We start from the raw sequence: 57,671 nt of genomic DNA, 5'->3' as shown, positions 1-57,671 counted from the left end.
TGCGTCGTTTTATTTTACTTGTCAAAAAAAATAATCAGCTTCGGATCGATGTAGAGCAAGAATTGACAGCGGCATTATCTCATTTTGTATTAGCTAATGCGACACTGAATGAAGCGTTTATCGAAGAATTGGTGGCTGTTCCAGCAGATAACGTCACACTGGATGTTATTGAAAAAAATATTATGAGCGTGACGGTCCCAATCATGAATTTTCACTATGATGAAACTGTAACTGAAGCACCGCTAAATTATGGTTATCTAAATTCAAATGCTGAGTTGGATGGTGTTTTTGGCAAAATTTCGAGTATTTTGCCAAAACTATTGGAATTAGCGGAAGTGGAAAAAACGTGTCAGTTGATGTCAGAAGAAATCGAAAAGACACGTCGTCGTGTCAATGCGTTAGAATATATGACGATTCCTCAATTAGAAGAGACGATTTATTATATTCAGATGAAGTTGGAAGAAAATGAACGCAGTGAAATTACTCGTTTGATCAAAATTAAAAATATGGGCAGTAATGCTTGAATCCTACAAAAATAGAGAAAAGATACCGTTTATTCGATATCTTTTCTCTATTTTTTAGGATAGTCATGACTTTGCACAGCCCATAATTGATCTGTAAGATTTGAGATAAATGGAATACCTGCATCCGTTTGGCCATTTGTAAACACGGTCAAAATGAAAGGATGCTCTGTTTCTAAAATTCCAATATCATGCAGGAAACCAGCATATGAACCGATCTTATGTGCGACTTTTCCTGATGTGGTCGGCGTATCCATCCGTTCATGGAAAACGGTATTTTTCATATATTCATAAATCTTTTGATATTCTTGATTAGTGGATTTTTCTTCATATAAAATCTTGAGAATTTTTGCAGCATCTTCAGAAGTTAATTTTGCATCGTCCCAATCAGTTTCTTTCTGAAAAAAATGAGCATACAGAGCTTTTTTAGCTTCTACATCTCCGCCAAAAGTATCATACAACATATTCTTAGCAATGTTATCTGAATAAATAATGTTGTATTCTTGTAACGTTCTTAATGAATACGTTGGCTGAATATCATTGATAATAATCCCCGTACCATCTTCGTAATCTTCTTTTTCATTAAAAGTAAGCTGATCGTCCCATTTTAAACCGCCAGCCTGAACTTTGTCAGCGACCATCATAGCTAAAGGTACCTTGATCGTGCTAGCGCTATAGAATTCTTTGGTTCCATTAACTGAGATTTGTTTTCCAGTAGTTAAATCCACGTAAGTTATCCCAACATCACCGTTAAAGTTTTTTGAAGTAGCTGTCATTGTTTGTTCGATTTTATGATAAAAAGCTGTCAGTTCTGGACTTTCAGTTTCTTTTGGTTTAGGTTTTTTATCTGTAGAAGAGGATGCAGTTTTTATTGGAACAGACATTTTTTCACTCGTTTCAGTTTCGTTTGCGTAATCTACAGTGTGTGTAGAAAAAAAGAACGAAACAATTAAAAAGAAACAAATAGAGAAAATCATCCCATATAGAGTCATTTTCTTTTTTTCCAAATACTTTTCGTTCCTTTCAAAAAAAATAAAATTGTAATGATCTTATCAAAATATAATCATAAAAAGTATAACTAAAAAATACGACCACAACCATTTAATCACTTTTTCTATAGATTTGCAAGGTAGGATACAGTGAGAATTGAGAATAAAACGATGAAAGTATGCTTTAAGGTTTGTTTAAGGTAAGTGGAATAAAGTAATAGCAGTTTACAAATGATGTTGCGCGGAGGACTGTAAGAAACGACGCGTAACACTGAAAGTTCAGAATGTAGCAAAGTCGGAATGTTGTTACGTAAATAGGAGGAAGTAGATGGATTTTATCAAACGTGCAATGTTAAGTATGAAGAGCAAAAAAGGTCGAACATTTTTATTATGTGCTGTCTTTTCAGCTATTTTGATTTTTGTTTTAGCTGGTTTAACGATTCAAAGTGCTGCGTTGACTGCGACAGAAAATGCCAAAAAGAGTGTAGGTGCGACAGTTACACTATCCGCTAATCGAGAAGCAGCGATGAAAAAAAATCAAGAAGGGAGTACGGGTGAAAAACCAGATCCAAGCAGTTTTAGTTTAACTCCCGTTTCATTAGCAGATGCGCAAAAGATCGCAGATTTAGCTAATGTGAAGTCGTATTCATTTTTATCTTCATCCTATGCTGGAGCAAGTGATGGCATTACACCGATTTCTACTGAATCGGAAAGTGAGACCACAACAGGATCAACAGCGAGTGATGGAACACAAGGTGAACCTCAAGCGGTTGGAAGAATGGGCAGTGGTCCAATGTCTGATATAAAGCAAAGTGATTTTCAGGTAAGTGGTGTGATGGAGTTATCTATGTCGAGTGACTTTTCTGATGGTACGGCTGAAATTACAAGTGGTGAAGTAATCAATGCTTCAGATAAAGAGACGAATAACGTGGTAATCGAGCAAACATTGGCAGATGCAAATGAGTTAAAAGTTGGGGACACATTCAAGGTAACAGATCCGGAAGATGACACAAAAACATATGAGTTAACGATCAAAGGAATTTATAAAACTTCTGAAAACGGTAATAGCATGGGGATGATGTTTAATTTCTTGAATCCAGCCAATACGTTATATACATCTTATACATTTGCGAATACATTAAAAGGCGATGACGCAAAAGATACCATTGATTCAGCTTCTTACACATTGGCTGATCCAAAACAAATGGATACATTTGTTAAAGAGGCAGAAAAATTGATTGATACAGAAAACTTTAGTTTACAAACTAATGATCAAGCGTATCAACAAATGCTACAACCTTTGAATAATGTTGCAAGCTTTGCCAAAAATATTGTTATCTTAGTGGCAATTGCTGGGGTGATCATCTTGACTTTGATTGTAATGATGATGATCAGAGAACGCCGCTATGAAATTGGCGTATTATTGTCACTTGGAGAATCGCGTTTCAAAGTCGTTTTACAATTTTTCAGTGAAATCATTATTTGTATGTTTGTTGCGTTAGTGATTGCTACCTTTAGTGGAAATATTGTAGGAAATGTAGTTGGGGAGCAATTGATTACCCAACAAACAGAGTCCGTTTCGCAATCTACAAATAATCAAGGTCAACCAACGGAAAACGGGGACAGAGGAAGCGAACGACAAGGCGTACCTGGAGGAGGTAGCATGAATAGACTCGGAGCAAGCTCTCAGGGAACAGCAAAAGCAATCGAAGAGTTAAATATCTCTGTTCAGCCAAAGGAAATCGCAATAGTAGCTGGACTAGGACTTTTAATCAGCTTCTTGTCCATCATATTATCATCCAGCGGAATTTTAAGACTACAACCCAAAAAAATCTTAACGACTTAGAAAAGAGGACATGCGATGTTACAAACAGAAGAAGTAGGCTATTGGTATAAAAATGAGCAGGACTATCTTTATAAAAATGTAAATTTAGAATTTCAAGGCGGAAAGATGTATGCTATTTTAGGAGCAAGCGGTTCTGGTAAGACGACATTTCTCTCATTGATCGCAGGCTTAGATGTACCTAAAACGGGGTCTATTCTATATAATGGGGATGCACTCACTAAAATAGGTCTCAGAAATTACCGGAAAAACGATGTCTCCATTATTTTTCAAGCATATAATTTACTACCATATATGTCGGCGTTAGATAATGTTTTAACTGCGATGGCAATATCCAACTCAAAACAAGCGGATAAAAAAGCGTATGCATTAGAAAATTTAGTGAAAGTTGGGATCGACGAAATGCTGGCTAAGAAGAATGTGACTCAGTTATCAGGAGGACAGCAGCAACGCGTAGCAATCGTCAGGGCACTTTGTTGTGATCATGAACTGATCGTAGCAGATGAGCCAACAGGAAATTTAGATGAAAAAACATCAAAAGATATTGTTCAATTGTTTCAAAAAGTAGCACGTGATCAGCAAAAGTGTATTATCATCGTGACCCATGAACAGGAAGTAGCAAAAGCGTGCGATGAAGTTTATGAGTTGAAAAATCAAGCATTTGAATTGATCAAATAAAAATAAGAACGAAGGTGCAAAAAATTAGTGCATCTTCGTTCTTATCTTTTTTAATTGGAAAAAAAATGGCTGTTATTTTCTAATTGTTGTTTTAATGTTCGAGTATCATTGATCAACGAGGCACCAATCGTTGTATCTTTGACTTTTAATCGTTTCAACTGACGATCGACGATTTGTCGTGTGGAAATGATATCATCATTTTTTTTGATTGCTGTTTCTTTATCTGAAAAAGGTTTATGAGCAGCCAGTTGCATACCAAAAGAATTATATAAAAGTGTATATCCACCAATTCCAGTTACTTTTTGATAAGCACGTGAAAAACCACCATCTATGACAATCATTTTGCCGTCAGCTTTGATTGGAGATTCTCCTTTGAGCAATTTTACAGGAGTGTGGCCATTGATAATATGAGCATCAATTTCATTAAGAGCAAAAGCCTTCAAAATATGTTGGCAAACGTCAGAACTGTTTCTTAATTCATAATAGGCATTTTTTTCTTCCACATGAGTTTCTGATTCTTGAATAAAATAGCGTTCAAATGTTTTCATCGCTTTTTTACCAAAAAGAGAAGAACTTTCACCACACCATAAATACCAAACAATATCAGTTGAAAAATCTTCAGTCTGCCATGGTTTTGCAAAAGCTTGTTTGATGTTTGCTTCAAAAAAATCGAGCAAGTTTTTACCAGCATATTTTTTTCCATTAAAGTCCACAGATTGAAAAGAGCCATCTTCATTGAGTGGAATACAGCCGTGGATCAGTAAGTTGTGATTGTAAGAAAGGTAAAGAGAGCCTTTTTCAATAAGAAAAGCCATATGCTGATTTAACTTTTGTGAGTGTTGAAATTGCTGCATTAGATCAGTTAGGACGAATGCTTCATCGTCTGTTAGTTGATAAGGATCAGACCAATCGATTGTTTGAAAACATGTATTGATCAAGTTATACGGCTGATCGCCTATTACAAGTTGATTGTTATTAATTTTATCTAGTAAAAGTCGATGGGTCATTTGAAATTCTGGACGACGTTTAATGAGTTGCCCTTCTAACTTTTCTTGGATGATTGCCATTGCTTGTTGAATTTTCATTGCATCCGTTATTTCGGTTATCGAAAGCGTTCTATACGGGTTCTTCTTAGGGATAAAATGCATATTTTCTTGATATGTTTTGCGACTGAAATTTTTCAAATGATCTAAATCAATCCCATAAGCCTCTTCCAAAAGGTCAAGATTCCCATAGCGAGAACAGATTCGTAGAACATTTGCTAAACAAGCCTTTGATCCACTCACAGCGCCTAACCAAATAATATCATGATTGCCCCATTGGATATCAAGAGAATGATAGCCAATCAAAGAATCCATAATTTTATCAGGATGAGGCCCGCGATCATAAATATCTCCGATCACATGAAGATGATCGATTACGAACCGCTGAATCAAATAAGCTAAATCAGTTATAAAACGTTCAGCTTCATCAAGTTCGATGATTTTTTGGATAATTTGCCGATAATAAGCTTTTTTATCGGTGGTTTCGTCATACTGATAAATCAATTCTTCTAAAATATATGCATACGTTTTTGGTAAAGCTTTACGAACTTTGGAACGCGTATACTTACTTGACGAAAAACGGACAATAACCAACAAATGTTCAATTGTTTGAAACCACCAATGTTGAGACAATAACTGTTGCTGCTTTAAAACGTGCATTTTTTCTTCAGGATAATAAATCAAAAAACATAATTCATCCATTTGTTCTGCAGAAAGTTCTTGGCTAAAAAGTGTGTAAACTTTATCACGAATACTTCCTGAACCGTTTCTTAAAATATGGTTGAATGCTTCAAATTCTCCATGAAGATCACTGATGAAATGTTCAGTTCCCTTAGGCAAATTTAAAATGGCTTCCAAATTTATAATTTCGGCAATCAGCTCATTGGATTGATTGTTACTCATCTAGAGGACTCCTCACTATTTATTTTGGGCCAAATCTTCGATGATCGTTGTTGTTTCTTCGATTGATTTCTTTTCGACATCGATCACTAATGCATTATATTTTTCAAAAACACTATTGGCATAATCTAATTCCTCTTGAATACGATCGGCATTTGTGTAAGCCGAATCTTCTTTTAATCCCAATGAATGTAAACGGGATTTACGAATATCCATTAAACTCTCAATACTTGTTGTTAGACCGATGATTTTTTTAGGATCGATCTGATCTAATTCGGCAGGTAAAGAAACTTCTGGAATCAAAGGTAAATTTGCAACTTTATGATTCCGGTTGGCCATATACATGCTTAACGGTGTTTTAGATGTACGTGAAACGCCTAATAATACATAATCAGCTTCTAAGAAACCTTTGGAATCTTTACCATCATCATATCTAACGGCAAATTCAATTGCTGAAACACGACTAAAATACTGCTCATTCAACTTGTGGATCGCACCTGGTTCTTGTAAAGGTTGAATACCAAAAGTCCCTTCAACGATTTCGCTTAATGGGCTCATATAATCGACGTATTGTAAGCCAGTTCGGTTTGCGAAATCCTTTACTAAAGTCACTAGCTTTTTATTCACTAATGTTGTCACAACAACAGCTTTGTCATGTAAAGCATCTCTCAAAATAGGCTGCAATAATTCTTCATCGGTAATGAATGGAAATCGTTGGATATCGCTCATATCAATACTTGGGTATTGGGCGGAGACTGCTGAAATAATTTTTTGTGCGGTCTCTCCAACTGAATCTGATACTAAATAAATTTTGATTTTGTCTTTTTGCATGAGTACACTCTCCTAGTTTTTGAAGGTTTGTTTTTTTTTTCGTTTCATTATCTCTGATTATCAATAATTTTCTTTATCAATGTCATTACCGGCATTAATAAAGTAAGACATCATTCGGGTTTTGGTCACTTTTCCGATCACTTTTTTTGGCTGGTCAATTTCTACAACGGGTAAGGTATCGATGTTGTGTTGCATCAATAGACCGCCAGCTTCTAAAATCGTACGGTCACGAGTGATCGTGACGATGTTTGGCATACGACTCATGATCATCGCAACAGGTGTTTTTTCGGTATTAGGATTACTAATAGCTGCTCGTAGTAAGTCTTTGCGTGATAAAACACCGTTCAATTCATCGTTGTCATCTTTTACATATAAAGAACCGACATCGTACATAAATAAATTTGTCACGGCATCATAAACCGTTGTACTTTGATGGATAAGTATAGGTGGCAACATAATATCCGCTACCGTTTTTTTGTATAATTTTTCATAAAGTAAAGGCTCAATTGTTTGACCTGTGTAAAAATAACCAACTTTTGGTCTAGCATCAAGCAAACCAGTCATCGTCAAAATCGCTAAATCGCTTCGTAAGGTCGCACGACTCAAACCAAGTGTTTTGGCAATATTATCACCGCTGATTGGTTCGTTTTCTTTAACAATTTTGATGATCTCTAATTGTCTTGAGGTAAGTTTCATTTTATCGACCTACTTTCTTAATGTGACACACTAATTATTATATATTTCTTATAAAAATAAAGCAACAATAAAAATAAACCATACTAATTCTTGTTGACAATGAATATGATACACAATATAATCATATTTGTATAAATGTGATACACTATATAAAACAAGAAGGAGAGTTTGCTTGTGAAATATGTGATTGATTTTTCAGAGGGTAGCAAAGAACAAAGCGATTTACTAGGAGGTAAAGGCGCTAATTTAGCTGAAATGACAAAACTGAAGTTACCTGTTCCAACAGGATTTACGATTACAACAGAAGCTTGTTTAGATTACTTAAAAAAGAAAGAAAATGTCTCAACTGAACTGAACTTAGAAATTCGCCAACACATTTTCAGTATGGAAAAAAGAACCCAAAAGAAATTAGGAGATGCTATAGATCCGTTATTGGTTTCCGTACGAAGTGGGTCAAAATTTTCAATGCCTGGAATGATGGACACGATTTTAAATTTAGGTTTAAACGATGAGACGGTAATCGGATTAACAGAAAAAACGGGTGATGGTCGTTTTGCCTTTGATTGTTATAGAAGACTCCTGCAAATGTTTGGTGATGTGGTTTGTGGCATTGATAAAAATCGTTTCGAAGAACAACTTGATTTTTATAAATCAAAAAAAAGATATCTGGCGGATACAGATATGCAAGCGGAAGATTGGCAAGAATTGGTAGCGGTTTATAAAGATATCTTTCTAGAAGTGACGCATCAACCATTTCCACAAAATCCTTATGAGCAATTGAGTTTAGCTGTAGAAGCAGTTTTTCGTTCTTGGAACAATCGTAGAGCGGTTACGTATCGCCGTTTGCATGATATTTCTGACTCATTAGGAACGGCCGTCAACATCCAAGAGATGGTTTTTGGTAATTTTGGGGCAGCTAGTGGAACTGGTGTTGCGTTTACTAGAAATCCTGCAACTGGTGAGAAAGGGATTTTTGGGGAGTTTCTATTAAATGCACAAGGGGAAGATGTCGTTGCAGGAATAAGGACGCCGCAGCCAATCAGTGAACTTGAAGCATTGATGCCGGAAGTTTATCAAGAGTTCTTGGAACTAGGTCATTTGCTGGAGTCTCATTATAAAGACATGCAGGATATTGAGTTTACGATTGAGAACCGAAAATTATATCTGTTACAAACCAGAAATGGCAAACGAACGGCGAAATCTGCTTTCAAAGTCTGTATTCAATTAGTTGAAGAGGGCATAATATCTAAAAAAGAAGCAATCAAACGTATTAATCCAACGATGATCACTCAGCTGCTTCATCCAGTTTTTGAACCAGATGAATTAAAAAATGCGGTAGTTTTTGCTAAAGGACTACCGGCAAGTCCGGGGGCCGCGAGTGGAAATATTTATTTCACAGCAGAAAAAGCCAAAAAAGCGAGTGAGCAAGGGGAAAAAGTTATTTTGATCCGCCAAGAAACTTCACCAGAAGATATTGAAGGTATGGTAGTTAGTGAAGCAATCGTAACTTCTAGAGGTGGAATGACCTCTCATGCTGCTGTAGTTGCACGGGGGATGGGCGTTTGTTGCGTTGCAGGTTGTGAGACAGTTTATGTGAATGAATTTTTAGAACAGGCAACGGCAGGAGATCTTATCTTGCATCAAGGGGATACAATTTCGGTTGATGGGACAACAGGAACCATCTATCTTGGTAGTATTCCTTACGTCGAAGGAGATGAATGGCAGTTATTAGAAACAATCACGGACTGGGCAAAAGAAGGGGCGAGTATCGGTGTCAAAGCCAATGCAGAAACGCCGGCAGATATTAAAACAGCATTGAAATTAGGAGCGCAAGGCATTGGTTTAGCAAGAACAGAGCATATGTTTTTCGGAGAAGAACGAATAGTTGAAATGCGTAAAATGATTCTTGCTGAAAATAAAGAATCACTCCTAGCACCTTTAGATCGATTAAAAGAGTTCCAAAAAAATGATTTTCGAGCGATGTTTACTTTATTAAAAGGAAAAGCGTGCACCATTCGATTACTAGATCCACCACTACATGAATTTTTACCGCAAACAGAAGAGGAAATTATTCATTTAGCAAATGAAACAAAGCGGACAACTACCGAAATCAAGCATCGTATTGAAGAACTACACGAACAAAATCCAATGCTTGGGCATCGTGGGTGTCGTCTAGCTGTTACAACGCCTGAAATTTATGAAATGCAGGTAGCGGCTATTATTGAGAGTGCAATAGAGGTTGCCCAAAAAGAACCGACATTAGAAATTGTACCAGAAATCATGATTCCTTTGATTGGTAGTAAAGAAGAGATGACGTGGTTAAGAGAATGCTTAGAGCAAACGATCCAAACTATTTTTACTAAAACAAATCAAGTCATTTCCTATAAAATAGGGACGATGTTAGAGATACCTAGAGCGTGTTTAACAGCTGAAAAAATAGCAGAGGTTTCTGATTTTTTCAGTTTTGGAACGAATGATTTAACGCAATTAACATATGGTTTTTCACGTGATGATTCGGGTAAATTTATTAAGGCCTACCAAGATAAAAAATTATTAAAAGAAGATCCATTTCAGCATATCGACGAAGAAGGCGTGGGGGCGTTGATGAAAATAGCTGTAGATAAAATCAGGGGATTCGATCCATCGATTAAAATCGGAGTTTGTGGCGAAGTTGGCGGAGATCCGCAGTCGATTCGTTTCTTGAAAAAAATTGGTGTGGATTATATATCGTGTTCACCTTATCGGATTCCTGCAGCTATATTGACGATTGCACAAGAGCAATAAAAATTAAAGATGAACTAAAATAATGCCTGTAGGGTGTTGTTTTAGTTCATTTTTAATTTCTTTTTCTTAGTAGTCTGCTTTTTTTTCAGTAAATGTTATAATTTACTGGAAGTAGATTGAGAAAGAAGTGAATAAGATGAATAAGCGATGGAAATGGTCAATTGCAGGAGGAATGTTCCTTTTGCTTTTTATTCTTTTAAGTAGTTGGTTTTTTAACAAAGAAAATGGCCTTTTTATAGAACATTTATCGGAAAAGCAACAAAGTAACCAAAAGGGAAGTATGTCAAATTCTGCCACCCAAAAAAATATCGATCAGATTATCAAAGATGCTCATTTTCAAGGTGCTGCGTTGCTTGTGAGTCAAGATCAGATTTTTTATCAACAAAGTTATGGGTATGCGGATGAACAAAATAAGCGACCAAATGAAATAGATGGCGTATTTCCAATTGCATCCTTACAAAAAATAATCACAGGTTCGATTATTTTAGAATTAGTGAAAGAAGGAAAACTTAAATTAGATACTACTTTAGATACTTTTTATCCAGAAATCGATTTGAGTCAGACAATCACGATTCAACAATTGCTTGATCATAATTCAGGTATTTATATGGCAGAAGAGGAACCAGAAAATCTTTTAACAGATCAGGAAAGTCAGATAGATAATGTTTTAGAAAGCTTGACTGTGGTAGGAAATAAAGAATTTAATTATACAAATAGTAATTATACCTTGTTAGCGGGTATTATCTCTAAACTTACAAGACAATCCTATGAAGAAGTCATTCAAAAAAGAGTGATCGATAAGTTATCTTTAAGCCATACTTATTTTTGGGATGATTTACCTACAGATGTAACAATTCCAGAACCTTATTTTTATGTGGAAGAAGATTATCAAGCAGATCTGTCTCCAGCTAATGAGAAGTTATTTTCAAGTTTATTAGGTGCGGGCAACATGTATATGTCGACTGAGGATTTTTGGGTGTTTATTCAAAGCTTAGCTAATGGTCAGCTTTTTGATCAAGCCGAATATGAGCAACTTGCAAAGGTTAAGGAAGAAGGATATCAAGCTGGGATGATCTATTTCGATGACATGAAATACTCGGAAGGTAATTTGGGTGGTTATGCTACAGTTATTTATGGAGATCAAGATAATCAAAATTTAGTGATTCTTTTTGCAAACCAACCTACAAATAATGGAATGCAAGCATTAAGTGAAGAACTATTTAATCAGTTACGAAACGTATAAATGATTGTTTGTGAAAATAATGAAAAATAGATAGGAAGTTTTTCATTTTTATGCTATTATTTTTAATAAATCAATTGAAGAAGGTGAAGAGATGCCACTATTATTTGGAACGGCGGAATTTAATGAACAAGAGCATTTAACGATTGGCGGATGTGATACAGTCCGTTTAGCTGAGAAATATGGAACACCGTTATTTGTGTATGATGTTGCCCATATCAGAGCGCGTGCAAGAGGATTTAAACAAACATTCAACTCTTTAGGAGTAAAAAATAAGGTAATATACGCAAGTAAAGCATTTTGCTGTTTAGCAATGTATAAACTTTTAGAAGAAGAAGAGCTGGGTTGTGATGTAGTTTCTGCTGGTGAAATCTACACGGCAATCAAAGGTGGTATGTCACCTGAAAATATCGAATTTCATGGAAATAATAAGACTAAAGAAGAACTGACCTACGCTGTTGAGCAGGGGGTAGGGACAATCATTATCGATAATTTTTATGAAATCGACTTATTAAGTGCTGTTTTAAAAGAAACTGGCAAAAAGCAAAACGTCATGTTTCGTATTACACCAGGCGTGGATGCTGAAACTCATGAGTATATTTTAACCGGACAAGTAGATTCTAAGTTTGGTTTCGATGTAAATAGTGGGCAGGCGACGCAAGCGCTAGAAAAAATCTTGGCAGATGAACATTTAGTCCTAAAAGGAGCACATTGTCATATTGGGTCACAAATTTTCTCTGCAGAAGGGTTTTTAGCAGCTGTCGAGAAAATGTTGCTGATTTTAAATGAATGGAAAAAAATGTTTGATTATACTGTAGATGTTTTAAATATGGGCGGCGGTTTTGGTGTGCAGTATACTGAGACAGATGATCCATTAGAACCTGAACTATTTGTTAAAGCTATCGTAAACGCGGTAAAAGGTCAATGTGAATTGTTGGATTACACATTTCCAGAAATTTGGATCGAACCTGGTCGTAGTATTATCGCCGAAGCAGGAACAACGATTTATACAGTTGGTTCACAAAAAGTCATTCCAGATGTACGTCATTACATATCAGTAGATGGAGGAATGGGTGATAATATTCGCCCAGCTTTGTATGATGCGGTTTATGATGGATTTTTAGCAAACAGAATCAGCGCAGAGACGCCTGAAGAAATGAGAATTGTCGGTAAATATTGTGAATCGGGGGATATTTTAATTAAAAATATCGAGTTACCACCGATGGAGCCAGAGGATCTATTTGCTATGACAAGTACAGGCGCATACGGCTATTCAATGGCAAATAACTATAATCGTAATTTAAAACCTGCTGTTGTTTTTGTAGAAAATGGACAGGATAAATTAGTGATTCGTCGCGAGACTTATGAAGACTTAATTTCATTGGATTGTGAAGGATAAGCAATTTTAAGATGTGACAGAAGATTATCTGGAACAGACTATTTCTGCGCGTCACTGTCTATATGGATTTCATGTGATTGGGGTATGGCTCAAAGAGTGATATCCCGATCATTTTTGTTTTGAGTACATCCATAACTTTTTTTCTTAAATAAGAGTATAATTAAATAAGGAATCAAATTTTTAGAATTGAGGTGTCGCTATTGAAGTGGCTTTTATTGATCGTAATTATTGTGTTGCTTTTGATTATTGCAGTTTCCTTTTATGCTGCAAACTTTTTCCTGAATGTGGCACTTTTCAGAGATAATAATTGGTATGACAAGACAGGTCATAAAATGATGAATCCAGATAATTTCAATAAGGGGAAATCTCAGTATGACCTTACCGAAGAGCAACAAAATCAACAAGGTGATGTGTTTTGGCACCAAGCATTCGCTCAAGATTATTGGGTAGAAACTGATGGAGAAAAATTATATAGTCGATTGATCGTCTCGCATCCTGATAGCAAAAAATGGGTGATCTGTGTTCACGGTTATCGTTCATACGGCAAGCGTGACATGGCTTTTGTTGCATCTAAGTTTTCTGAGCAACAATATAATATTTTAGTTCCTGATCTAAGAGCACATGGCAAAAGCACAGGGAATATCATAGGAATGGGTTGGTTGGATCGTTTTGACTTATTGAAATGGATCAATGAAGTGCTGACAATTGAACCATCAGCTGAAATTATTCTGTTTGGTGGATCAATGGGCGCGGCAACGGTAATGATGACAAGCGGTGAAGCATTACCAGATAATATTAAAGGCTTAGTTGTAGATTGTGGTTATTCCTCTGTCTACGATGAGTTTGGAGCTATGTTACAATCTGCATTTAAATTACCAGCATTTCCTATACTGACGATTGCTGACAGTTTGGCCAAAAAGAAAGTAGGTTACTCTCTGAAAGAGGCTTCTTCAGTTGCTCAGTTGGCTAAAAATAATTTGCCAACGTTGTTTATTCATGGTACAGGAGATAAGTTTGTTCCTCATCAAATGATTTACGATAATATGGAAGCAACCAATGGCGTAAAAGAAAGTTTGATCGTCGAAAATGCTCCCCATCTGTCTTCATTTATTTATGAACCGGAGCATTATTTTGACACTGTTTTTGAATTTGTTCATCGTTATTGTTAAGAAAGGGGAAATCATATGGACGCTAAAAATAAACAACAGAAGTTAAGTTTAGGAATTGTATTGATTTTGATTGCAGCTACTTTGAGTAGTGTGGGACAATTAGCATGGAAATTTGGTGCCGATGGCGCTGGTACTTATGCAATCGTCCTTTATGCAGTTGGTTTTTTAGCAGCAGGAGCAGGAATGTTTTTTATGATGGCTGCTTTTCGATATGGTGAAGTCTCTATTTTACAACCGATGATGAGTTTGGGGTTTGCGTTGTCGATTGTTTTAGGGGCATTATTTTTAAACGAAAGTATCACTTGGTATAAATTATTAGGAACTGCCTTCATTATTGCAGGTTCGATCCTTTTAGGTATCGAAGGAAATGAGGAGACTGTATGATCAATTACGCAGCGATTCTGACGATTCTGGTGATTACGACTTTTTCCGGAAGTGCCGGTGCTTTGGCTTTGAAAAAAGGAATGAATGATCTTCCGCAATTAAGTCTTAAGTTGGTATTGATGAATGGTTGGATTTATTTAGGTTCGTTCTTATACATTTTAAGTGCGGTAACCAATATTGTTTTATTAAAATTTTTGGACTATTCAATTGCTTTTCCAATGACATCATTAACGTATGTTTGGACCGTTATTATTAGTTATTTTATTTTTAAAGAAAAGCTGACTGTTCGAAAAGTTTTAGCAGTAATTTTGATTATTATTGGTGTTTTTATTATCAGCCAATAAAGCGTCTCATTGGTAATGAAATCATTCTAGTTGTACTATAGATTTATAAACAACAGGAGGGGTTACTATGACCGTGAAATCAAAAGGAATTGATAAAATCAAATTATTGCAGGCAGTAACAACGATCGTGACAGGAGTTATCATGTTGAATGCAGTATTGAAAGCAAAGAAAAAATAGATAAAATCACTAGCAAGCATTACTGCAGTTGTTCTTTTGAAGAGCAACTGCAGTAATGCTTTTTTTTCAACAAATTGGGAGATTTTTAAAAGGTTGCAATGCTTAGAAACTTATATACTTAAATAAAAATTAGGTTTTTAAGGAGGGAAAAGAGTGAATAAAAAAATCAAAATTATACTATTTTTTATAATAATATTGGTACTTTTATCAGGTTGTGTCATCGTGAGGATGTAAGGAGGAAAATGATGAAAAGAACGATCGGTTTAGTGTTTTTTTGCTTGTTTTTATTGACTGGCTGCAAAATTGAATGTAACAGTCCGCAAAGTGCTAGAGACGACAATTATGGAGTGGGGGCTAAAGGCAGTTACAGTAGTGAAAGTAACTTAGATGACAAAACTAGTGGTACTCTTATATCAAAAACGGGTACAGGGGATGAAATCATTCCAAACTTGGCTTTTAAAAAAGGACCAGTAGTTGTGTCACTTATGTATGAGGGAAAAGCCAAATTTACGGTAAAAATGTTGGACAGCAATGGCGATACCGTAGCAACTTTAGTCGATAAAGTGGGGAAATATTCTGGGAAAAGGATTGTCAAGATTCCAAAAGATGCAGATAATTATATTCTAGAAATTCAAGCTGATGGTAACTGGCAAATAGAAATATAAAAGTTGGGTGAGAGTGAAAAATTCTAGCCGCTATGTATTCAAATAGCGGCTAGAATATATTTTTATTAAATTAACGAATACCCAAAGCAATCCTAGCATAACGTGACATTTTATCAGTCGTCCAAGCGGGATACCAGACCAATTTTACTTCTGGATTTTTTACTTCAGGAATCTCTTTTAACGCTTCATGAATCTGCTCAGTAAGAACATCAGCTAATGGGCAACCCATAGTAGTTAAAGTCATCTTGATGACAGTATCGCCGTTTTGTGCGAAGTCAACTTCATAAATTAATCCTAAGTTTACGATGTCGATTCCAAGTTCAGGGTCGATCACTGTTTCTAGAGCGGTTAAAATCTGTTCTTTGATATCTTCAATCTCTTCAGCAGACCATTCTTGATTTGTTTCAGTCATTGTATCTACTCCTTTTTAGTAGTCGTCCGTTATCATTATTAAAAAAATTATTGCAACAACGGCACTCCTTTACAGTTTGTTCTTTTCATATAATACCTTTTTTTAAAGGCTTTGTAAATGAGAATCTTTTTCAATGACCTAGTATTGAAAAGGGATAGTAGTAGGCCGTGAGCTAAAATTGTAAGGTGAATAACATCAACTCGTTTTCAGTAGCGTTGAGAATATTATGTTGGGTAAACGCTTCTAAAAATATCGCATCTCCTTCATGCAAAATAAGCACTTCATCTTTCAACTCAATCGTTGCTTCACCTTTTAAAACGTAATTAATTTCACAAAGATTATGAGCAATTTTTCTACCGCTGGATGATGATTGAGCATCAATATAAATTTTTGAAATGACCATATTGTTAGTATGTACAGGTAAATTGAACAAAGTATCATAATAAGTAGAGTTCGTCTGCCACGGATTATAAATCGTACCAGAGGAGTTACGAATCACTTTATAGCCATTTTCAGAAGTTTCACCATCTTGTATCACTTGCGGTGCCTCATTGGCTAAAAGATAAGCAACCGTGACATCTAAAGAATCAGCGATTTTTCTTAGAGCTTCAAGGGATGGTCGATTAGTCCCACGTTCGATTTGTGATAAGAAACTGGCGGAATAGCCGGTCTTTTCTCCTAGTTCAGTTAATGTAATCTTTTTTTCTTTCCGTAAATTCTTGATTTTTCTAAATTCCATCGGCAGCCGTCCTTTGCATAGAGTCCTTTTTTCAATCATATTATCTCGAATTCGTTACAAAATTACAAGCACTTGAATTTCAATTAAAAAAAACACATGACAATCTCATTATTATGTTGACATTTACATAGAGTAAACTTAAAATTGTAACCAATAATTCAAATTTTGAAGTAAAATTTAATTCAAAATTAAAAAAAGAATGTTAATTGTATCCTTTGGACGGATTTAATTTTTTTAATAAGAATTAGAAATTAGTATAAAAACAAGTATTAAATTAAACATTGGAGGAAATGAATTGAAAATAACAAAAATCAACGTAGCACCAAAAGCAGTAAAGTTAAAGGAACCGATCACGATTTCACTTGGAACGATTGAGTATTCAATGAGTGCAATTGTTGAAATTGAAACGGATGAAGGAATTATTGGCTATGGTGAAGGCTCACCCGGAATACTGATTACAGGTGAGACATTAAAAGGGACAACGGAATGTATCCAATTATTTGAAAAGAAATTATTAGGTGTTGATCCATTAGATATTGAAAAAATTCATAGTATTATGAATTCTGTAGCGGCACTTGCACCTTCTGCTAAGACTGCAATCGATATTGCATGTTATGATTTATTTGGAAAAAAAGCTAATTTACCTGTTTACAAACTTTTAGGTGGTTTTGATTCATCTGTTAAAACAGACATGACCATTGGAATCGATAGGCCTGAAAGAATGGCTGAAAAAGCAAAACTAGCTGTCTCACAAGGGTTTGACACGTTGAAAATCAAAGTAGGTACAGGATTTGATGAAGATATTACCCGTATCAAAACAATTAGAGAAGCAGTTGGCAGTCAAATAAATCTGCGTCTGGATGCCAATCAAGGTTGGCAACCCAAAGAAGCTGTAAATACGATCAATCATCTAGCGCAATACAATATTGAATTAGTTGAACAACCAGTGGCTTATTACGATATTGAAGGATTGGCTTTTGTTACAAATAACGTATCAACACCAATCATGTCAGATGAAAGCTGTTTTAATTCAAAGGATGCTTTACGTTTGATTAAAGCGCGTGCAGTCGATTTTGTGAATATCAAGCTAATGAAATGCGGTGGTATTCATGAAGCGTTGAAAATCAATAGTATTTGTGAAGCCGCTGGAGTTGAATGTATGATCGGCTGTATGGTAGAGGAAACGAATATTGGTGTGACTGCTGCTGCACATTTAGCTGCGGCAACGAAAAATATTACAAGAGCAGATTTAGATGCGACTTTTGGATTAAATGAAGTAGTTATTCCAGGTGGTGTCGGATTAGAAGCAACAAGTGTAATTACGTTATCTGATAAAGCTGGTTTAGGTTTGAGTAAATAAGAGAGGAGCTTGTCAAATGTATTATGATTTAAAATATATGAGTGTTCCATTACCAGAAGATATAGTCAAATTAAAAAACTATGGTGATTTTGATGGTGCGGGAAAGTTGATCGAACACCTATTATCTAATGAATTACCACAGGCGTTGAGAAAACGTCTGGAAATCGAACAAGATATTATCCGGATTGTTGGAATCAATGAGTATCCATTTGATTTTGTTGAAGCCAACAAGATGATGAAAGAAACATTCAAAGATTATCAAGAGCAGGAGTTAACGGAATTAAAAGAAACAGGAAAAGTTGATTGGCTATATATTGATGGCAAAATTCATTTTCAACGTCGCTTTTTAATGAATTTAATTAAGACACAAGCTGATTACGAAGCAAGACTAATCGTTAAAGAAGACAATGAAGTTGATCGTTTGAGAAAGCAAGAGCTGACCCAGAATGTTCAAATAATGAAAGAACAAGGGGGCAGAAAAGTTAAAATTCATTTGAAAACAAGTATTCAAGTGAAAAAAGAATATGAGCGCCCGGGAGAAATAGTTAAAGTATACTTACCAATTCCTAAAGACTGCAAACAAGTATCTGATATTCAAATCCTAAAGACAACGCCAGAGGCTACCTTTATTGCACCAGAAAAAGAAGCGCAACGCACGGTTTACTTTGAAACAGTTTTGAAAGAAGATCAGGTCTTTTCAGTGGAATACAGTTATACAAATCAAGTTGATTATGTCGTGCTGGATCCAGAAAAAGCATCAGAACTACAACCAGAATTTGAACTCAGTGAAGAACTACCGCATATTCGCTTTACTCCATACTTGGAGAAATTATTGGAAGAGATTTTGTCGGGTGAAACGAATCCAATTAAAAAAGCACGGAAAATCTATGATTTTATTACGACAAAAGTCAATTATTCCTTTATGCGGGAATATTTTACGATCGATAACATCTCAGAGTATGCTGCAGTCAATTTAAAAGGGGACTGTGGCGTTCAAGCTATTTTATTCATCACGTTATGCCGAATGGCAAATATCCCGGCAAAATGGCAATCAGGCTTGTATGTGTCGCAATACTATACTGGATGTCATGACTGGGCACAATTTTACGTGTCACCTTATGGCTGGGTTTTCGCAGATTTATCATTTGGAGGCGGGGCACGAAGAAATGGTGATTTAGATCGTTGGAATTATTACTTTGGTAATCTAGACATTTTCAGAATGCCGGCTAATAGTGAAATTCAAACAGATTTCAACCCACCAAAACAGTTTTTACGAGCAGATCCAATCGATAATCAGCGAGGAGAATTCGAATATGAAAACCAAGGACTTCCTTATGCTTACTTAGAGGTGAAACAAGAGTTGGTTTCAATGGAAGAACTTGTGTAATAAATAAAAAAGAGAAGGAAAAGGTGGAACGTATGAAAAAAGGGTTAAAACAAAGTATCGTATTAATTACAACAATGCTACTGCTATCAGCTTGCGGGGGAAATACAAGCGATAAAACAGCAGATAGTAAAGACAAAAAGGACACGACTAGTCAAAAATCATCAAAAGTATTGAATTTAATGGAAGCTTCTGAAGTAGGATCGATGGACACGATTTTTACTCAAGATGAGCCCAGTGTAAATGCACAATCCAATGTATTTGAAGGACTTTATCAATTAGATGAAAAAGACAATGTCATTCCAGCAGTAGCAAAAGAAATGCCGGAAATCTCAGAAGACGGTAAAACATATAAAATCAAGCTAAGAGAAGATGCAAAATGGTCGAATGGTGACAAGGTAACAGCAAATGATTTTGTTTTTGCTTGGAAAAAAATGGCTGATCCGAAAAATCAAGCTAATTACTTTTTCTTAATGGATGGTACGATTGAAAACGGGACAGAGATTGTAAATGAAGAAAAATCAGCAGACGAACTAGGTGTCAAAGCCTTAGACGATTATACACTTGAAATCAAAATGGCAAAACCAGTAACTTATTTCACATCTTTACTAGCATTTTCACCATTTTTCCCGCAAAATGAAAAATTTGTGACAGAAAAAGGCAAAGAATATGGAACATCAAGTGAAAATATCGTCTCTAATGGACCATTCTTAATGGAAAATTGGGATCAATCATCAATGTCATGGGATTTAGTTCAAAATCCAAATTACTACGATGCAGACAAAGTGAAATCAGAAAAAATTCACTTTGAAGTTTTAAAAGAAACAAATACAGTGTTCAATCTATATGAATCGGGCGAATTAGATGTCGCGATTCTTACAGGTGATTTTGCAAAACAAAATAAAGATAATCCAGACTATGAAGCAATTCAACGCTCAAAAGTCTACTCTTTGAGAATGAATCAAAAACGAAATGACAAACCATCGATCTTTGCAAACGAAAATGTTCGTAAAGCTGTTGCATATGCACTCGATAAGAAAAGTTTAGTAGAAAATATTTTAGCAGATGGTTCAAAAGATATTTATGGCTATATTCCAAAGGATTTCGTTTCGAATCCTGAAACAGGAGAAGATTTTAGAAAAGAAGCTGGTGACTTAGTCAAAACAGACGAAAAATTAGCTAACGAATATTTAGAGAAAGCTAAAAAAGAATTGAACGGCGATGTAACGATCGAATTGTTATCTAAAGATGGTGATGGCGATAAGAAAGTGGCAGAGTTTATTCAAGGACAATTAGAAAAAACTTTACCAGGCTTAAAAATCAATGTAAAAACAGTTCCTTTGAACAATTCGATCGAACTAATGAAAAAAGGGGACTATGAACTTTCTGTCAGCATGTGGGGACCGGATTACCAAGATCCAATGACGTTCTTAGAAAGCTCAGTCAGTACAAAAAATAAAACAAGTTACCGCAGCGAAAAATATGATCAGTTGATTGATGATGCATCGAACAAATATGCGAATGAACCTGAAAAACGCTGGGAAACATTGATTGCAGCAGAAAAAGTGTTAGTTGAAGAAGATGTAGCATTGATTCCATTATATCAACAAGCAAGAGGACAATTAGTCCGTCCTGGTGTTGAAGGAATCGAATACCACAACTTTGGGGCAACCAGCACTTACAAAAATGCGTATATCAAATAATAAATGACTGAAGCTTTAAAACTTTACTAAAAAACCAAAAGTCTTCTAACAGAAATACTTGACCTCGAACAGATTTGCTTGTATTATACTACTTGGGCACCTTTGAGAAGGTCAGAAGTTTACAACGAATTCCAGCTCCCTATTCTTTTTGGATAGGGAGCTTTTGTTTTTATGGATATAAGAAACAGGATCTGTTGTTTACTCATCTCTACAAATCTATTTTGAGAAAGGGTTTTTTTATATTATGACAAAATATATCTTTGTTACAGGCGGCGTAGTTTCTTCGATTGGGAAGGGTATTGTTGCAGCATCTTTAGGGCGTTTATTAAAAAATCGCGGCTTGAAAGTAACGATTCAAAAATTTGATCCATATATCAACGTGGATCCAGGAACAATGAGTCCTTACCAACACGGAGAAGTTTTTGTCACAGATGATGGTGCCGAAACAGATTTGGATCTTGGTCACTATGAACGATTTATTGATATCAACTTAAATAAATTTTCTAACGTGACAACAGGAAAAATTTATTCAGAAGTATTAAGAAAAGAACGTAAAGGTGAATACTTAGGTGCAACTGTACAGGTTATTCCACATATCACAAATGAAATCAAAGATAAAATCATGCGTGCAGCTAGCATGACAGATGCTGATATCATTATCACAGAAGTTGGTGGAACGGTTGGAGACATTGAGTCACTACCTTTTTTAGAAGCATTGCGTCAGATGAAAGCAGAAGTAGGCAGTGATAATGTGATGTACATCCATACAACATTGATCCCTTACTTAAAAGCAGCCGGCGAAATGAAAACTAAACCAACACAACATAGCGTAAAAGAACTACGCAGCTTAGGGATTCAACCAAATATTTTAGTTGTTCGTACAGAATTACCTGTTTCTCAAGGAACAAAAAATAAATTAGCTCAATTTTGTGACGTAGCACCAGAAGCTGTTATTGAGTCACGTGATGTAGAAACACTATATTCTATTCCTTTAGCACTACAGGCGCAAAACATGGATCAAATCGTTTGTGATCATTTAAAAATAGATGCACCAGTTGCCGATATGACGGAATGGCGTGCACTAGAAGAAAAAGTATTAGGCTTGAAGAAAACAACTCGAATTGCCTTAGTTGGGAAATATGTAGAACTTCCTGATGCTTATCTTTCAGTGGTTGAAGCGTTGAAACATGCTGGTTTTGCGTTTGATTCTGATATTGCGATCGATTGGATCGATTCACAAGAATTAACGGAAGAAAATGTTTCAGAAATTTTAAAAGATGCTGATGGAATCCTAGTACCAGGTGGATTTGGTGATCGTGGAGTAGAAGGGAAGATTGAAGCAATTCGTTTTGCTCGTGAAAATGATGTCCCATTCTTAGGTATTTGTCTAGGCATGCAAATGGCTTGCGTTGAATTTGCCCGAAACGTTGTAAAACTAGAAGATGCAGGTTCCGCTGAAAACAATCCTGAAATCCTTAATAATATTATTGATTTGATGGCCGATCAAGAAAATATTGAAAATCTTGGTGGAACATTACGTTTAGGATTATATCCTTGTAAACTTAAAAAAGGTAGTGTTACTGCGGCTGCTTACGATAATCAAGAAGTTGTTCAAGAACGTCACCGCCACCGTTATGAGTTCAATAATAAATACCGTCAATTATTTGAAGAAAACGGCTTAGTCTTTTCAGGTGTTTCACCAGACAATCGTTTGGTTGAGATTGTTGAGTTACCAGAGAAAAAATTCTTTGTTGCTTGTCAATTCCATCCAGAGTTGATTTCTAGACCAAATAGACCACAACATTTGATTAAGGGGTTTGTAGAAGCAGCTTTAAATAATCAATAATTAATAAACTAAGAGATACGATATCTGTGTTAGATATCGTATCTCTTTTGTTTTTATATCAGCCAGGAGAGGATCTTCTTCTAGTTGCATTATTTTGTATAACAGGTGGTGTAGAGGATTCTTGCGGCGGTTCACTGCTTGGCAAGACCTCGGTCGGCGTGGTTGATGCCGGCGGTTCTGTTTGTTGAGTAGAAGAAACAGGTGGCTCACTTGGTTGAGTTGATGATGGTTCTGTTTGTGAAGGTACAGTCGAACTACTCGTTGTTCCTGGTTCAGAACTTACAGGATTTTCCCAAGATGAAGAGCTTGTATTACCAGTGTTTGACGGCAATAACTGTTCTTCATAAGCGCCTTTTACATATAGTTCACTACCAGAACGTATAACACTGTCTGGCATAACCCAGTCATCATTAGAGACACCTTCTGAAAGGTAAGTCATCATTTCTCGGTAAACATCAGAAGCAGTTCCCCAATATTCGTATGGAATAGGCGTTAAGCGCTGCTTATAGCCTGTCCAAACAGAAACGGCATAATGAGGTGTATAACCAACGAACGTGCTGTCAGGCGCAATGCTAGAGGATGCAGAGGCACCTATTTTAACTAGATCATCATCTGTGTAGTTGGCGGTTCCAGTTTTACCAGCTTGAATCAATCCCGGAACTCCTGCATTAAAGGCCGTACCACCAGAGATAACATCTTTAAGCATGTCAGTCATCATATAAGCAGTTGAGTCTTTCATAGCACGTTTACTTTCAGTTTCAGTTACATCCTCTGAACCATCTTGATAGACTACTTTGCTAACGTAATAAGGTTTATTGTAGACACCCATATTTGCAAAAGCCGCATAAGCCGCAGCCAATTTTAAGGAAGAAACACCATATTTATTACCACCAAGTTCACTGGTATTACTAGATATAGCATTTGCAGCAACGAAATCTTTGAACTCAATCCCTAAATCTTTAAGGAACGCTGCGGATTTGTCACTACCGACAGCATCGAAAGTTCGAATTGCCGTTGTGTTACGAGAATACATGATAGCTTTACGCATTGTTAAAGCACCATAGTATTGCATATCAGCATTTGTAACTTCAATGTTGGTTCCTTCATAGGTCGTCGGTTGATCCATCATAATACGACCGGTTGAGTAGTTTAAGTTTTCAATGGCAGGACCGTAATCTGCAATTGGTTTCATCGTTGATCCAACATCGCGATCGGTTTCGATTGCTAAATTACTACCGAGTTGGACATCATCAGGAATATTTCGACCACCGATTTGAGCTTTAACTTGACCCGTTTTTACATCGATCACAGTCGAAGCAACTTGGAATTCTGGATCAGGATACTCTACATACGTATCACTATTGATGATGTCATAAAGGCGTTTTTGTGCGTTCATATCAAGGTTGGTATGAATGTCCAAGCCATCTGTGTAAGGATTTTTACCCATACTTTCTACTTCAGCGATAACTTCTCTGATATAGTTATCAACGATTTTACGGTTTTCATTAGACTGTTTTAAAGGTTGTAAACCGTCATCGATCGGAGTCGCTTTAGCATCGTCGTATTCTTTTTGTGTGATTTTATCATTTTCTTTCATTGTGTATAACACAACGTCACGTCGTTCTTTAGCGACATCAGGTTTTACATAAGGATCATAGTCATTTGGTGCTTGCGGCATTCCAGCTAATAGCGCTGTCTGTGGAAGGCTCAACTCAGCCAATGGTTTTCCATAATAAGCTTGAGCCGCTGTTTCCATACCGTATAAACCATTAGCCATATATACCTTATTGATATAGTAGGTCAAGATTTCTTCTTTTGATTTTTCTTTTTCTAACTGCATTGCAAGCCAAGCTTCTTGTGCTTTTCTTTTAAGGTTTTGATCTTTTTCTTTTGTGGAGAAGTAAGAAAGCTTGATCAATTGCTGTGTCAAAGTACTACCACCTTGAAGACCACCTGTTTTAAAGTTTGAAAAAGCAGAACCTAGTATTCGGATCGGATCAACACCGCTGTGTTTGTAAAAACGTTTATCTTCAACTGAGACAACCGCATCTTTAAGTAACTGAGGTACATCTGTAGGTTTGATCATTTCACGTTTTTCAGCGCCTAATTCTTCAAAAACTTCATTATTGGCATCGTATAACTTTGACGAAACCGTTGCGCTTAGTTTATCGTCTTCTAATTTAGGTGCATCTTTGGCATATGACCAAAACAAACCTACACCAGCTAGAAGACCCAAGATACCAAGCAGAACTAAGCCTAAAAATATTTTTAATAGGATTCGTTTTTTCTTTGGTTTTTTGCCGCCATTTGACGGTGTGTTTTCAGTGCTGTTAGATACAGGAGTATGTCCGTGTCTTGCAGCACGTGATCCTATTTCATCAGTTGTCATTAATCGCAACTCCTTTGTTTGATTGAATATGTTGCCGGACTGCATCTAAATATGGAACTCTAGGTGCAACGCCAATTTGGATCTCTATTCCATTTTTTTCAATAATAGATAAAGGCAACGATTTTTTTCCAGTACTTTCTTGCTCTGACCAATAGGTTACTAATTCCTCTCCGCTAAAAAAGAAACATCTATTCAATGAAGAGAACCACAATAGAACAAAGCAAATTCCTTTTTGCGCCAAACATTGCTGGATATGATCGATTTGGTGTTGGTGAAAATTTTTAAATGGAAAGGAGGTTTTGTTTTTTGTTTCCTTAGCCTCAAAATCCAGATAATATCCGTTGTAGACACCATTATAATCGGTTGTAGAAGCTTGTCTAAAATAAGCTTCTTTGATCACTGCAGCGCTACGGCTAGGGTAATCAACCTTGACAATTTGAACGGGGGTAGGCTTTTTATGGACGACTGCTATATTGCGCGATAAATAAAAAGCATTGCTTTTGTTGATTTCTTCTTCGAAATCCATTCCTCGTTTACCAAATTGAATTGATTTTTGTTTTTTTACTTGTTTTTTTGATTTAGGTGCTTCATGATTATTATAGGGAGTACCATTAGGATAATGAAAAGCCATTTCTATCACACTCCTAGCCAACATTATAACAAAAAATCTTTATGAAAGAAAAGGAATGTCTATGGAAAACGTAAAAACACTTTATGTGACTGGTTATAAAAGCTTTGAAATCGGGGCTTTTCAAGACAATGACCCTAAAATTACAGTTATTAAAAATGTATTAAAAAAGGAAATTATGGGGTATTTAGACACTGGATTGGAGTGGGTTTTGGTTTCTGGCAATCTTGGAACAGAGATTTGGGCGGCAGAAGTTGTAGCAGAATTGAAAAATGATTATCCAGAATTAAAATTAGGACTGATATATCCATTTAAAGATTTTGGTAGTAATTGGAATGAAAAAAATCGTGCAAATTTAGAAAAAATTGAACTTTTAGCAGATTTTGTAGATTCGGTGAGTCATCAACCATATAAATCTCCTGCACAATTAAAAATGCATACCCGCTTTTTATTAGAACATTCAGGGGCTAGTTTATTAGTCTATGACAAAGAATATCCAGGGAAAACGGAGTATTTTTTAAAGGATGCTGAACTTTTTTCTGAGAAATTTCCTTATGAAATCCGCTTGATAACAATGGATGATTTACAAAACTCGATGGATTCGTGATAATCTGTTTGATTTTCTGATCATTTTCCGATACAATAATGCTGTTGAACTATGAACTTTTATCCTAATCAAAGAAAATAATGAGGTGTAAGTATGGCAAATTTAGTATACAGTCCAAAAGATATTTTACAAAAAGAATTTAAAACAAAAATGCGTGGTTATGATCCAGTAGAAGTTGATGAATTTTTAGATAACGTTATTAAAGATTATGAAGCGTATAACAAAGAACTTTTAACTTTGCAAGAAGAAAACAACCGTCTCTTAGCTAAACTTGATCAAGCTTCTAAAGTACAACAAGCAATGCCATCACGTAGCGCACAAGAAATGCCTAAAAGTGCTGCTGTTACAAACTTTGATATTTTAAAACGTTTGTCAAATTTAGAGCGTGAAGTATTTGGCAAAAAGCTAGATGATACTCCTGCTTCAAATCCTATTTCAGGCATGAGTCATTCTAATCCATACGAAAGCAATCTTCACAATCCGTATGAACGTGAAATAGACAACTCAGAAACACGTCAATTTTAATTGATCGCATCAAACATTTTGTAATTTTCGGGTGATCGCGGTTTGAATTTATTCAGGCTGAGGAAAGTCCATGCTCGCACAGGCTGAGATGTCTGTAGTGTTCGTGCTTAGCGAAATCATAAGCTAAGGTACTTGATTTTGTGAAATCTGTAAGTTTTCGGACAAACTGATTTTGCTTTTTAGAGTAACGGCAGGAAAAATGACTAAGGTTTCGGCTATGTCAAAGTACCCTTGAAAGTGCCACAGTGACGAAGCAATTTTGGAAACGGAATTGGTGGAACGCGGTAAACCCCTCGAGCGAGCAACCCAAACAATGGTAGGGGCGCTCTTCTAAAGGAAATGAACGAGTAGAAGAGGCAGATTAATTTCTGCAGATAGATGATGACCATCGAGTGTCTTTCCCTGAGAGGCATTCGATACAGAACATGGCTTACAGAAAATTACAAGTATTCAGGATGACCTTCCAACTTTGTTGTGAAGGCTTTTTTTAAAGTAAGAGATAGTTTTTAATGTAGATAAAGCAATGAATAGTTCTTAACGATAACAAGAACAAGAGGAGATATAATGACAAAAGAAAAAACATTTAAACTTGTTGCAACGGCAGCAAGTGGTTTAGAGGCATTAGTAGGTAAAGAATTACGTGATTTAGGAATTCCTTGTGAAGTGGAAAATGGTAAAGCTTTGTTTGAAGGGACAATGGAGACAATCGCGACAGCTAACTTATGGTTAAGAACAGCCGATCGTATTAAAATCATTGTTGGTGAATTTGATGCGTTTAGCTTCGATGAATTATTTGAAAAAGTCAAGGCGTTGCCTTGGGAAGATTATTTGCCGATGGATGCAGAATTTCCAGTAGCTGGAAAATCAATTAAATCTAAATTGTACAGCACACCAGATTGTCAATCAATCACTAAAAAAGCAATTGTTAATCGTTTAAGAGAAGTATATCATCGCCCAGCAACAGTGCCTTTGGCTGAAACAGGTGCCTTTTTCCAATTAGAAGTTGCTCTTTTAAAAGATCATGTAACGGTAACAATCGATACGACTGGGCCAAGTTTATTTAAACGTGGCTATCGTATTGAAAAAGGTGGAGCGCCTTTAAAAGAAAATATGGCAGCGGCTTTAGTGATGTTAACGAATTGGCGCAAAGATCGTCCGTTTTATGATCCGGTTTGTGGATCGGGTACGATTTGTATTGAAGCAGCTTTGATCGGTCATAATATTGCACCAGGCTTTAACCGTGAATTTGTCTGTGAAACATGGGATTGGTTTGATTCTGCTATTTTTGAAAAAGTCCGTAAAGAAGCGGATGAGAAGGCAGATTATGATATCAAATTAGATATTATGGGATCAGATATCAACGGAAAAATGATTGAGATCGCTAAAGCAAATGCCGAAGAAATTGGGTTAGGTGATTCTATCACATTTAAACAACTAGCTTTACGCGACTTTACGACAGAAAAAGAATATGGCGTAATGGTTGCAAATCCGCCTTATGGAGAACGTTTAGGTGAAGAAGAATCTGTGCGCAAATTATACAAAGAGATGGGCGAAGTTTTCCGTCCACTTAAAACTTGGAGTAAATACATTTTAACGAGTGATTTAACGTTTGAGCAATATTATGGTGCAAGAGCTACAAAGAAAAGAAAATTATACAACGGGGCTTTACGCACTGATTTGTTCCAATATTGGGGAGAAAGACCACCAAGAAAACCAAGAGAAGAGTAGGTGAAGGGATATGAAAGAACAAGAATTTTTAAACGAAATTAAAGAGATCCAACTATTAAATCAAGCGATTGGCTTATTAGAATGGGATAGTCAAACCGGCATGCCAGAAGCTAGCAGTCCTTTCCGTGGAGAATCTGTTGGATATATCTCAGGGATGGCTTTCGAACGAAGTGTAGGGCCTAAAGTTCAAGAAGCGTTAGCTTATTTCGAGACACATTCTGATGAATTATCAGAAGTTGGATTAGCAGTCTACAAAAAAGTTAAGGAAGACTATGAGCTAAATCACAGTATCCCGGCAGAAAGAATGCAAGCATATAACACAGCATTGACTAACGCTCATACAGCATGGTTGCAAGCTAGAAAAACGAAAAACTTTGCTGAAATGAAAAATGAAATCCAACTAATTATTGATTTTTTAAAGGAATTTATTCCTTATTGGAAAAAAGATGAAGCCACAAATTATGATGTTTTACTAAACCAATATGAGCCAGATTTGACTGTTGAAAAATTAGATCAAATTTTTGCTCAGGTGAAAACGGGTATTATGGAAATCAGAGAAACAGTTGCCGAGAAAGGTATTGTTCCACGTACAGATTTCTTATCTAGAGAAGTTTCAAAAGAACAACAGAGGACCTTTGTATCAGGAGTTGCAGAGCAATTAGGATATGATTTTTCACGTGGGCGTTTAGATGATACTGTCCATCCGTTCATGTTGGCGTTAAATCGTAATGATGCACGAATTACGACTCGTTGGGATGAAACAGATTTCACGATGGCAACTTTTGGTATCATTCATGAAGCAGGTCATGGAATTTATGAGCAAAGTATCGATCCAAAATATGATTATACGCCACTTTCAACAGGAGCATCTATGGGAATCCATGAGTCTCAATCATTATTTAACGAAATTATTATCGGCAGTAATAAACAGTTTTGGAAAAAACAATTTCCGTTTTTTAAAGAATGCACTGAAGGTACATTTGATGATATTGATTTTGAGACCTTTTATGATTCTCTAAAAGAAACCAAAGCTAGTTTAGTGCGTATTGAAGCGGATAGTTTAACGTATCCACTTCATATTATTATTCGTTATGAAATTGAAAAGATGATTTTTAATGAGGACGTTTCAGTCGATGATCTACCTCAAATTTGGAATGACAAATATGAGGAATATTTAGGGATTCGACCAGAGAATGATTTAGAAGGGATTGTACAGGATGTTCATTGGTCTGGGGGGAGTTTTGGCTATTTCCCATCTTATGCATTAGGGTATATGTACGCAGCTCAGCTACGTCATGCAATGGGCAAAGAAATTGACGTAGATACTGTTTTAGCAAGTGATGATTACTCTTCTATTAAAAACTGGTTAACAGAGCGCATCCACCAATATGGCGCATCAAGAAAGCCTAACCAATTGATTTTAGATGCGACTGGAGAAGCATTGAATCCGCACTATCTAATTGATTATATGAAATCTATTTATTATGATGTATATAAAATCAAAGAATAACTAATTTTTCTAGCAACAGAAACGAGGGAGCAGTTATGTTATCAATCAATGAATACCTGAAAGCCGGTGAAACGACTGTCTCCAATTTGGTCATTGAGAATTATCAAAAAATTGGTTTGACAGATGAAGAATTTTTGTTTTGGCTGCAGTTGTTCCGTTCCCAAGTAAAAGGTGATTTATTTCCTGATTTAGCTGAAATCAGTCAAATAATGGGGAAATCAATCGATGTTATTTATAAATTGATGAATCAACTCGTTTCACGCGGATTTTTGATCATTGAAACAAAACAAAATGATCAAGGTCAAATGATGGATACATACGATTTATTGCCAATATTTGAAAAAATTGATCTTTTACAACAAAAGCAAACGGAAAAACAAAAAGAAATGACATCAGAAGAAACAATCAAACAGCTTTATCAAGGATTTGAAAAAGAGTTTGGTCGCCAACTATCTCCAATCGAGTTAGAGATGATTGGTCAGTGGTTAGAAACAGATCACTACCAACCAGAACTTATCCGACTGGCATTAAGAGAAGCTGTGTTAAATCAAGCCTATAGCTTAAAATATATCGATCGGATTTTATTGGCCTGGGAGCGTAAGAATATTACGACGAAAGAGCAAGTAGCTGAAGATCAAAAACGTCGAAAACAGGCGCTGATCCAAAAAGAAATTGAAGAACAAGGAGCTCAAAGTGAGCCGATTCCCAAAGTTACTTTACACAATTGGCTTAATCCAGAAGATAGTGAGTAGGAGGTAGATAAATGCTTTCTAAAGAGAAAACAATGGAAGCAATAGAAATAATGTATGATATGTTTCCAGAAGCAGCGTGTGAACTCACGCATAGAAGTCCATTTCAACTATTGATTGCTGTTATTTTAAGTGCTCAAGCAACGGACGTTTCTGTGAATAAAGCCACACCTGCATTATTTGCCGCATATCCAACACCTGAGGCACTTGCGGCAGCTCCCTTGGATGATATCATTCAAAAAATTAAAACGATTGGTTTGTATCGAAATAAAGCAAAGAATATTAAAGCTTGTGCTGCACAATTATTAGATCAGTTTGATGGAAAAGTACCCGAAACTCGTGAAGAGTTAGTTTCTTTACCAGGTGTCGGTCGCAAAACGGCTAATGTGGTAATGGGAGATGCGTTTGGAGAACCGGCTATCGCAGTGGATACTCATGTTGAACGGGTGTCAAAACGTTTACGAATTTGCAAGCTTGATGCTAACGTAATGGAAGTCGAACAAACATTGATGAGAAAAATTCCTAAAGAACTATGGGTCAAGACGCATCATACGATGATTTTTTTCGGCCGTTATCACTGTTTAGCACGAAATCCTAAATGTGATATTTGTCCGCTTTTGTATATGTGTCAAGAAGGAAAAAGTAGAATGAGCGCAAAATAAATAGAGTGACGTAAAACAGATCACTGTTTGCGTCACTCTATTTATTTAGATTATTTTAACCAATCCCAATAACAAAATGGAACAGTTTATCTGAATAGGTTAACTCGTCTAAATCAGTTTTGATCGTTTCATTAAGTAATTTCAATTCATCTGTAACAATACCGTCCACACCATAAAACATCATCCGTGTCATTGTATCTTGATCATTAACAGTCCAAGCATAGACTTTTTTCCCATCATTATGGGCTGCGCTGATAAAATTACGATTTAAGGTTGTATATTCCATTGTAAAGAAATCTACATTGGAAACAGGTGGCCCTACAATGTTAAATGGAAGAATGTAGCCAACGTAAAAGTCTGGTTCTTGTTCCTTTAACTGAGTAGCTGTATCAAAAGTTAGTGTATGAAGAATGTGTTTTTCCGATAAAATAACTTTACGATATTTTTCAGTAAATCGTTTAACAAGGTCGGGACTGTCTTGTGGTGTTGTTTTGATTTCAATCAGTAACTTTTGATTTAATTGCTTGGCTTTTGCGAGATACTCATCGAATGAGCAGACTTTAGCCTTCATACCGTTTTCTTTAGCGGTCAACTTGACAAGTTCTGCTAATGTAAGTTCATTTGGACGTTTATTTACACCGGTAAGATTTTTTAGATTGAAGTCGTGCATGACAACAAATTGTTTATCTTTGGTTTCTTGTATATCCATTTCTATATAAGTAGGATGTTCTAAGCTTGTTTTTTCTAGGGCAGGTAAGGTGTTTTGGACTCCATTTGCTGCATCGACTCCTCTATGAGATATTGTTAGAGGTTCAGTGACGGAGGGATTACTTAAATAATTAGTATTATAAGTTCCCACACCAATCCCAAAGAGAGCTGCGGTAAAAGCGAATAACCCTATTTTAAAGACAGACCATTCTTTTCTTGCTTGTTTTGGCTGATCGAAAAACCATTGTGGTAACTCAGGCAAAAAGCCTTCATCATCCATATAGTCGATCGTAATATAAAATATTCCCACGGTGGAAAAGATAATGTTCATAAGTAATATAAATTGTAAAAGTGTCATTGCAACAACAGCGCTGACTAACGCATAACTTGGAAACGTTGTTTCAATGATTGCTTGAACACTTAAAATTACTGTATAACTTAGAACAAAAACCAAAAGAATACTGCCACCAATTACAATAAACTGACCTAAGATTTTAAAGAAATGGTTTTTGGTTGAACGCCAACTTTCTTTCACGGCTTGACGGAAAGGAACATCTCGTAAAATCATTTCAGGCAATGCAAAAATCAAACGAATAGAAAGATAAAAGAACAGCAAATAACCTAAGACAACTAAAGCAATGATTGTTACACGATTAGCAAAGATAAAATCCATAATAAATGCTGGAATTTTTATTTTAGCTAATAAATCCGAATTAAAACCTAAACCACTAAGTGGTAACACTAAGAAAAAATAGAATAGAAAAAAAACTATCGTACTAAATCGAATTTTTTTAAGTTGAAGAATTGTTCCTTTAAGCAAATTTGTTAGAGAAATCGGTTCTTTTTTCTTTATAAAAAAAATGCTCAAAAGTAAAAAAGTAAATTCAAAGAAAACTGCAATCACAATTGCTAACAGTACAACAATCAAGGCGATCAATACACCTGGATGTTTAGCAAAGATAATTGGAATGGTATCATAAGATAGATAGTCTATTTTCCCTTGTCTTAATATAAAACGAGTGGAGCTGGCTAAAAGAGGAAGTAACACAAACAGCATAAACCCATGCATCAATAAAACATCGCGAAAATAGGCTGATGTACCTGCAAAAAAATCAATCATATTTTTAAAACTATTTTTTAAGTATTTCATTATTTAAACCACCCTTACAATACTAAAATAAAAGAAGATAGGATACTGTTGCATCCTATCCTAATTATGATTTTATTATATATTTTTAAGCTTTAAAAGCCCAGTAAACCGTTTAAGAATGTACCACCGTATATTAAAGCTAAACTATACAAGAAAATTGAAACGGGTTTTGCTAAGATAATAATCAATGTAAATTTCTTTAAAGACATCTTAGTCAAACCAGCCATTAAACAAAGTGCATCATCTGGCGCAATGGGTAGAAAAATAGCTAAAGCGAAAAGACGTTCAAAGCGTTTTTCATTATCTAACCAGCCAATATACTTGTTATAAGTTTTATCACTAACTAAACTTAGAATAAATGGTTTCCCGTATTGACGACCTAAAAGGAAAATAATCACAGAACCAATTGCGATTCCTACGTAATTATAGATAAATCCTGCAAAGGGACCAAATATCAGAACACCTGCAGCACAACTAATGCCGCCTGGTATGATTGGAATCACCACTTGAATGATCTGAATCAACATAAACAATATAGGACCTAAAATAACAGAGTCACCGACTAATCCTCTCAAAGCGTCTACATCTTTAAAAACACCTAATCGTATAAAATAAATGGTCACAGCAATCGTTGCTATAATACCTACGATTGAAATGCAATTAATAATTTTTCTTGAAAGCGCGATGCTCATGTCTATCATCTCCTTAATTTAAAAGTGTAACAGGATTGTTCAGTCTCGTAGAAAATATGTAATATGATGCTTTTTGTCACAGACAATGTTTTATCAATTTTTCTAGAGACTAGTCAGAAAGCTTGATAAAGTAACTACCTTCAGTATAAAAGTCTTCTTCTTATTTTACCATTGTTATTTATCAAATTTCACGAACAAAGTTGTAAGAATGAACTTGTTACGATTATTATACAAAGAACTTACGTGAAATACATCCTACTTTAGCCCTAAATAAAAAAATAACTGAGTGTTTCCTATTTACAAGAAACAATGAGAGGATTATAATTGTTTTAAGGATTATGGTGCACCTAAAAATATAATAATATAAACCTGATAATTTTAGTTGGAAGAAGGATTTACATGAAAGAAGAGAAAAATGAAGCAGAAAAGTTGTTGGAATATGCAAATGGACCTAGTTTAGAAGAAATCAATAATACCGTTGATGTACCAAAAAATGCTAATTTTTGGCGAACATTGATGGCCTATAGTGGACCTGGAGCACTTGTGGCAGTTGGGTACATGGATCCAGGAAATTGGATAACATCAATCGCTGGTGGTGCAGAGTACAAGTATGCATTACTGAGTGTCATCTTATTATCAAGTTTGATTGCGATGTTACTTCAAAGCATGGCGGCTAAATTAGGAATCGTAACAGGAAGAGATTTAGCTCAGGCGACTAGAGAACATACAAGCAAAAAAACAGGGTTTGTTTTATGGATCATTACTGAACTTGCAATTATGGCAACGGACATTGCTGAGGTAATCGGTGGTGCGGTGGCATTGCAATTATTGTTTGGTTTTCCATTATTAATCGGCGTATTGATTACAACATTTGATGTTTTATTGTTATTGCTGTTAACGAAACTAGGTTTCAGAAAAATCGAAGCCATCGTCGCTTGTTTAATTGCAGTTATCTTTTTTGTTTTTGCATATGAAGTAGCACTGGCTGATCCAAATATTGGTGAAGTACTACGTGGCTTTATTCCAGATACAAAAATTGCTAGTGACAAATCCATGCTATTTTTAGCATTAGGGATTGTAGGGGCAACGGTTATGCCGCATAATTTATATTTACATTCATCCATTGCTCAGGCAAGAAAATTCGATCGTAATGATGATAAAGAAAAAGCGAAAGCCATTCGTTTTACGATTTGGGATTCGAATATTCAATTGACCGTTGCCTTTATTGTTAATTGTTTGTTGCTGATTTTAGGTGGTGCTTTGTTTTATGGAACGAATAGTGATTTAGGGAAGTTTGTGGACTTGTTTGATGCATTGAAAAATCCTGATATCGTTGGGAATATTGCAAGCCCGGTTTTAAGTATCCTATTTGCGATAGCGTTGCTTGCTTCAGGTCAAAACTCAACTATAACTGGGACACTTTCAGGACAAATTGTTATGGAAGGGTTTATTCACTTGAAAATGCCGTTGTGGATGCGTAGAGTCGTAACACGCTTGATTGCGATCGTACCTGTAATTATTTGTGTGATTCTTTATGGCGGTAGAGAATCAGCGGTAGAGGATTTATTATTGTATACTCAAGTATTTTTAAGCATCGCATTACCAATTTCGATCATTCCTTTAACAATGTATACAAGTGATAAAAAAATCATGGGTCGTTTTGCGAATCCAATGTGGGTGAAAGTTTTAGCTTGGGTCATTGCAATTGTGTTGACAGCATTGAACCTATTCTTGATTTATGGCACATTGACTGGTATGAATGCTTAATAACGAAAAAGAAAGCGATTCTTGATTGAATGGCTTTCTTTTTTATGTATATATAATAGAATTCAATCTACAGAAATGGTAGAATGAAAAAGACTAAAAATTTGAAATGAGGGTTTTAAGTGACTGAATATTTAAATGTTGGAAAAATCGTCAATACTCAAGGCTTAAAAGGCGAAGTACGAATAATTTCTCAAACGGATTTTCCAGAGCTACGCTATAAAAAAGGATCAGTTTTGACATTATTTCAAGAAAAAAAAGCACCAATCGAATTAACGATCAAAACCCATCGAAAACATAAAAATTTTGATATTGTCACATTTGAAGATCATTTTTCAATCAACGATGTTGAAAAATACCGTGATGGCATTTTGAAAGTGTCAAAAGAGGGTTTAAAGGATTTACCAGGAGATGAATTTTATTATCACGAAATTATTGGGTTAACTGTTATTGATGAAAACAATGAAGAACTTGGTAAGATCAAAGAAATTCTTTCGCCAGGAGCAAATGATGTCTGGGTAGTTCAAAGACCAAAGAAAAAAGATGCATTGATTCCTTATATCGAATCTGTTGTTAAGTCGATTGATTTAGAAGAAGGTATCGTTCGTGTAGAAATTCCAGAAGGTTTGATCGACGATGAAAATTGATGTATTGACACTTTTTCCAAGAATGTTTGAAGGGCCAATGGGCGAATCAATCATTGGAAAAGCCGTAGAGAAAAATTTGTTAGAAATCAATATCTCTAATTTTCGTGACCATTCTGATAATAAGCATCAGTCAGTTGATGATTATCCTTATGGCGGTGGAGCAGGAATGCTACTTAAGGTTCAGCCAATTTATGATAATTTGCGAAGAATTGAAGAAGCATCACCGAAAACTAAAAAACGTGTGATTTTGCTAGATCCAGCGGGGAAACGTTTTGACCAAAAAATGGCGGAAGAGTTTTCGGAAGAAGAGCATTTAGTCTTTATTTGTGGTCATTATGAGGGATACGATGAGCGGATTCGTTCTCTTGTTACGGACGAAGTTTCATTAGGAGATTATGTTTTAACTGGTGGAGAATTAGGTGCAATGGTCATGATCGATGCAACTGTTCGTTTACTTCCTGATGTTTTAGGAAATAAATTATCTGCGCAAACAGATTCCCATTCAACAGGGTTACTGGAACACCCACAATATACGCGCCCAGCCGAATTTAATGGGATGAATGTACCAGAAGTCTTAACGAATGGTAATCATAAATTGATAGCTGAATGGCAGTTGAAAGAATCTTTACGTAGAACCTATTTAAGACGTCCTGATATGCTAGAAACACTTGAGCTTGATAATGAGATGAAAAAATTTCTTGCTGAGATCATTGAAGAAGAAAAGTCAGCTGATGAATAGAAAATACTCCATCTTTAAAGAAAAATCCCTTTACAGCTGTGAATAGCTATGTTACACTATTTCAGTGAGTGCAAAGCGCTCAACTATTACGATATTCCGCTGTGACAAGAGTCATAAGAATGTTTGGAATGAGGAGAAAAAAGAATGAATCCATTAATTCAAGAATTAACACAAGAACAACTACGTACGGATATCCCAGCGTTTCGTCCTGGAGACACTGTTCGCGTACATGCGAAAGTAGTCGAAGGAACACGCGAACGTATCCAATTATTTGAAGGAGTTGTTATCGGACGCCGCGGCGCTGGTATCAGCGAAACTTATACAGTACGTAAAATTTCTAATGGTGTTGGTGTGGAACGTACATTCCCATTACACACACCACGTGTTGCTCAAATCGAAGTAGTTCGTTATGGTAAAGTTCGTCGTGCGAAACTTTATTACTTACGTGCATTACACGGTAAAGCAGCTCGTATTAAAGAAATCCGTCGTTAAAAACTTGTTATTAATTAACAATGAACCCCTTGATTATCAAGGGGTTTTATTTTTTTATTGATAGTAACTCTTTCCAAAAGCAAAAGAAAGTAGGAAAGAGGATAGGAGCACGAAAGTCTGCATCTCTTTAACTTTTATTCCCCAAAGGGTATTATAACTTGTTAAGATAAAAACATTAATCAAAAAGAAATAGAATTAATTAAATAGGTAATGGGAAACAATGACTATGGTTAATGAAAAACCAAAATAAGACAAAGCGATATACAAGTAAAGTTTTTCTTTTGTTGCTCTAAACTTAAACAATGAAAAAACACCGAAAATAAAGAAAATTACCGATAATATCATGACCCTCACCTCTAAAAGAATTTTAACAAGTCAAAACAAAAATGGACAAAAGAAATGAAAGTAGTAGGGACGTTAAAAATCAATAAATTGAGATAATCTTAAAATTATAATAAAAATAAACCCTTATAAGTGCTAATTAATTTTAATAGGCAACTCATAGGGTTTATTTTTATCCTCTCAGTTAATAAATTAGTTTAGTGCATTAACTTATTATTATCTCAATTCTAATAAAAATGCCAAAGCTTTTTCTTGATTCATTACACCTGTTTTGAGTCTCTCTGCGATTATTTCGATTTCTGCACCCTTTGCGCCAACAGACATAGCTAAAGAGCGAGCTTGTAAGGACATATGACCTTGTTGAATACCTTCTGAGACTAAAGCACGTAGAGCAGCTAAATTTTGTGCTAAACCAATAGCTGCGATTACTTCCGCTAATTCTTTAGCATCGGTCACATTTAAAATCTCTAAAGCAGCCTGCGCTTTTGGTAAAACACGGATTGCACCGCCAACTGTTCCAATTGCTAATGGTAACTCAATTGTGCCTTTCAAACCATCATCGACAAGTTTCCATCGACTTAAACCGTGATAGCTACCTGTTGAAGCATAGGCATGAGCTGCCGCTGCGACTGCACGTGTATCGTTTCCCGTTGCTAGAATCACGGCTTCTATCCCATTCATAATACCTTTATTATGTGTAGTCGCCCGATAAGAATCTATTTGTGCGAGTTGTGAAGCCGCAGCAATTTTTTCTGCAATGAATCTTCCAGACTCTAAATCACCAGTTTTGCTTAAACTAGCAAATGAAACGTCACATGTGGCTGTTACTAAAGATTCCGTTGCGTAATTACTCAAGATACTAAACAGAATTTCATCATCAAACCATTGACGGAATAAATCAGCAACCCCTTCTAAAATAGAGTTGAGAATATTGGCTCCCATAGCATCTTTGGTATCAACAAGTAAATCCACTGATAAATAGCTATTGTCCTCTGGAAACTGACGAACTTGGATTCGTTTTAATCCACCGCCACGTTTTACAATAGAAGGATAACTTTTTTCAGCTTGAACAAAAATCTCTTCAGAAAATTGGTTGATTTTATCTTCGATTAGCGCTGAATCGTAAACATTCATAAAAACAATTTGACCTCGTAAAAGACCTTCTGCTAATTTACTGTGAATACTGCCGGATTGTTGAATCATTTTGGCTCCATTACTACATGCTGCAATGACAGAAGGTTCTTCTGTTGCCATAGGAACTTGGTAGCTTTTATTATTGACTAAAATATCTGGTACAACGCCCATTGGCAAAGCCATTTCACTGATTTGATTTTCAATTAAATGATTCGCAATATCTTCATCTAATGACATGTTTTCTAATTCATATCTGCTTTCTATAGAAAGATTGCCCATCTCTTGTAAAAATGTTAAGCGTTCTTCTTTTGATAGTTGATAAAATTTTTTATCCGAGTGTGCTTTTTGTGGGCGCTCAATCAGCATGGCAAGACCAAGACCACCGCCAACACATAGGGAAGCCACTCCATATTGACCGTTTGTGTCCTCTAATTGATGTGCTAAAGTCGCTACGATTCGAGTGCCAGAAGCACCAATTGGATGACCTAAACTAATACCTCCACCCCAAATATTGAGTTTCTTGTCAGGTATCTTCAATTCATTTTGAACGACAATGGAAGATGCCGCAAAAGCTTCATTGATTTCAAATAAATCAATGTCTTCAACTGTCAGATCATTGCGTTGTAACAAGGTTTGAATGGCCTTGATGGGTGAAATACCCATTATGCTTGGGTCGATCCCGATTTCAGTAACATCTTTCACAATAGCGAGATAAGGAATTTGATGTTCTTCTGCGAATGATTTTGAAGCTAGGATCATTGCTGAAGCTGCATCGTTGATCGTTGATGCGTTACCTGCTGTGACAGAGCCATCTGCTTTAAAAACTGTTTTCAATGTACTTAGTTTTTCAACAGTGGTATCTTTTCGAACACCTTCATCGTGCTCAAAAATAGCATTATCGATAGAAAGGGGGACTATTTCCTTTACAAATTTTCCTTCTGCTTGTGCTTGGGCTGCTTTTCTTTGTGAATGAGCCGCAAAAGCATCTTGCATTTCTCGTGTAATGGTAAACTGTTGAGCAACGTTTTCTGCTGTCAATCCCATTGCTTTACCGCTAAATGCATCAGTTAAACCATCTACCATCATAGTTGGAGCAGGTTTTGAATAGGTATCCTCTTCTTTGTATGTGATAGCAGGGGCCGTTGTCATGCTTTCTGTTCCTCCGGCTATAATAACTTCAGCTTGGCCTAATTGAATGGCTTGTTTGGCTAAGCTGATTGCTTTCATGCCTGATCCGCAAACTTCATTTACAGTAAAAGCCGGCACTTCAAAGCCCAACCCGCTATTGATTGCAATTTGTCTTGCTGGATTTTGTCCATTTCCAGCTTGTAGTACGTTTCCAAAAACGACTTGCTTTATATGTTCTGCTGCTTTTGTATTCCTTTTAAGTAACTCTTTTGTAACTGCTGTTCCTAGCTCAACTGCAGATAATGATTTTAATTGTCCTCGATACTTCCCGATAGGCGTTCTCAAGGCGTCGATAATTACGATTTCCACGACGTCACCTCCACTATGAAATATACCATGCTTTGTGAAAAAAGAATACTCTATAAACCATAATAAAAAAACTTCAGAAATTCTTTAACAAATTTTAAATTATCCTTTTTTCTACCAATCTTGCTCGAATTTATGATAAATTATAGTAGGTAATGAATTGAGAATAACGACAAAGGAGATATACAATGAACGTTGGCATAGATAAAATCAGTTTTTTTGTCCCACCATACTACGTAGATATGACCGATTTAGCTTTAGCAAGAGAGGTAGATCCGAATAAATTCCATATCGGTATTGGACAAGACAAAATGGCCGTTAATAAAAAAACACAAGATATTGTGACTTTTGCGGCAAATGCTGCAAAAAATATTTTAACAGATGAAGATAAAAAGCAAATTGATATGGTAATTGTTGGGACAGAATCTGGTATTGATGAATCAAAGGCATCAGCAGTAGTGTTGCATCGTTTGTTGGGGATTCAACCATTTGCACGTGCATTTGAAATAAAAGAAGCTTGCTACGCTGGAACTGCTGCTTTACAATATGCGGTGGCACATATTCAAAGCCATCCTGAAAGTAGAGTATTAGTGATTGCTTCTGATATTGCAAAATATGGACTAGCTTCAGGTGGTGAACCAACACAAGGTGCAGGAGCAGTAGCAATGCTAGTTTCAGCAGCTCCAAGAATTTTACAATTAAATGATGATAGTGTGGCATTAACGCAAGATATTTATGATTTTTGGCGTCCGGTTGGACATGATTATCCAATGGTGGATGGTCAATTATCGAATGAAACGTACATTCAAGCTTTCCAAAAAGTATGGGAAGAATATCAACGCCGTCATAATAAATCAATTGCTGATTTTCATGCATTGGCTTTTCATATTCCTTATACAAAAATGGGGAAAAAAGCGTTGTTAGCAGCTTTGGAGGATGAATCAACAGATGAACAGGAACGTATTTTAAATAAATATGAATCAAGTATTTTATATAGTCGACAAGTCGGTAATTTATACACAGGCTCTTTGTACTTGGGGTTGATTTCATTGTTAGAAAATGGTGGATTAGATGCAGGAGAACAAGTTGGATTATTTAGTTACGGTTCTGGTACTGTAGCAGAATTTTTTAGTGGTACACTTGTTGAAGGGTATCAAACTCAATTACTTACAGATCTTCATCAAAAGCAATTGGCTGAACGAAAAGTGTTATCGATTGCTGAGTATGAAAAAATCTTTAATGATGTTTTGAATACCGATGTGGATAATGAATATGAAGATTCGCTTCTTTTTAGTATCACAGCTACTTCAAATACGGTTAGAGCGTACAAGGAAAAGTAAATAAAATGAATAATTTAAATGATTAAATTGCCTTGAAAAAATAGATTAGTCATAAAATTTGTTGTGCTGCATTGTATTTTTTGCCTTTTCTATTTCTAAATTTTTATAACTTCAAGAGGTTGGAACAAACACTCATGAGGGCTACCGCCCTCACCAAACAGAATGAAAATAAAGTGATCGACCTACAGGCTATTTCCTGTCATACTAGAGATGACAGAAGTGGCTTGTAGGTCGATCGCTTATTGAGGTTCTTCTCCAAGTAACCTTGAGGGACAAACTAGATCATTCTACTTATTTGTACCAATCATTAGGTCATAGAACCTGCGTATAAAAATAAATTTGTTTCTATAAGTAGAATAGCCTCTTCTGTACTTTTTTTCAAGGAGGAATGTTGAAAATGGAAGATGTACTTCGTTCTTGTTGTGCTGGATTAGACATCCATCAAAAAGTAATTGTTGCGTGTATTATTCGTTCTGCTGAAGGAAAAAAACGCCCAGAAAAATTCTTTGGTAGTTTTGATACGACAACTCGTGGTCTTTTTGACTTATCTGATTGGTTGACTTCTTACGAAGTCACACACATAAGCATGGAAAGCACGGGTGTTTATTGGAAATGTGTCTGGCGAATTTTACAAAATCATTTTGATTTACAGTTGGCGAATCCTCGCCACATCAAAAATATTCCAGGAAAAAAAACGGATATGAAAGATGCGGAATGGATTGCTCGTCTCACTCGATTAGGAGTCGTTCCTACAAGTTTTGTTCCACCAGAACCTATTCAGGAATTGAGAGACTTAACACGTTATCGCAAGCACTTAGTAGAAGATTTGAATCGAGAAAAAAATCGGGGGCACATGGTCCTGCAGAATGCTGGAATCAAATTAACCTCAGTGATTAAAGATATCTATGGAAAATCTGGCAGAGCCTTACTCTATGCCTTAATTGAAAATAAACCAATCACAGAGTCACTCATTCTCGAGTGTGTGTACACTACCTTACGCAGAAAAGTGCCTCAATTGCTTGAATCCCTAGAAGGATTTATGACACCTCATTATCGTAAAATGTTAGCTCTTCATCTCACTCAAATTGAGTGCTTAGAAAAACAACTAGTAGAAGTCGAAGAAACAATCAACGACTATCTCGTTCCTTATGAAGAATACGTAGAACGTTTGGAGGAAATCCCAGGAATCAATCGAAGAACAGCGGCAGTTGTACTCGCAGAAGTGGGGATAGATATGTCTGTTTTCCCGACATCTGGACATTTGGCTTCATGGGCAGGAGCGAGTCCAGGAAACAATCAAAGTGCTGGAAAGAATCGAAGTAAACGGGTAGGAAAAGGAAATTCTTATCTAAAGAAGGTCTTAGCGCAAGGAGCACTAGCGGTTTCCCAAGGGAAACCCAATCGAATCCAAGCATTTTTCTTTCGGGTAAGAAGAAATGCTGGACATAAAAAATCGGTTGTTGCGACCGTTCATTTATTAATACGTATCATTTATCGGATGTTTTCCGATCAGTCCCGCTATAATGAACTTGGAGGAAGTTATTTACAAAATAGAAAGAACACTCTAACAAATAACTGTTGAAGCGTTCTAGACCAATTTTAGCTAACTACGGTTTCAGTAGGAGGTAGCTTTTTTTTGTTTTTTTACAGTATTAGTTTTCGTATAAGAAGTGTTTATTTCTGAAAGTGTTGCTTCTTCCCCAAACGATTATTTGGATTACTTGAGGTTGAAATATGACTCGTAGAGTTATGTTTCAGCCTTTTTATTCTAGTTTTTAACAAAGTTATTCATTGTAGAACAAAAATTTGAAGTCTTGTATAAAAATAGTCGAATGTTTATATTTAAAAATAGTGATGCTAAAAAGTAATTGTGTTACGATAAACAATTAATCATCAGCCGCTCGTTTTTCCAAGTCAATAAGAAAGTTTGTAAAAGAGAATAAAATTGTTTTATAATAAAAAAGAAGTAGACTTGTTAAGGGATTCACAGAGGAGGATTGAGGTATGAATATAAAGAAAGTAAGTGAATTAAGTAGCGTTTCTGCAGATACGATCAGATATTATGAACGAATTGGTTTGATTCCACCTGTGAAACGTAATAGTAATGGGATTCGAAACTTTGATGAAGAAGATTTACGCTGGATCGTTTTTAGTAGACAAATGAGAAATGCAGGTCTATCTATTGAATCGTTAGTGGAATATTTAACCTTGTTTCAAGTTGGGAATGAAACAGTGCCAGCCCGTAAAGAAATCATTGCGGATCAAATTTCGGAATTAAAAGAAAAAGCTTCGGAATTAAATACAGCAATTGAACGTTTAGAGTTTAAACTAGCCAATTATGATGAGCATATGATTCCAGCTGAAAACGCATTAAGAGATTTTAATATAAATAGATAATAGAAAATGAATCGCTTCTAAAGCGTGTCTTTCTCCTATATTTTTTAGAGGAAGACTGCTTTAGAAGCTTTTTATTTATTTTAACAAATCACTTGACTTGGAGTGAACTTCAAGAGCTAGACTGTTGTTGTTAGTAAGAAAAAATGGTCATTTATTTGGTAGCACATTATATTATCTAGCTATATGGTTTAGCCACTGCATTTTTGCTTTGAAACATGCCAAGAAATACAATGAAGCTATGAGTGGATGTTGATTGGTACAAGGGATTGAAAGAAACGTTGTGTCAATTCAATCATTATATGTTGAATTTTATTAATGTAGTAGTACTAGAAAAAAACGAAAAATAAACTAGAGGAGGAAATACAATGAACTATGTAAAATTTGGCAATACAGGAATGGAAGTTTCAAGAATTTGCTTAGGTGCAATGGGGTTTGGTGATCCGAATAGTGGCTTTCACGAGTGGGTTTTAGAAGAGGAAGAAAGTAAAAAAGTCATTAAAAAAGCACTAGATTTAGGGATCAATTTCTTTGATACAGCCAATGTTTATTCATACGGAGCTAGTGAACAAATTCTTGGCAAAGCACTGAATGAATATGCGAATCGTGATGAAATTGTTGTTGCCACTAAATTATTCACTACCATGAAAAAAGATGTTCCAAACAGTGGTGGACTGTCAAGAAAAGAAATCTTTCATCAAATTGATGCTAGCTTAGAGCGTTTAAGGATGGATTATGTTGATTTATATATTATTCATCGTTGGGATTATAATACGCCAATCGAAGAAACGATGGAAGCTTTACATGATGTTGTGAAATCAGGAAAAGCCCGTTATATTGGTGCTTCAGCGATGTTTGCATGGCAATTTGCTAAAGCGCAAGCAGTAGCTGAAAAAAACGGTTGGACAAAATTCGTGTCTATGCAAGATCATTTGAATTTGCTATATCGTGAAGAGGAAAGAGAAATGCTGCCGTTATGCGAAGATCAAAAAATTGCGGTGACACCCTATAGTCCATTAGCATCAGGTCGCTTAACACGTGATTGGAGCGCACAAACGAAACGTTTTGAAACTGATAAAACAGCGAGGTCAAAATATGATACAACAGCAGATCAAGACCGTATCATCGTTGAAAGAGTGGCTGAAATCGCTGAAAAACGTGGTGTGGAGCGCGTACAAATCGCACTTGCTTGGTTACTTCAAAAAGGACCAGTTGTAGCACCGATTATTGGCGCAACCAAAGAAAGTCATTTGACGAATGCGATTCCTGCTTTAGAGTTAACTTTGACTGAAGAAGAAGTGCAGTTTTTAGAAGAACCTTATGTCCCTCATGCTATTGTTGGTCATAAATAAAAGTTCAGTCAAAACGTGAAAGAAGGATTTAACATGAAAATAATGATTTTAGGTGCAGCAGGTCAAATTTCAAAAATGGTTACAGAGTTGATCTTAACAGAAACAAATCACGACCTTGTTTTGTATGGTCGCGATCTTTCAAGTCGGATTTTAGTAAAGGACCCAAAGACGGATAATAGTTAAATAAGTCTAATAGAAATGATCAACTTTATAGCTGAAAATAATGCATCACCTCAAATTGAAATGATTACGGTAGATCAAGTATCTGTTATTTATGAACATGTATCAAAAAGCGAGGGTAAATATCGCTTCGAAATTGATACGGAAACGTTATAAAGTATAAAATGGTTCTTTTAGAAATTTGTTCTGTTTTATTGTAAAATAAGCATGTGAACTTAAAAGGAGAACCATTATGGAATTAAGAGAACTACGTTATTTTTGGACCGTTGCAGAAGAAAGAAATTTTTCAAAAGCGGCAAAAGTTCTGCATATTACGCAACCGACTTTAAGCCGACAAATCAAAGAATTTGAAGAGAAATTAGGCACGCCGCTTTTTATCAGAGAAAATAGGCAATTGACTTTAACAGAAGAAGGCTATTTTTTAAAAGAGCGTGCTGCTGAAATTTTAACTTTAACTGAACAAACAGAACGTGAATTTGAAGAACAGAGTAAAGGCTTTTTTAGTGGACATTTTTCAATAGGTTGTGTTGAAGCAGATAATTCAGATACGATGGCCATGATGTTAGAAGAATTGGTGAGTGATTATCCTCAAGTGACCTTCAATATTGTTTCTGGGACGAGTGATGATATTAGTGATAAGTTGGAAAAGGGGATTTTGGATCTAGCCATATTATTAGAACCTATTGCTACAACGAACTTTGAAAAAATTATTTTACCTAGGGAAGAAAAATGGGGATTATTAGTATCTAATGATTCTTTTCTTGCACAAAAAACTGTTATTCAACCGGATGATTTAGAAGGGATTCCACTATTAAGCTCAAATCGTTCGGAGGTTCAGTTAATGCTTGAAAGGTGGTTGGAGAAACCGTTCGATGGTTTAAATGTGGTAGGCACCTTTAATTTGATTTTCAATGTTTTTTCGTTAGTAGAAAACCGTGTTGGTTCAGCTTTAACGATTGAAGGGGCAACGACAAATGGCAAACATGACGGATTGACATTTGTCCCGTTAGCTCCTGAGGTTAAAACAAACTGTGTTCTTGTTTGGAAGAAAAAACGAATTCAAACACCTGCAGTAAAAGAATTTATCCAACGATTCAATGATGCTTTTAAGGCATGGTAACTCAGTGCTGTAAGCATTAGACGTGTAGAGAAACAGGTTGTATCATTTACTTGTAAGTAGATGGTGCAACCTGTTTTTTTATAAGTAAAGGATAAAAGAAGGTGATCAAATGACTGCAATCATTTATTTTTCTCGACCTTTTGAAAATTTGATTGATGGAAAGAAAGAGTATTTGCAGGTTGGAAATACGAAAATTATTGCGCAAAAGATTGCTGAGATACTCAGTGCTGAAATGTTTGAAATTATTCCACAAATAGTTTATCCGAAAGTTTACGAAGAAGTAGTTACGCAAGCAGAACAAGAAAAAGCAATGAACGAGCGACCAAAATATCAACCACTCTCCCTTAACTTAGTAAAACATCAAAATATTTATCTAGGCTATCCCAATTGGTGGGGCACTTTTCCAATGATTGTTACAACTTTTTTAGAAGAAAATGATTTTTCAGGAAAAAAAATTTATCCCTTCTGCACACATGAAGGCAGTGGAATGGGCAATAGTATCAACGATCTACAGAAATTATGTCCTGATTCAATTATCCATATTGGGATACCTATTCGTGGGTCCAGAGTTGAAAAAGCAGATATCGCAATCAAAAACTGGTTACAACATAAATAACCAAAAAAAATCAATTGGAGGAATAAAAAATGGCAAAATTTGAAGAAGTGAAAAACGGTGTGATTTTTCCTGTAGGAGAAAAAAATGAGGCATATGCGCAGTATTTTATCGGTCAAAGCTATTTAAACAATTTAATTGCAGATCCAGAGGTTAATGTAGGTGTAGGCAATGTTACCTTTGAACCTGGTTGCCGCAATAATTGGCATATTCACCATGATGGGTTTCAATTGTTATTAGTAACTGGCGGGGAAGGCTGGTATCAAGAAGAGGGCAAGGCTGCACAATTTTTAACAGCTGGAGATGTGATTGTGACTCATGATGGTGTGAAACATTGGCATGGAGCGGCAAAAGATAGCTGGTTTGAACATTTAGCCATTACAGCAGGCACGCCAGAATGGTTAGAACCTGTTTCAGATGAATTATATAATCAATTATAAAAATGAATAAAAGATGGGAGTCCTACCTAATGAAAAAACAAACAGCTGGCAGAGATCAATTAGGTGCATTTGCACCAAAATTTGCAGAATTAAACGATGATGTATTATTTGGTGAAGTTTGGTCGCGAGAAGAACAACTTTCACCACGTGAACGTAGCTTGATTACTTGTTCAAGCTTATTAACACAAGGCGTACCTCAATTAGAAGCCCATATGAACATCGCCAAACAAAATGGTGTGACAAAAGAAGAAATGGTGGAATTAATCACTCATTTAGCTTTTTATACAGGATGGCCAAAAGCATGGTCCGCGTTTGCTCTAGCAAAAGAAATATTTGGTGAATAAAAAATACGGACTATCTTTTGCGTATTGTAAAGGAGACAACTCAGTGAATAAACTAACCAAGTTTTCGTTATTATCTGTGTCATTACTTGTGGTATCGGGTGGCGCAATTGCTGCGAATATTCCAGCGATTATGACAGCTTATCCGACGATCGATCCTACTTTAGTAGAATTGATTACCACAATCCCTTCTTTGTTTATTATCTTAACCGTGCCATTTAGCCATATCTTCGCTAAAAAAATTGGTTACAAGCTATCTGTACAGCTTGGTATTGGTATTGTATTAGGCGCAGGGATTATACCTGTCTTTGCACAGTCCTTTTGGTTTTTATTTTTCAGCAGAATATTATTTGGGATTGGCATTGGATTATTTAATCCGCTACTCTTTTCTCTAGCTGGAAAAATGTACCAAGGAAAAGAACTTTCATCTGTGATTGGTTTTCAAAGTGCATTCGAAGGAATTGGTGGTATGATCATTACTTTTACAGTAGGTCAACTGTTGATAATGAATTGGCGTAGTTCATTTTTAGCTTATTTACTAGCTTTACCTGTTTTACTTTTATTTACATGGTTTGTCCCAGATGTTGCTCTTGAGAAAGAGGAGAATAAAAGTAAAACAGTGAATCAGACAATCACTCCTTCAACTTATGGCTATATTGCTTTATTGATAATAGTTGTCACTATTTATATGTCAGTGACAGTGAAAATCACCTCCTTACTGCTAGAAAAAGGTTTTGGAAATGCAACTGATGGCAGTAATTTGATTGCATTGGTAGGTTTAGGTGCTATGACTGCCGGTGCATTATTTGGGTCAATCGTTACAATAACTAAAAAATGGACATTACCACTATCATTTATTGTTTTAAGTTTTTCAATGTTTATGATCGCCTATTCTCAAAATTTAGTGTCAATTTCATTTGCTGTATTGTTGTGTGGATTTTCTTTCCGCACCTTTATCCCATATTTATTTAATGAGGTGAATCAAGATAGCAACGGCAATTCAGAAAAGAGTACATCTTTGTTATTGATAGGTTTCAATATTGGCGCAGCTTTTGCCCCAATTTCGATTTCACTATTAGGAAATATCCTTCCTTCTAAAGAAAATACGGACATTTTTATGGCAGAAGGTATGATCATGATGCTGTTGGCTTTTTGTACTGTAATCAGCACCATAACGAAAAAACAAAAAAATAATGGAGGAAAGTAACAATGATGAAAAGGCCAAAAATTATTTGTCATATGCTAACTTCTATCAATGGAAAAATTAGCGGTGCTTATATGAATTCAAAATATGCCATTGCTGGCAGCGAAGCTTATGAAACAACCAATGGCAGCTACCATAGTCAAGCCTGGTTATGTGGTAGAGTCACGATGGAAAAGAATTTTACTCATTTCCATAAACCTGAGTTGAAAGAAATAGAAACACCTTATCCTAGAACAGATTACGTTGCACAAGGAAACGCCCAAATGTATATTGTTTCAGCTGATCCTGCTGGTAAAGTTGGCTGGATTGAAAACACCGTTCAATACGAAAATCGTCCAGAAGCCCACGTTATTGAAATTTTAACGGATAAAGCTAGTGATGAGTATGTTGCTTATCTTCGAGAGCGACAAATCTCTTATATTTTTGCAGGACAAGTGCTGATTGATTGCACACTCGCTTCAGAAAAACTATTGAATTTATTTGGTATTAAAACATTAATGGTTTCAGGCGGCGGATATATCAATTGGTCATTTTTACAAGAGGGATTGATTGATGAAGTGAGTATTGTTATGACACCAGTAACTGACGGACGAACAGATACCAATACGATTTTTGAAAGAGCAGATAACCTGCCTGAAATAGCACCAGTTGGGTTTACATTAAAGTCAGTCGATATCATCGAAGAAGATACGCTATGGTTGAGATATGGCGTGGATAAATAAAAAACGAAATTAAAGGAGTCTTATTAATGAATAACAATGTAAAAGATAAAGTTGTAGTCATTACCGGTGCTTCATCTGGAATAGGGGAAGCAACAGCTCAATTATTGATTGAGAATGGTGCAAAAGTCGTTTTAGGCGCTAGAAGAGAAGAACGGTTGAAAGAACTTGTGAAAAAACTCGGAGATAATAGTATTTACGCTGTGACAGATGTTCGTAACGCTAAAGAGGTAGAAACACTTGTTAAAGTTGCAAAAGATAAATTTGGCAAAGTAGACGTGTTATTTGCGAATGCAGGAATTATGCCAGCTTCAAATATGAGTGAATTGAAAACAGACGAATGGGATGACATGGTTGATATTAATATCAAAGGTGTGCTCAATTCATTAGCAGCAGTTTTACCAGAATTCACAGCTCAAAAATCAGGTCACGTGATTACGACAAGTTCGATTGCGGGACTTAAGGTTTTCCCTGGTAATAGTATTTACACGGGAACCAAACATGCGGTTCGTGCGATTATGGATGGTTTTCGCATGGAATCTGCAATGGAAGGAACGAATATTCGAACAACTACTCTTTATCCAGGAGCAGTTGCAACTGAATTGCTAGAAACAATTTCCACACCAAAAGTAAAAAATGGGATGGAGCAGTTTTATCAAATTGCTATTACACCAGATGCGGTGGCGCAAACAGTTTTATTTGCCATTTCGCAGCCGGATTCAGTTGGTATTACAGAAATGACGATTTTACCAACGAAACAAGCTTAAAAATAAAAAGTAATAAAGTAAAACGCATAGATTAGACTTCGTTTTACTTTTATTTTTTTATCGCTAAAATGTGTTGGATACTAAATATTTATTAAATTTAGTCAGGGTATGAAGAATGAGCGTACACTTTCAAGGTAAAATAAAAACGTTGAAAAAAATGTTAAGACACTCTTTCAATTAAACAATTATTCATTTACAAGAAAGTTGGTCAAAATGGAAAAAAGAGCGATATTGATTATTCATGGGTTTGGCGGTAATGAGAAAGAAATTCTTTATTTACATGAATACTTAAAACAAAATAATCTTGATTCATTTTGGATTCAATTAACTGGACACGATGGAAATAAACAAAATTTTTCAAAAGCGACATCCGACCAGTGGTTAGCAGATGTTAAGCGTAAATTAGATGAACTGGAACAACAGTATACATATATCACGTGCATTGGTTTTTCAATGGGGGGCTTACTCACAATCCAAGCTTCAGAAAGAGCATCAGTAGATCAACTCATTTTATGCAGTACTCCGATTTATCTTTATAATGTTAACGTGATTATGCAAGATATCGCGGGAGGCATCTTCTTTAAAAAGCAAGAGAAATTGGATTATTATTTTAGCTCTGCCAAATCAGCCTCTATTCGTTCTTGCTACCAGTTTTTATCGTTACTTCAAAAAACAAAGAAAAAGTTGAAAAACGAAACGCAATCAACAACGAATAAAAGAATGCTCATTCTACAGAATAGACAGGATGAAACAACATATTATAAAAGTGCGTATTACCTTGCAAAAGCTAGTAAAGCACAAGTTTCTCTAAAAATATATGAGAATGGGAGGCATCAATTGTTTTTAGGAGAAAATAAAAATATTGCAGTGGAAGATATAAAAAAATTTATCCTCCACGAATAATTGAATCTTTACCTTATTTAAAATTCTTATTAATTAAGTGAAAAATACTTATAATGAGAATTTTTTTATTTTGAGTAAATTTTATTAAGATTTTCACTGCAAAGAGTGTATATATCTAGTTTTTAGTGAAACGTTTCTATTTAATGTTGTTCCAATTCCGGAAACATCGGGATTTGACCCGAAAGAAAACGCTTGCTTTTAAATGAAATGAGGAATATAATCATTTTTGTAGAAACGTTTCACTAAATATTATTGAGGAGTGGAAGTATGAAATCATGGAAAAAGCTTTGCTTATTAGGAACAACTTTATTTGCGACTGTAGGTGTTATGGCAGCTTGTTCTTCGGGAAGTAAAGAAAGCGCTTCAGATGAACTAACCTTTTGGTATATGGGTGATGGTGATCAAGGAATCAAGCCGATTGTGGATGAATTTACGAAGGAATCTGGAATCAAAGTCAAAATCCAAAGTATTCCGTGGTCTACCTCGAGAGATAAATTACTAACGGCAGTGGCTTCTAAAGAAGGACCAGATGTTGTACAAATGGGAACGACGTATATGAGTGAATTTGTTGATGCTGGTGCATTGTTGGATATATCAGATGATGTAGAAAAAAGTGACGTCATGAAATCAGAAAATTTCTTCGATGGTTCTGTTGCAACAACTCAATTTGATGGTCAAACCTATGCAGTACCTTGGTATACCGAAACTCGTGGGCTATATTATAGAAAAGATTTGTTAGAAAGTGTTGGTTACAAAGAAGCACCCAAAACATGGGATGAATTAGCTGATGCAGCAAAAAAACTAGCAGCTCGTGGAGACAATAAATACGGCTTTGGTGTTGAGCTAAAAGAGCCTACATTTGGTTTTATGTTCGCTCGTCAAAATGGCTCCGAGCTATTTGATAAAGATAATAAGCCACTATTTAATCAACCTGAAATGGTAGATGCCTTAAAATTCTTAGATAAGTTAGTCCAAGATGGTTCTGCACCTAAGACAGATTTAGGATTAGAGATCGGACAAAGCTTCGGTGGAGAAGGTGTTGTACCGATGTTTATCAGTGGTCCATGGATGATCAATAGTATCAAAGATTCCGCTCCTGATATTGACGGGAAGTGGGGAGTGGCTGAGTTACCTAAAGGACCTGTGAACAATATGTCAGTAACAGGTGGAGCCAATTTAGCAGTTTTTAGTAGTTCTAAGAAAAAAGATGATGGGATGAAGTTGATTGAATATCTATCAAAACCTGAAAATCAAACGAAATTTTTTGAAAGTACGAATTCACTTCCAACCAATAAAGAATCATGGAATTCAGATGTATTCAAAAATGACCCATTGATTTCAGTATTTGGAGAACAACTAAACGAATCACAACCGATGCCATTATTAAAACAATGGGATGAAATTTCTCAAAACTTTATGAAGCAATGGGAACAAGTTGTTGTGAGCGGAAAAAATCTTCAGGACGCAATGGATGAGCTAAATGAGCAAACGGAAAGCTTGATTAAATAATCTTAAGGAGTGAAGGGACAAAAGGCTAGAATATGTTATCGATCATGCATCTAGTGAATGATAAATGTAAACTTGTCTTTTGTTCTTTTTATTGATTTAGTAAGGAGGAACGAAACCATGAAAAAATCAAAATCACCTTATTTTTTTATTGCTCCAGCCGTTGCATTGTTACTGGTATTTTCTATCATACCGATTTTTATCGCTGTAACAATTAGTTTTACAGATATGAGTTTAGCAGGATTAGCAGATTTTTCTCGGATTAAATTTGTAGGTTTAGATAATTATTTAAACATTTTCAACGATAAAGTTTTTGGACAAGCGATGTTTAACACTGCTTATTATGTTGTCATCGGTGTGCCCCTAGTTATTCTTTCTTCATTAGCATTAGCTATTATGATCAACTTTGGGGAGAATAAATTTTTCTCTTTTATGCGTTTAGTATTCTATAGCCCTTCAATCACAAATACAGTGGCTGTATCAGTTGTATGGATGTATTTATATAATCCAACAATTGGCCTATTAAATCATTTATTATCTTTTTTAAACATTGGCCCGATTATGTGGCTGACAGATCCAAGTACATCGAAACTTTCATTAATTATCATTGCAGTTTGGAAAGCAATTGGCTTAAATATGCTGATCTTTTTAGCGGCGATTCAAGGCATTCCAAAAGAATATTATGAAGCAGCTGAAATTGATGGTGCAAACAAATGGCAGCAAATTTTAAAAATCACGATCCCATTGCTAAAATTTTCGATTTTCTTCGTAACAGTAACGACCTTGATCGGTTGGTTCCAATTCTTTGATGAGCCGTTCGTTATGACCAAAGGTGGTCCATTGGATAGTACGTTATCCGTTGCGTTATTTATTTATCAAAGAGGCTTCCAATACAACAAATTTGGGTATGCAGCAGCAGGCTCTGTCATTTTATTCATTGCGATCATTATTGTGACAAGTATCCAAATGAAAATCCAAACAAAACAAAAAGAAAATGAAGGATAAAAGGAGAGAACGATATGAATTCACATAAAAATGCGCAAATGAGTTTTAAGCTTTTTATTGGTATCCTCTTAGGCGTTCTGGGCATCATGACTTTTTTCCCGTTTCTTTGGATGATTTTTTCTTCATTTAAAACCAATGCGGAAATCAATCAGATCGTACCTAGTTTATTCCCAAAAGATGCGACATTTGATAATTTTAAAGAGTTATTTTTCAGATTGAATTTTGGCACCTATCTTAAAAATACGTTGATCATTACGGCTTGTTCTTTTATCGGCTTGTTATTAAACGCTATGGCAGGTTACGGGTTTGCTAAGTTTGATTTCAAAGGAAAAAATGGACTTTTTCTGATGGTATTAGCCACAATGATGATCCCGGGACAAGTAACCATGATCCCCGTGTATCTATTGTTGAATTCAGTTGGTTTGACGAATACATTAATCGGAATCGTTTTGCCAGGACTAGCTGGTGCATTTGGAATTTTTCTATTCCGACAATTTATGAATACTATTTCAAATGAAATGCTTGAAGCAGCAAGACTTGATGGCGCTAGTGAGTGGTACATCTTTTTCAAAATAATTTTACCAGTCAGTCGTCCAATTTTAGCAGTTCAGGGCATCTTGACGTTTATCGGTGGCTGGAATTCATTTTTATGGCCGTTGATTATCGCCAATGATGAAAAATATTATACATTATCTGTTGGCTTACAACTATTACAAGGACAACATGGTTCAAATTATGCCTTACAAATGGCTGGAGCGACATTTATGGTTATTCCAATTTTGATCGTATTCTCGATTTTTCAAAAATACATTTTACAAGGATTTAACGTTTCCGGAATAAAATAAAAAAGAAAAGGTGACTATAAAAATGGAACAAAAGCAATTAATCGATTTACTGGAGCAAATGACATTAGATGAAAAAGTTGGACAATTGCTTCAACTCGCAGCTGAATTTTATTCTGAAAAGGCGGAGGAAAAAACAGGACCCATGACGGATCTTGGTTTGACACATGAAGACATTAATAATGCAGGGACAACCCTTGGTATTTCAGGTGCAAAAGAAGCAATTCGTGTACAAAAAGCATACATGGAGAATAATCGATTAGGAATACCAACGATTTTAATGGCAGATATCATCCACGGTTTTCGGACGGTTTTCCCTATTCCGCTTGGTTTGGGTAGTTCATGGGATCTAGAAGCTGCAAAAAAAGTAGCGGAAGTTTCAGCGAAAGAAGCAGCAGTTTCAGGTTTACACGTGACATTCTCACCAATGGTCGATTTGGTTCGTGATCCACGTTGGGGTCGCGTAATGGAATCAACTGGGGAAGATCCCTTTTTAAATAGTCGTTTTGCGGAAGCATTTGTTAAAGGCTACCAAGGGAATGACCTGAAAAATGATTTCTTTCGTGTAGCGGCTTGTGTTAAACACTTTGCGGCGTATGGTGCAGCAATCGGTGGTCGTGACTATAATACAGTCAATATGTCTGAACGACAATTACGAGATAGCTATTTACCTGGTTATAAAGCAGCACTTGATGCTGGGGCAAAATTAGTGATGACTTCTTTTAACACAGTGGATGGTGTCCCAGCAACAGGAAATAAATGGCTATTTAGAGATGTGTTGAGAAAAGAGTTTGGTTTTGATGGAGTCGTTATTTCAGACTGGGGAGCAGTCATCGAGTTGATTCCTCATGGTGTAGCGGCAGATAAAAAACAGGCTGCTGAACTGGCAATCAAAGCAGGTGTGGATATTGAAATGATGACAACCTGTTATACCGAAAATCTAAAAGAACTGATTGAAGAAAATATCGTAACTGAATCTACCTTAGATGAAGCTGTTCTACGTATTCTCACGTTGAAAAATGACTTAGGTTTATTTGAAAATCCCCATAGAGGCGCTGACGTGATTTTAGAAAAAGAAGTTGTTTTGTCAAAAGAGCATCGTGATATTGCAAGGGATATTGCGAGAAAATCAATTGTCTTATTAAAAAATGAGCATGTATTACCCTTATCGAAATTAGAGAAAGTTGCTATTGTAGGCCCCGCTGCTGATTCTCACGATGTAATTGGTGTTTGGTCTTGGCAAGGTAAAAAAGACGAAGCGATTTCTTTAGCGCAAGGTGTTGCTCAAATTGGCGCAGAATATGTGATTGGTAAAGAAGCGTTCGATTATTTTAAACCAAGTCAAGCAGCGATTGATGAAGCTGTGGCTTTAGCCAAAGAGGCTGACAAAGTTGTCTTAGCACTCGGTGAAGAAGATTGGATGAGTGGGGAAGCATCAAGTCGTAGTGATATTCGACTTCCACAAGCGCAACTAGACTTATTCGATGCTATTCAAGCTGTCAATAATAATATCATTGTGACTTTGTATAATGGTCGTCCCTTAGATCTAAAAGGAATCGATTCAGCCAAAGCCATCGTTGAGGCGTGGTTCCCAGGGACAGAAGCTGGGACAGCATTAGCTGATATTCTATACGGAGAGTATAATCCAAGCGCTCGTTTAAGTATGTCATTCCCTGAAACAGTGGGACAAGTACCTGTTTATTATAATTATGATAATACAGGTCGACCATATGAACCAGGTGATGAAAAATATGTAACTAAATATTTAGATGTTTCCAATTTTGCAAAATATCCCTTTGGTTTTGGTTTAAGCTATAGCGAATTTGCTTACACTGATTTTGAATTAAGTTCGCATCAAATGAATTCAGATCAAACAA

The 57,671-nt window shown here is 35.8% G+C and carries 51 protein-coding genes, 1 other RNA gene and 1 pseudogene (2 of these 53 running past the window's edge); 42 read left to right on the top strand and 11 right to left on the bottom strand.

The window, feature by feature from the left end; all coding sequences use genetic code 11:
• Positions 1 to 524, top strand: partial view of a V-type ATP synthase subunit D gene (locus IGJ02_RS09270; RefSeq protein ID WP_010760289.1) — the 3' portion only. 112 nt of this gene lie to the left of the window's left edge; 524 of the gene's 636 nt are visible here — the last part of the coding sequence; its start codon lies beyond the left edge, outside the window; its stop codon occupies positions 522 to 524.
• 47 nt (positions 525 to 571) lie between these two features.
• Here IGJ02_RS09270 and IGJ02_RS09265 read toward each other — a convergent pair whose 3' ends face one another.
• Positions 572 to 1,528 (bottom strand): serine hydrolase, encoded by a 957-nt coding sequence (locus IGJ02_RS09265; RefSeq protein WP_430601800.1) that lies wholly within the window; start codon positions 1,526 to 1,528, stop codon positions 572 to 574.
• Between the two features lie 310 nt (positions 1,529 to 1,838).
• Between IGJ02_RS09265 and IGJ02_RS09260 the strand changes: the two genes are divergently transcribed.
• Positions 1,839 to 3,356, top strand: coding sequence for an ABC transporter permease (locus IGJ02_RS09260; protein ID WP_430601799.1), 1,518 nt, complete (start codon positions 1,839 to 1,841; stop codon positions 3,354 to 3,356).
• Between the two features lie 15 nt (positions 3,357 to 3,371).
• Positions 3,372 to 4,031, top strand: coding sequence for an ABC transporter ATP-binding protein (locus IGJ02_RS09255; protein ID WP_430601798.1), 660 nt, complete (start codon positions 3,372 to 3,374; stop codon positions 4,029 to 4,031).
• A gap of 50 nt (positions 4,032 to 4,081) precedes the next feature.
• Here the strand turns inward: IGJ02_RS09255 and IGJ02_RS09250 are convergent, their stop codons facing one another.
• Genes IGJ02_RS09250 through IGJ02_RS09240 form a run of 3 tightly spaced genes read right to left on the bottom strand, consistent with a single transcriptional unit; the run spans position 4,082 to position 7,501 of the window.
• Entirely contained in the window at positions 4,082 to 5,977 is a 1,896-nt protein-coding gene (locus tag IGJ02_RS09250; RefSeq protein ID WP_430601797.1) for a fructose-1,6-bisphosphatase, read from the bottom strand.
• Between the two features lie 15 nt (positions 5,978 to 5,992).
• A complete protein-coding gene (locus tag IGJ02_RS09245) occupies positions 5,993 to 6,805 on the bottom strand; it encodes a pyruvate, water dikinase regulatory protein (RefSeq protein WP_430601796.1) in 813 nt (270 codons plus the stop codon).
• Positions 6,806 to 6,865: 60 nt separating this feature from the next.
• Positions 6,866 to 7,501 (bottom strand): helix-turn-helix transcriptional regulator, encoded by a 636-nt coding sequence (locus IGJ02_RS09240; RefSeq protein WP_010761569.1) that lies wholly within the window; start codon positions 7,499 to 7,501, stop codon positions 6,866 to 6,868.
• Positions 7,502 to 7,675: 174 nt separating this feature from the next.
• Here IGJ02_RS09240 and ppdK point away from each other — a divergent pair, with 174 nt between their 5' ends.
• From ppdK to IGJ02_RS09205, 7 genes are all read left to right on the top strand, one after another.
• Positions 7,676 to 10,285 carry a pyruvate, phosphate dikinase gene (gene ppdK, locus IGJ02_RS09235; RefSeq protein ID WP_430601795.1) on the top strand — a complete coding sequence of 870 codons (2,610 nt, stop codon included), beginning with the start codon at positions 7,676 to 7,678 and terminating at the stop codon, positions 10,283 to 10,285.
• 136 nt (positions 10,286 to 10,421) lie between these two features.
• Positions 10,422 to 11,528: a serine hydrolase domain-containing protein gene (locus IGJ02_RS09230; protein WP_430601794.1), complete on the top strand. Its 1,107-nt coding sequence runs from the start codon at positions 10,422 to 10,424 to the stop codon at positions 11,526 to 11,528.
• 91 nt (positions 11,529 to 11,619) lie between these two features.
• Entirely contained in the window at positions 11,620 to 12,924 is a 1,305-nt protein-coding gene (lysA, locus tag IGJ02_RS09225) for a diaminopimelate decarboxylase (protein ID WP_430601793.1), read from the top strand.
• A 200-nt stretch (positions 12,925 to 13,124) separates the two neighbouring features.
• Complete coding sequence (locus tag IGJ02_RS09220; protein WP_430601792.1) at positions 13,125 to 14,093, top strand: alpha/beta hydrolase; 969 nt, start codon at positions 13,125 to 13,127, stop codon at positions 14,091 to 14,093.
• Between the two features lie 15 nt (positions 14,094 to 14,108).
• Positions 14,109 to 14,477 carry an EamA family transporter gene (locus IGJ02_RS09215; RefSeq protein WP_010761564.1) on the top strand — a complete coding sequence of 123 codons (369 nt, stop codon included), beginning with the start codon at positions 14,109 to 14,111 and terminating at the stop codon, positions 14,475 to 14,477.
• Positions 14,474 to 14,821, top strand: a complete 348-nt coding sequence (locus tag IGJ02_RS09210) for an EamA family transporter (protein WP_430601791.1) — start codon at positions 14,474 to 14,476, stop codon at positions 14,819 to 14,821. Before IGJ02_RS09215 ends, IGJ02_RS09210 begins: the two co-directional genes overlap by 4 nt.
• 423 nt (positions 14,822 to 15,244) lie before the next feature.
• Positions 15,245 to 15,664, top strand: coding sequence for a hypothetical protein (locus IGJ02_RS09205; RefSeq protein ID WP_430601790.1), 420 nt, complete (start codon positions 15,245 to 15,247; stop codon positions 15,662 to 15,664).
• Between the two features lie 70 nt (positions 15,665 to 15,734).
• Here the strand turns inward: IGJ02_RS09205 and IGJ02_RS09200 are convergent, their stop codons facing one another.
• Positions 15,735 to 16,076, bottom strand: coding sequence for a metal-sulfur cluster assembly factor (locus IGJ02_RS09200; RefSeq protein WP_010761560.1), 342 nt, complete (start codon positions 16,074 to 16,076; stop codon positions 15,735 to 15,737).
• Positions 16,077 to 16,248: 172 nt separating this feature from the next.
• Positions 16,249 to 16,815, bottom strand: a complete 567-nt coding sequence (locus IGJ02_RS09195; RefSeq protein WP_010761559.1) for a helix-turn-helix domain-containing protein — start codon at positions 16,813 to 16,815, stop codon at positions 16,249 to 16,251.
• 295 nt (positions 16,816 to 17,110) lie between these two features.
• Between IGJ02_RS09195 and IGJ02_RS09190 the strand changes: the two genes are divergently transcribed.
• The 4 genes from IGJ02_RS09190 (at position 17,111) to IGJ02_RS09175 (ending at position 23,108) form a co-directional block, all read left to right on the top strand.
• Complete coding sequence (locus tag IGJ02_RS09190) at positions 17,111 to 18,175, top strand: mandelate racemase/muconate lactonizing enzyme family protein (RefSeq protein ID WP_010761558.1); 1,065 nt, start codon at positions 17,111 to 17,113, stop codon at positions 18,173 to 18,175.
• A 16-nt stretch (positions 18,176 to 18,191) separates the two neighbouring features.
• On the top strand, positions 18,192 to 19,562 hold the full coding sequence (locus IGJ02_RS09185) for a transglutaminase-like domain-containing protein (protein ID WP_010761557.1): 1,371 nt from the start codon (positions 18,192 to 18,194) through the stop codon (positions 19,560 to 19,562).
• A 32-nt stretch (positions 19,563 to 19,594) separates the two neighbouring features.
• Positions 19,595 to 21,262 (top strand): peptide ABC transporter substrate-binding protein, encoded by a 1,668-nt coding sequence (locus IGJ02_RS09180; protein ID WP_010761556.1) that lies wholly within the window; start codon positions 19,595 to 19,597, stop codon positions 21,260 to 21,262.
• A gap of 244 nt (positions 21,263 to 21,506) precedes the next feature.
• Positions 21,507 to 23,108, top strand: coding sequence for a CTP synthase (locus tag IGJ02_RS09175; RefSeq protein WP_010761555.1), 1,602 nt, complete (start codon positions 21,507 to 21,509; stop codon positions 23,106 to 23,108).
• Between the two features lie 58 nt (positions 23,109 to 23,166).
• On the opposite strand, the gene IGJ02_RS09170 is transcribed toward IGJ02_RS09175, so the two are convergent.
• Complete coding sequence (locus IGJ02_RS09170; protein ID WP_430601789.1) at positions 23,167 to 25,497, bottom strand: PBP1A family penicillin-binding protein; 2,331 nt, start codon at positions 25,495 to 25,497, stop codon at positions 23,167 to 23,169.
• Positions 25,487 to 26,128 (bottom strand): Holliday junction resolvase RecU, encoded by a 642-nt coding sequence (gene recU / locus IGJ02_RS09165; RefSeq protein WP_010761552.1) that lies wholly within the window; start codon positions 26,126 to 26,128, stop codon positions 25,487 to 25,489. Before recU ends, IGJ02_RS09170 begins: the two co-directional genes overlap by 11 nt.
• 61 nt (positions 26,129 to 26,189) lie before the next feature.
• On the opposite strand from recU, the gene IGJ02_RS09160 reads away from it, so the two are divergent.
• The 7 genes from IGJ02_RS09160 (at position 26,190) to nth (ending at position 31,906) form a co-directional block, all read left to right on the top strand.
• Positions 26,190 to 26,732, top strand: a complete 543-nt coding sequence (locus IGJ02_RS09160) for a DUF1273 domain-containing protein (RefSeq protein WP_010761551.1) — start codon at positions 26,190 to 26,192, stop codon at positions 26,730 to 26,732.
• 93 nt (positions 26,733 to 26,825) lie between these two features.
• Positions 26,826 to 27,257, top strand: a complete 432-nt coding sequence (gene gpsB / locus IGJ02_RS09155) for a cell division regulator GpsB (RefSeq protein ID WP_010761550.1) — start codon at positions 26,826 to 26,828, stop codon at positions 27,255 to 27,257.
• 23 nt (positions 27,258 to 27,280) lie between these two features.
• An RNA gene (gene rnpB, locus IGJ02_RS09150) (RNase P RNA component class B) lies at positions 27,281 to 27,695 on the top strand.
• A gap of 126 nt (positions 27,696 to 27,821) precedes the next feature.
• The gene (locus IGJ02_RS09145; protein ID WP_430601788.1) at positions 27,822 to 28,985 is read left to right on the top strand and encodes a THUMP domain-containing class I SAM-dependent RNA methyltransferase; all 1,164 of its coding nucleotides are present in this window, start codon (positions 27,822 to 27,824) and stop codon (positions 28,983 to 28,985) included.
• A gap of 10 nt (positions 28,986 to 28,995) precedes the next feature.
• A complete protein-coding gene (locus tag IGJ02_RS09140) occupies positions 28,996 to 30,495 on the top strand; it encodes a carboxypeptidase M32 (protein WP_430601787.1) in 1,500 nt (499 codons plus the stop codon).
• Positions 30,496 to 30,530: 35 nt separating this feature from the next.
• The gene (locus tag IGJ02_RS09135) at positions 30,531 to 31,247 is read left to right on the top strand and encodes a DnaD domain protein (RefSeq protein ID WP_010761547.1); all 717 of its coding nucleotides are present in this window, start codon (positions 30,531 to 30,533) and stop codon (positions 31,245 to 31,247) included.
• Between the two features lie 11 nt (positions 31,248 to 31,258).
• Complete coding sequence (gene nth, locus IGJ02_RS09130; RefSeq protein ID WP_010761546.1) at positions 31,259 to 31,906, top strand: endonuclease III; 648 nt, start codon at positions 31,259 to 31,261, stop codon at positions 31,904 to 31,906.
• A 55-nt stretch (positions 31,907 to 31,961) separates the two neighbouring features.
• On the opposite strand, the gene IGJ02_RS09125 is transcribed toward nth, so the two are convergent.
• Together IGJ02_RS09125 and IGJ02_RS09120 are read right to left on the bottom strand one after the other, a co-directional pair.
• A complete protein-coding gene (locus tag IGJ02_RS09125) occupies positions 31,962 to 33,764 on the bottom strand; it encodes a glycerophosphoryl diester phosphodiesterase membrane domain-containing protein (protein ID WP_010761545.1) in 1,803 nt (600 codons plus the stop codon).
• 92 nt (positions 33,765 to 33,856) lie between these two features.
• Positions 33,857 to 34,246, bottom strand: a pseudogene (locus IGJ02_RS09120) (TVP38/TMEM64 family protein); the annotation flags it as partial.
• A gap of 609 nt (positions 34,247 to 34,855) precedes the next feature.
• Between IGJ02_RS09120 and IGJ02_RS09115 the strand changes: the two are divergent.
• The 4 genes from IGJ02_RS09115 to rplS all read left to right on the top strand — a co-directional run bounded on the left by IGJ02_RS09115 (position 34,856) and on the right by rplS (position 38,098).
• On the top strand, positions 34,856 to 36,223 hold the full coding sequence (locus IGJ02_RS09115) for an Nramp family divalent metal transporter (RefSeq protein WP_010761543.1): 1,368 nt from the start codon (positions 34,856 to 34,858) through the stop codon (positions 36,221 to 36,223).
• Between the two features lie 119 nt (positions 36,224 to 36,342).
• Positions 36,343 to 36,867 (top strand): ribosome maturation factor RimM, encoded by a 525-nt coding sequence (rimM, locus tag IGJ02_RS09110; protein ID WP_010761542.1) that lies wholly within the window; start codon positions 36,343 to 36,345, stop codon positions 36,865 to 36,867.
• Complete coding sequence (gene trmD / locus IGJ02_RS09105; protein ID WP_430601786.1) at positions 36,857 to 37,606, top strand: tRNA (guanosine(37)-N1)-methyltransferase TrmD; 750 nt, start codon at positions 36,857 to 36,859, stop codon at positions 37,604 to 37,606. Before rimM ends, trmD begins: the two co-directional genes overlap by 11 nt.
• Before the next feature lie 144 nt (positions 37,607 to 37,750).
• Complete coding sequence (gene rplS / locus IGJ02_RS09100) at positions 37,751 to 38,098, top strand: 50S ribosomal protein L19 (protein ID WP_010761540.1); 348 nt, start codon at positions 37,751 to 37,753, stop codon at positions 38,096 to 38,098.
• A gap of 558 nt (positions 38,099 to 38,656) precedes the next feature.
• Here rplS and IGJ02_RS09095 read toward each other — a convergent pair.
• On the bottom strand, positions 38,657 to 41,071 hold the full coding sequence (locus tag IGJ02_RS09095; protein WP_430601785.1) for a hydroxymethylglutaryl-CoA reductase, degradative: 2,415 nt from the start codon (positions 41,069 to 41,071) through the stop codon (positions 38,657 to 38,659).
• Positions 41,072 to 41,256: 185 nt separating this feature from the next.
• Here IGJ02_RS09095 and IGJ02_RS09090 point away from each other — a divergent pair, with 185 nt between their 5' ends.
• The 17 genes from IGJ02_RS09090 to bglX form a co-directional block, all read left to right on the top strand.
• Complete coding sequence (locus tag IGJ02_RS09090; protein ID WP_430601784.1) at positions 41,257 to 42,408, top strand: hydroxymethylglutaryl-CoA synthase; 1,152 nt, start codon at positions 41,257 to 41,259, stop codon at positions 42,406 to 42,408.
• Positions 42,409 to 42,805: 397 nt separating this feature from the next.
• Positions 42,806 to 43,990: an IS110 family transposase gene (locus tag IGJ02_RS09085; RefSeq protein WP_430601783.1), complete on the top strand. Its 1,185-nt coding sequence runs from the start codon at positions 42,806 to 42,808 to the stop codon at positions 43,988 to 43,990.
• Positions 43,991 to 44,412: 422 nt separating this feature from the next.
• A complete protein-coding gene (locus tag IGJ02_RS09080) occupies positions 44,413 to 44,805 on the top strand; it encodes a MerR family transcriptional regulator (RefSeq protein ID WP_430601782.1) in 393 nt (130 codons plus the stop codon).
• A gap of 365 nt (positions 44,806 to 45,170) precedes the next feature.
• A complete protein-coding gene (locus IGJ02_RS09075; protein WP_430601781.1) occupies positions 45,171 to 46,154 on the top strand; it encodes an aldo/keto reductase in 984 nt (327 codons plus the stop codon).
• A gap of 33 nt (positions 46,155 to 46,187) precedes the next feature.
• Positions 46,188 to 46,337 carry a hypothetical protein gene (locus IGJ02_RS09070; protein WP_430601780.1) on the top strand — a complete coding sequence of 50 codons (150 nt, stop codon included), beginning with the start codon at positions 46,188 to 46,190 and terminating at the stop codon, positions 46,335 to 46,337.
• Positions 46,338 to 46,566: 229 nt separating this feature from the next.
• Positions 46,567 to 47,454 (top strand): LysR family transcriptional regulator, encoded by an 888-nt coding sequence (locus tag IGJ02_RS09065; RefSeq protein ID WP_430601779.1) that lies wholly within the window; start codon positions 46,567 to 46,569, stop codon positions 47,452 to 47,454.
• A 109-nt stretch (positions 47,455 to 47,563) separates the two neighbouring features.
• Complete coding sequence (locus IGJ02_RS09060; RefSeq protein ID WP_430601778.1) at positions 47,564 to 48,070, top strand: flavodoxin; 507 nt, start codon at positions 47,564 to 47,566, stop codon at positions 48,068 to 48,070.
• Positions 48,071 to 48,099: 29 nt separating this feature from the next.
• The gene (locus tag IGJ02_RS09055; protein ID WP_069654791.1) at positions 48,100 to 48,507 is read left to right on the top strand and encodes a cupin domain-containing protein; all 408 of its coding nucleotides are present in this window, start codon (positions 48,100 to 48,102) and stop codon (positions 48,505 to 48,507) included.
• Between the two features lie 29 nt (positions 48,508 to 48,536).
• On the top strand, positions 48,537 to 48,851 hold the full coding sequence (locus IGJ02_RS09050) for a carboxymuconolactone decarboxylase family protein (RefSeq protein ID WP_010761530.1): 315 nt from the start codon (positions 48,537 to 48,539) through the stop codon (positions 48,849 to 48,851).
• A 43-nt stretch (positions 48,852 to 48,894) separates the two neighbouring features.
• Positions 48,895 to 50,055: an MFS transporter gene (locus tag IGJ02_RS09045; protein ID WP_430601777.1), complete on the top strand. Its 1,161-nt coding sequence runs from the start codon at positions 48,895 to 48,897 to the stop codon at positions 50,053 to 50,055.
• 2 nt (positions 50,056 to 50,057) lie between these two features.
• Complete coding sequence (locus tag IGJ02_RS09040) at positions 50,058 to 50,774, top strand: dihydrofolate reductase family protein (protein WP_430601776.1); 717 nt, start codon at positions 50,058 to 50,060, stop codon at positions 50,772 to 50,774.
• Positions 50,775 to 50,800: 26 nt separating this feature from the next.
• Positions 50,801 to 51,538 carry an SDR family oxidoreductase gene (locus tag IGJ02_RS09035; RefSeq protein WP_069654793.1) on the top strand — a complete coding sequence of 246 codons (738 nt, stop codon included), beginning with the start codon at positions 50,801 to 50,803 and terminating at the stop codon, positions 51,536 to 51,538.
• A 213-nt stretch (positions 51,539 to 51,751) separates the two neighbouring features.
• Positions 51,752 to 52,441 carry an alpha/beta hydrolase gene (locus tag IGJ02_RS09030; protein ID WP_430601775.1) on the top strand — a complete coding sequence of 230 codons (690 nt, stop codon included), beginning with the start codon at positions 51,752 to 51,754 and terminating at the stop codon, positions 52,439 to 52,441.
• Positions 52,442 to 52,708: 267 nt separating this feature from the next.
• Positions 52,709 to 53,950, top strand: a complete 1,242-nt coding sequence (locus tag IGJ02_RS09025; protein WP_430601774.1) for a sugar ABC transporter substrate-binding protein — start codon at positions 52,709 to 52,711, stop codon at positions 53,948 to 53,950.
• Between the two features lie 117 nt (positions 53,951 to 54,067).
• Positions 54,068 to 54,952 carry a carbohydrate ABC transporter permease gene (locus IGJ02_RS09020; protein WP_430601773.1) on the top strand — a complete coding sequence of 295 codons (885 nt, stop codon included), beginning with the start codon at positions 54,068 to 54,070 and terminating at the stop codon, positions 54,950 to 54,952.
• Positions 54,953 to 54,966: 14 nt separating this feature from the next.
• Positions 54,967 to 55,797 (top strand): carbohydrate ABC transporter permease, encoded by an 831-nt coding sequence (locus IGJ02_RS09015; protein ID WP_010761523.1) that lies wholly within the window; start codon positions 54,967 to 54,969, stop codon positions 55,795 to 55,797.
• A gap of 10 nt (positions 55,798 to 55,807) precedes the next feature.
• On the top strand, positions 55,808 to 57,671 hold the 5' portion of the coding sequence (gene bglX, locus IGJ02_RS09010) for a beta-glucosidase BglX (RefSeq protein ID WP_430601772.1). The gene runs 296 nt beyond the window's last position; 1,864 of the gene's 2,160 nt are visible here — the first part of the coding sequence; its start codon is at positions 55,808 to 55,810; the stop codon falls past the right edge of the window.

This window comes from Enterococcus sp. DIV0724b (assembly GCF_050531475.1).
Classification (GTDB): Bacteria; Bacillota; Bacilli; order Lactobacillales; family Enterococcaceae; genus Enterococcus_L; species Enterococcus_L haemoperoxidus.
The sequence above is the reverse complement of the archived record's forward strand: the minus strand, read 5'-3'. Positions and strand labels throughout refer to the sequence as shown.

Coding starts and splice junctions, on each gene's coding strand:
- IGJ02_RS09260 (WP_430601799.1), top strand. CDS start 1,839: ATGGATTTTATCAAACGTGCAATGTTAAGTATGAAGAGCAAAAAAGGT.
- IGJ02_RS09255 (WP_430601798.1), top strand. CDS start 3,372: ATGTTACAAACAGAAGAAGTAGGCTATTGGTATAAAAATGAGCAGGAC.
- IGJ02_RS09250 (WP_430601797.1), bottom strand. CDS start 5,977: ATGAGTAACAATCAATCCAATGAGCTGATTGCCGAAATTATAAATTTG.
- IGJ02_RS09245 (WP_430601796.1), bottom strand. CDS start 6,805: ATGCAAAAAGACAAAATCAAAATTTATTTAGTATCAGATTCAGTTGGA.
- IGJ02_RS09240 (WP_010761569.1), bottom strand. CDS start 7,501: ATGAAACTTACCTCAAGACAATTAGAGATCATCAAAATTGTTAAAGAA.
- IGJ02_RS09230 (WP_430601794.1), top strand. CDS start 10,422: ATGAATAAGCGATGGAAATGGTCAATTGCAGGAGGAATGTTCCTTTTG.
- lysA (WP_430601793.1), top strand. CDS start 11,620: ATGCCACTATTATTTGGAACGGCGGAATTTAATGAACAAGAGCATTTA.
- IGJ02_RS09215 (WP_010761564.1), top strand. CDS start 14,109: ATGGACGCTAAAAATAAACAACAGAAGTTAAGTTTAGGAATTGTATTG.
- IGJ02_RS09210 (WP_430601791.1), top strand. CDS start 14,474: ATGATCAATTACGCAGCGATTCTGACGATTCTGGTGATTACGACTTTT.
- IGJ02_RS09205 (WP_430601790.1), top strand. CDS start 15,245: ATGAAAAGAACGATCGGTTTAGTGTTTTTTTGCTTGTTTTTATTGACT.
- IGJ02_RS09200 (WP_010761560.1), bottom strand. CDS start 16,076: ATGACTGAAACAAATCAAGAATGGTCTGCTGAAGAGATTGAAGATATC.
- IGJ02_RS09195 (WP_010761559.1), bottom strand. CDS start 16,815: ATGGAATTTAGAAAAATCAAGAATTTACGGAAAGAAAAAAAGATTACA.
- IGJ02_RS09185 (WP_010761557.1), top strand. CDS start 18,192: ATGTATTATGATTTAAAATATATGAGTGTTCCATTACCAGAAGATATA.
- IGJ02_RS09180 (WP_010761556.1), top strand. CDS start 19,595: ATGAAAAAAGGGTTAAAACAAAGTATCGTATTAATTACAACAATGCTA.
- IGJ02_RS09175 (WP_010761555.1), top strand. CDS start 21,507: ATGACAAAATATATCTTTGTTACAGGCGGCGTAGTTTCTTCGATTGGG.
- IGJ02_RS09170 (WP_430601789.1), bottom strand. CDS start 25,497: ATGACAACTGATGAAATAGGATCACGTGCTGCAAGACACGGACATACT.
- recU (WP_010761552.1), bottom strand. CDS start 26,128: ATGGCTTTTCATTATCCTAATGGTACTCCCTATAATAATCATGAAGCA.
- IGJ02_RS09160 (WP_010761551.1), top strand. CDS start 26,190: ATGGAAAACGTAAAAACACTTTATGTGACTGGTTATAAAAGCTTTGAA.
- gpsB (WP_010761550.1), top strand. CDS start 26,826: ATGGCAAATTTAGTATACAGTCCAAAAGATATTTTACAAAAAGAATTT.
- IGJ02_RS09145 (WP_430601788.1), top strand. CDS start 27,822: ATGACAAAAGAAAAAACATTTAAACTTGTTGCAACGGCAGCAAGTGGT.
- IGJ02_RS09140 (WP_430601787.1), top strand. CDS start 28,996: ATGAAAGAACAAGAATTTTTAAACGAAATTAAAGAGATCCAACTATTA.
- IGJ02_RS09135 (WP_010761547.1), top strand. CDS start 30,531: ATGTTATCAATCAATGAATACCTGAAAGCCGGTGAAACGACTGTCTCC.
- nth (WP_010761546.1), top strand. CDS start 31,259: ATGCTTTCTAAAGAGAAAACAATGGAAGCAATAGAAATAATGTATGAT.
- IGJ02_RS09125 (WP_010761545.1), bottom strand. CDS start 33,764: ATGAAATACTTAAAAAATAGTTTTAAAAATATGATTGATTTTTTTGCA.
- IGJ02_RS09115 (WP_010761543.1), top strand. CDS start 34,856: ATGAAAGAAGAGAAAAATGAAGCAGAAAAGTTGTTGGAATATGCAAAT.
- trmD (WP_430601786.1), top strand. CDS start 36,857: ATGAAAATTGATGTATTGACACTTTTTCCAAGAATGTTTGAAGGGCCA.
- rplS (WP_010761540.1), top strand. CDS start 37,751: ATGAATCCATTAATTCAAGAATTAACACAAGAACAACTACGTACGGAT.
- IGJ02_RS09090 (WP_430601784.1), top strand. CDS start 41,257: ATGAACGTTGGCATAGATAAAATCAGTTTTTTTGTCCCACCATACTAC.
- IGJ02_RS09085 (WP_430601783.1), top strand. CDS start 42,806: ATGGAAGATGTACTTCGTTCTTGTTGTGCTGGATTAGACATCCATCAA.
- IGJ02_RS09080 (WP_430601782.1), top strand. CDS start 44,413: ATGAATATAAAGAAAGTAAGTGAATTAAGTAGCGTTTCTGCAGATACG.
- IGJ02_RS09075 (WP_430601781.1), top strand. CDS start 45,171: ATGAACTATGTAAAATTTGGCAATACAGGAATGGAAGTTTCAAGAATT.
- IGJ02_RS09070 (WP_430601780.1), top strand. CDS start 46,188: ATGAAAATAATGATTTTAGGTGCAGCAGGTCAAATTTCAAAAATGGTT.
- IGJ02_RS09065 (WP_430601779.1), top strand. CDS start 46,567: ATGGAATTAAGAGAACTACGTTATTTTTGGACCGTTGCAGAAGAAAGA.
- IGJ02_RS09060 (WP_430601778.1), top strand. CDS start 47,564: ATGACTGCAATCATTTATTTTTCTCGACCTTTTGAAAATTTGATTGAT.
- IGJ02_RS09055 (WP_069654791.1), top strand. CDS start 48,100: ATGGCAAAATTTGAAGAAGTGAAAAACGGTGTGATTTTTCCTGTAGGA.
- IGJ02_RS09050 (WP_010761530.1), top strand. CDS start 48,537: ATGAAAAAACAAACAGCTGGCAGAGATCAATTAGGTGCATTTGCACCA.
- IGJ02_RS09040 (WP_430601776.1), top strand. CDS start 50,058: ATGATGAAAAGGCCAAAAATTATTTGTCATATGCTAACTTCTATCAAT.
- IGJ02_RS09035 (WP_069654793.1), top strand. CDS start 50,801: ATGAATAACAATGTAAAAGATAAAGTTGTAGTCATTACCGGTGCTTCA.
- IGJ02_RS09030 (WP_430601775.1), top strand. CDS start 51,752: ATGGAAAAAAGAGCGATATTGATTATTCATGGGTTTGGCGGTAATGAG.
- IGJ02_RS09025 (WP_430601774.1), top strand. CDS start 52,709: ATGAAATCATGGAAAAAGCTTTGCTTATTAGGAACAACTTTATTTGCG.
- IGJ02_RS09020 (WP_430601773.1), top strand. CDS start 54,068: ATGAAAAAATCAAAATCACCTTATTTTTTTATTGCTCCAGCCGTTGCA.
- IGJ02_RS09015 (WP_010761523.1), top strand. CDS start 54,967: ATGAATTCACATAAAAATGCGCAAATGAGTTTTAAGCTTTTTATTGGT.